The sequence below is a fragment of the Fodinicola acaciae genome, from assembly GCF_010993745.1.
Lineage (GTDB): Bacteria > Actinomycetota > Actinomycetes > Mycobacteriales > HKI-0501 > Fodinicola > Fodinicola acaciae.
On sequence record NZ_WOTN01000002.1, the window covers coordinates 565863 to 622973 of the forward strand.

A 57111-nucleotide genomic window follows, 5' to 3' on the forward strand; every position below is an offset into this window, starting at 1 on the left:
GCCGGCTGGTACGTCATCGACGTGGAGTCGTGGGACCGCGCGGTCGAGCTGGCCGGCGAGCTGTCCGCCGCGCCAGGCCCCGGCGGGAAGCCGATCTGCGAATGGCTGGAGGTCCGGCCGTTCTTCGCCGCCGCGCCGGCCGAGTGAACACCTTGTGAACGAGGCACTGCTGCGCCAGCTCGTACCAGCGGTGATCGGTGTCCTGGTCCGGCGCGGAGCGGACTTCGCGTCGGCCGAGGACGCCGTGCAGGAGGCGCTGATCCGCGCGTTGGACAGCTGGCCGCAGGACCCGCCGCGCGACCCGAAGGGGTGGCTGGTGGCGGCCGCGTGGCGCAAGTTTCTGGATGCCACCCGTGCCGAGACCTCGCGGCGCGGACGCGAGCTCGCCGTGGAGCTCGAACCTCCGGCCGGTCCGGTGCCGGCCGACGACGACACGCTGCGGCTGTATTTCCTCTGCGCGCATCCCACCCTGCCGCAGGGTTCCGCGGTCGCCTTGACGCTGCGCGCGGTCGGTGGCCTGACCACGCGGCAGATCGCGGCGGCCTATCTCGTGCCGGAGGCGACCATGGCGCAGCGGATCAGCCGCGCCAAACGGCGGATCGCCGGGGCGTCCTTCGACCAGCCCGGTGATCTCGCGACCGTGTTGCGCGTGCTCTACCTGGTCTTCAACGAGGGCTACGGCGGACACGTCGATCTGGCGGCCGAGGCGATCCGGCTGACCCGCCAGCTCGTCGCCCTGACCGCCGAGCCGGAGGTCTCCGGACTGCTCGCGCTCATGCTGCTGCACCACGCCCGCCGCGCGTCTCGTACGGGTCCGGGCGGTCGGCTGGTGCCGCTCGCCGAGCAGGACCGGACGCGCTGGGACACCGGCCTGATCACCGAAGGCGTGGCGATCCTGCAGGCTGCGCTCGCCCGCGACCGGCTCGGCGAATACCAGGCGCAGGCCGCCATCGCCGCCTTGCACGCCGACGCGCAGACCGCCGCGGAGACCGACTGGGCGCAGATCGTGGAGTGGTACGACGAGCTGCTCCTGCTCACCGGCAGTCCGGTGGTGCGGCTCAACCGCGCGGTCGCGGTCGGCGAGGCCCAGGGGCCGCGGGCCGGTCTGGCGGCGCTCGCCGACGTGAGCCCCGACCTGCCCCGCTATGCGGCGGTGACGGCGTACCTGTGCGAGCGCTCCGGTGACCTGGAGCGCGCCGCCGACCTGTACGCCGAGGCCGCTCGCGCGGCCACCAGCGTGCCGGAGCGGGACCACCTGACCCGAGAGGCGGCGCGGGTGAGGCAGCTGTTGCGCCGCTGAAGGAGGCGTCTCCTCCTCGCGGAGGAGACACGGACCGTTCCAGCGGATCGCGCGTACGGCCTGGTCAGGCTGCGATGATCCGATCATGACTACGGCAATTCGGATCCGCGGCCTGACCAAACGGTTCGGTCAGCTGTACGCGGTCGCCGGCATCGACCTGGACGTCCCCGCCGGCAGTTTCTTCGGCCTGGTCGGCCCCAACGGCGCCGGCAAGACCACCACGCTGTCGATGGCGACCGGCCTGCTGGTGCCCGACGCCGGCACCGTGACGATCCACGGCGCGGACGTCTGGTCCGAGCCGGTCGAGGCGAAGCGGCGGATCGGCGTGCTGCCGGAGGGGTTGCGGCTGTTCGAGCGGCTGACCGGCGCCGAGATGCTGGCCTACACCGGACGGCTTCGGGGGCTGCCCGGTGACGAGGTGGACCGCCGCGCGGCCGAGCTGCTCAAGGTGCTCGACCTGTCGGCGGCGGCCGGCAAGCTGGTCGCCGACTATTCGACCGGCATGCGCAAGAAGATCACCCTGGCCGCCGCGATGCTGCACAGTCCGCAGGTGTTGTTGCTGGACGAGCCGATGGAGGCGGTCGACCCGGTGTCGGCGCGGGTGATCGCCGACGTGCTGCGCCGCTACACCGCCGGCGGCGGCACGGTCGTCCTGTCCAGTCACGTCATGGCGCTGGTCGAGCAGCTGTGCGACACGGTCGCGGTGATGGCCGGTGGCCGGATCGCGGCTGCCGGCACGGTGGCGGACGTACGCGCCGGTCACCAGCATCTGGAGGACGCGTTCCTGCACCTGGTCGGTGCGCGCGGATCGAGTGAGGGAGAGCTGGCGTGGCTGCGGTCTTCCTCCAGCTGAAGCTGGCGCTGCTGCGTAACCGGTTCCGGCAGCGATCCGGAGCGGTCGTGCAGCTGGTCGTCAGCACCGTGGTGGTGCTGTTCTTCGGCACCGCGATCGTGATGGCGTTGCTGGCGACCCGGTTCGCCGGCCAGGACGCGACGGACGTGCTCGTCGTCCTGCAGGTGCTGCAGGCGCTCGGCTGGGCCGTCAGCCCGCTGTTGGCCTTTGGTGTGGACGAGACGCTGGACCCGACGCGGTTCGCGCTGCTGCCGCTGACCCCGCGGACGCTCGTACGCGGCCTGTTCGTGGCCGCGCTGGTCGGCGTGCTGCCGGTCGGCAACCTGCTGGCTCTGCTCGGCGGAGCCGTGGCGGTCGCGGACCCGTGGTGGACGCTGGTGGTCGCCGTGCCGGCGGCGCTGCTGCAGCTGGTGCTGTGTGTGGTGCTCGCCCGTGCGGTCGCCGCCGGCATGTCCGGTCTGCTGCGCAGCCGCCGCGGCCGCGACCTGGCCGTACTCGTCGGCGCGGTGGCCATCCTGCTGCCGCAGGTGCTCAACGTGGCGGTCAACGGGCTCGTACGCGGTCGCCTCGATCCGTTCGCTGCCTTGGCGACGATGGCGGCGCCGCTGCGCTGGCTGCCGCCAGGAGCGCTGGCGCATGCCGCGTCGGACGCGGCGAATGGCCAGTGGATCCCGCTGATCCTCGACTTCCTGCTCGGCGTCGTGACGATCGCGCTGCTGGCGTGGTGGTGGCGCGTGGCGCTGAGCCGGTCGCTGGTCCGGCCGGACCGGTCGATGGAGCGCGTGGAGCGTGCCGGTGTGGTGGCCGGTCTGGTGCAGCGGCTGCTGCCCGGACTGCCCGGCCTGGTCGCCGCGCGCGACCTGCGGCTGACCGGCCGCGACCCGATGCGACGGATGTCCTGGCTGGTGTCGCTGGTGGTCGGCGTCATCGTCCCGCTGGTGCCGCTGGCCAGCGGAAACGGACCGCTCGGCGGCGCGTACGCGGCCTGGCTGCTGGTGCTCATGTGCGGCCTGCAGGCGGCCAACCAGTTTGGCTTCGACGGCTCGGGTCTGTGGCAGCACATCGTCGCATTCGGCAGCCGCCAGCAGGCTCGCGCGGAGGTCCTCGGCCACGTGATGGCCGTCGTACTGCCGAGCCTGCCGCTCGTGCTCGTCGCGTCGGTGGTGTTTCCCCTGGTCGCCGGGCAGCCGGCGCTGGTGCCGGCGGCGGTCGGCCTGATGCTGGCGCTGTTCGGCGGCGCGCTCGCCGGCGGCTCCCTGACCAGTGCGTGGCAGCCATACGGTGTGCCGCAGTCGCGTACCAGTGCCTTCGCGTCGACCGTGCCGGGACAGGGCGGCCGCGCGCTGGTGGCGATGCTCGGCACCGCGGTGGTCGCCGGCATCACCATCCTGCCGGTCGCGATCCTGCTGGCGCTGGGACTGACCTGGGTCGGCCTGGTCGTCGGCGCGGTCTGCGGAGTGGCGGCGGTGGTCGTCGGCGTACGACTTGCCGGTGACCGGTTCGCCAGCCACGCCACGTCGATCCTGGCCACCGTCTCCGCCGGCGATCGCGTCTGACCGGACCCTGTCGGCTCTACGCGGTGATGGTGGCGCTGGCGACCGGCACCTGGAAGGCGCGGCACCAGACCAGCACGGTCACCGGTGTCGTCACGGTCGTACCGGCCGGCACCTGGTAGTTCTGGTTGCCGGAGCTGGCCTTCAGGCCGCCGAGGTCGGCGCTCTGGCCGGGGCTGCGCTTGTGCGCTCCTGGCACCAGGTGGATCCGGAAGTCGGGGCCCTGCTCGATGGTGAAGTTCTCGAAGCGCACCACGTACGAGCCACCGGCCGTACGGATGACGCGTGCGGTGCCGCTGGCCTTGTGGCCGATGCCGCTCAGCGCCGCGCGCCCGACCTCGGTGGCGGCCGGCCGTGCCGGCGCCGACGGCGAGCCGGATCCGGCCGGACCTGGCGTCTGCGAGGCGGCGGCCGTGGTGTCCGGCGCCTCCTCGTTGATCGAGGTGACGATGAACGCCGGCGCGACGCCGTACGCGGTGGCCACCACCACCGGCAGCCAGAAGCCGCCGAAGGCCAGCCAGCCCGGCGCCTTGAGCAGCCGGCTGACCCCGCCGATCAGCGCGCCGACGACCACCGCGCCGGCCATGAACAGCCAGACCAGCGGGTTGGTCACGGCGCCGAGCACGACCTGCGGCTTGACCAGCGTGATGATCCCCATGACCAGGCCGATCACGACACCGGGGACGACGAGGCCCAAGAGGAACGCTTTCAGCCAGTTGGTCTTCTTCTTCGGCGGCGTGCCGCCTGGTGGTGGACCGAAGCCCGGCGCCGGCGGCACACCAGGCACCGGCGGTCCGCCGAACGGACCCGACTGCTGCGGAGGGTGCGACATGCCTCCAGTCTCTCGGTCAAGCGCAACTGGCCGAAAGCTGGTAATGCTTATGGTTTGCTAACGCTCGATCGATCTCGCCTGGACATATGTCACTCGGCGCGGACCGGCCGGACGGTGACCGTACGGTGGTGGCTACCCTCGGTCGGCATGTGCGGCATTGTGGGGTACGTCGGTCAGCAGCGCTCGCTGGATGTGGTCCTTGAGGGCCTCCGGCGGCTGGAGTACCGCGGCTATGACTCGGCCGGCATCGCGGTCGTCGCGGACGGCCGGCTGGCCACCGAGAAGAAGGCCGGCAAGCTGGCCAACCTGACCGAGGCGGTCAGCGCGCACACCGCCGACAACGGCATCGCGCGGGGGCGCACCGGCATCGGCCACACCCGCTGGGCCACGCACGGCGCGCCAAACGACCGCAACGCACATCCGCACACGTCGGTGGATGGCAAGCTCGCGGTCATCCACAACGGCATCATCGAGAACTTCGCGCACCTGCGCACCGAGTTGGAGGCGGCCGGCATCGAGCTGGCCTCCGACACCGACACCGAGTGCGCCGCACATCTGCTGGCCCAGGCGTACGAGACGCTCGGCCACCTGCCGGTCGAGTCGACCGGCCAGCGGCCGGGCCGGCTGGCCGAGGCGATGCGTACGGTCTGCGGCCGGCTGGAAGGCGCGTTCACGCTGCTCGCCGTGCATGCCGACGCTCCCGGCGTGGTTGTCGGCGCGCGCCGCAACTCGCCGCTGGTGGCCGGCCGCGGCGACGGCGAGAACTTCCTGGCCTCCGACGTGGCCGCGTTCATCGAGCACACCCGCGAAGCCATCGAGCTCGGCCAGGACCAGGTCATCGAGATCACCGCTTCGTCGCTCGTGGTGACCGGCTTCGACGGCACGCCCGTGACGCCGAAGGAGTTCCACGTCGACTGGGACGCCTCGGCCGCCGAGAAGGGTGGCTACGACTACTTCATGCTCAAGGAGATCGCCGAGCAGCCGCAGGCGGTCGCCGACACGCTGCGCGGCCGGCTGACCGACCATGGCGACCTGACGCTGGACGAGGTGCGGCTCACCGACCAGGACCTGCGCGACATCGACAAGATCTTCGTGATCGCCTGCGGTACGGCGTATCACGCGGGCCTGGTCGCAAAGTATGCGATCGAGCACTGGACGCGGATCCCGGTCGAGGTCGAGCTGGCCAGCGAGTTCCGCTATCGCGACCCGGTGCTCGACCGGTCGACGCTGGTCATCGCGATCTCGCAGTCCGGCGAGACGATGGACACGCTGATGGCGCTGCGGCACGCCAAGGAGCAGAAGGCCCGCGTGCTGGCCGTCAGCAACACCAACGGCTCCACCATTCCGCGCGAGTCCGACGCGGTGCTCTACACCCACGCCGGTCCGGAGATCGCGGTCGCCTCGACGAAGGCCTTCCTGACGCAGGTCGTCGCGGTCTATCTGGTCGGCCTGCTGCTGGCGCAGGTGCGCGGCATCAAGTACGCCGACGAGGTCGCCGCGGTCGTGCAGGAAGTGCAGCGGATGCCGGAGAAGATCTCCGAGGTGCTCGGCACCATGGAGCCCGTACGAGCGCTGGCTCGCGACCTGGCCTCGGCGCAGCAGGTGCTGTTCCTCGGCCGTCACGTCGGCTATCCGGTGGCGCTGGAGGGTGCGCTGAAGCTCAAGGAGCTCGCGTACATGCACGCCGAGGGCTTCGCCGCCGGCGAGCTGAAACACGGCCCGATCTCGCTGATCGAGGCCGGTACGCCGGTCGTCGTGACCGTGCCGTCGCCGCGCGGTCGCGGCATCCTGCACGACAAGATCGTGTCGAACATCCAGGAAGTGCGCGCGCGCGGCGCTCGTACGATCGTCATCGCCGAGGAAGGCGACGACGCGGTCGTGCCGTACGCCGACCACATGATCCGCGTGCCACACACACCGACCCTGCTCGCTCCGCTGGTGACGACCGTGCCGCTGCAGGTGCTGGCATGCGAGATCGCCGCCGCGCGCGGCAACGACGTCGACCAGCCGCGCAACCTGGCCAAGTCCGTCACCGTCGAATAGCTGTTGGTCGCATGGCCACCATGCGTGCGTCCAACTTGAGTTTTCCCCTGTTTGGCTCTGGCGGTCTTTGGGGCTGTGTCTGTTTTGCGGTCGGTGCCGGAGTGCCGCAGTCGCATGGCAGGTCCTGAGTCGGGTCGTGATCGCGTGAGCTGACGCGCCGCGCCGCCCCGATCCAGGCGCTCGTCAGGAGTCTTTGTGAACATCCAGCGGCGGGCTAGGGTCGGTGCACGCCCGGACATTGAGCCCAGCCCGGCGAGCAGTCACAACAGCATTCACGCCTCCGATAAACCTCACAAGGCAGACATTTAACGTTACACGCGCCTGTGGATCCCATGTAGTGGGCCTTTTCGCCACCCGGGATCCTCACGTTGCCAGCCGTCGGGCGTCCAGTGGCGCGCAACCAAGTCACCAACCCAGATGTTAAAACTCAAGTCCAACCATGGTGGCCATGCGACCGCAGAGCGGCCGTCAGGTTTGCCGGGGCGATGTTGCGGCCGGAGACGATCGCGACCGTACGCCCGTGCGCCGCGACCTTGCCGGCCAACACCGCCGCCACCGCCACGGCGCCGGCGCCTTCGGCGACGTAGCCGCGCTGGAACAGCAGATGTCGCAGGCCGGCGACCAACTCGTCCTCGGTCACGGTGACCAGGTCGGACACCAGCCGGCCGATGACGTCGACGGTCACCGACCCCGGCTCGATGTTGCCGGCCAGGCCGTCGGCGAGCGTCGCACCGACCGGCACCGGCACCTGGTGACCGGCGGCGACGGCGGCGGAGATCGCGGTGGAGACGGCCGCCTCGACGCCGACGACGCGTACGTCCGGTCGCGTCGAGGCCCACAGCGCCAGACCTGACGCGAGGCCGCCGCCGCCGACACCGCAGACGACCGTGAGCGGCCCCGGCAGCTGCGCGTCGAGCTCGAAGCCGATGGTCGACTGACCGGCGATGACATACGGATCGTTGTACGGCGAGATGTAGTAAGCGTCGAGCCCGACCGCGTAGGCCTCTGCCTCGTCGACGCTCGTCCCGACCTGCACCAGGTCGACGCCGAAGTCGCGCAGCCGCTCGACCTTGGCTGCCGACGCGTTCTCCGGCAGCACCACGGTGACCGCGCGGTCGAGCATCCGTGCCGCGTACGCGATGCCGAGCGCGTGGTTGCCGGCCGAGGCCGCGACGACCCGCGCGCCAGCCGGCGCGTGTGCCAGGGCGTTCAGCGCGCCGCGCACCTTGAACGAGCCGGTCGGCTGCAGACTTTCCAGTTTCAGCACGACATCCGGCGCCACGTCGACCGGGGTCGGCGGCAACGAGACGGCCTGCCGGGCGGCGACGGCGTCCTCGGCGGTCGGGATCCTGACTTCGCGTACGGCCACACCGGCAGCCTACGTAGCCGATTCGTGCCACCTCCGCGGCGGGCCGTACGCGACGGCCGCGGCGGCCGCGAAGCTGGTCAGCGGACACCATCAGAGAGGACGCGGCAATGCACCAGTCAACGGCCGGAAAATGGGTCATCGGCATCCTCGCCGGCGTGCTGATCGGCATCGCCGCATTGCTGACCCTCGGCTATCTCGGCCTGCAGGTCGGCATCGTCGGCCTGCTCCTGGGAACGATGTTCGCGATCGTGCCGGTGCCACTGATCATGCTGGCCGCCAGCTGGCTGTCACGATTCCAGCCGCAGCCGTGGACCGCACGCGTTTTCGCCTTTGCCTGGGGTGCCTCGGTGGCGATCGTCGGCAGCCTGCTGCTTGAAGTCGCCGGATCGTTGCCGACCGGCGGAAATCCGCTGATCGGCGCGGTGGTGAACGCGCCGCTGGCCGAGGAAAGCTGCAAAGGCGTCGCGATCCTGTTGCTGTTCGCGCTGAGCCGCGCACGGGGAATCCTGCCGAACGCGGCGAAATACTTCACCGGACCGGTCGACGGCCTCGCGTACGCGATGTTCGTCGGCGCCGGTTTCGCCTTCAGCGAGAACATCCAGTATCTCGGCCGCGCGTACGCCGAAGGCCAGATGGCACACGCCGGACTTCTGTCGCTGCTGCTCACGTTTTTCTTCCGGTGCGTGCTCTCGCCGTTCGCGCATCCGCTGTTCACCTCGGTGACCGGTCTGGCCGTCGGCCTCGCCGCTCGGCCCAACCAGCACCTGGCGGTGCGGGTGCTCGCGCCGGCCGGCGGCTGGGGCGTCGCGGTCTTCGGGCACGGCACGTTCAACGCGGTGGTGACCGTGCTTTTCGGTGGCAGCCTGGACAAACTCGCGATCGGCTATCTCGTCGTGCTGGTGCCGATGTTCCTGGTCGGCCTCGGCGTCGCGGTGCTCGCACGATCGCTGCAGTTTCGCGCGGTGCCGAGCGGACTGGCGATCTACGTCCCCGGTGGCTGGATCAGCCGCGCGGAGGTCGGCATGCTGGCGACGCTGCGCGGCCGCGCGTACGCTCGACGGACCGCACGCCAGCTCGGCGGCTCGGCCGGCGCGGCGGCCGACCGCGAGCTGCAGTTTGCCGCCACCCGGCTCGGGCTGCTGCGCGACGCCGCCAACCGCGGCCTGCCCGTGCCGGCGACTTTCGCGGCGGAGGAACGCGAACTGCTCGCCGTCATCGGCCGTCAGCGCCGGGTGCTGGCGAGCTTCCGCCATGGCTTCGGCGCACCGGTCCTGCGCCCGGCGTTTCGTTGAGATAGTGCAACACGGCGAGGACGCGTCGGTTGTCGTCGGCAGTCGGTGCCAGGCCGAGTTTGTCAAACACAGCACCGATATGTTTGGCTATCGCGACGTCGCTGACGCGCAGGTCGCGCGCGATGGCGGCATTCGTACGGCCGGCGGCCACCCGCCGCAACACCTGCAGCTCGCGTGCCGTCAGCGCGGTGGTTTTCCGTTGCCGAGCAAGCAGTCTGCGGACGACCTCGGGGTCGATGACGACACCGCCCGCGGCGATACGTGCGACCGCGTCGACGAAATCCGTCACGTCGGCGATGCGATCCTTGAGCAGATAGCCGATCGCCGACGAATGCCGTTCGACCAGCTCCGCCGCGTACGTCAGGCCGACGTACTGGCTCAGCACCAGGATCGGCATTTCCCCGTGGCGCCGCCGAATGTCGAGCGCCGCCCGCAGGCCTTCGTCGCCGTGGTCCGGCGGCATGCGTACGTCGGTGATCACCAGATCCGGCGGTTGCGCGTCGACCGCGGCGATCAGCTCCTCGGCGGTGCCGACGGCCGCGACGACGTCGTGACCGCACTGCCGCAGCAGCGCGACCAGACCTTCGCGCAGCAGCAAGGAATCCTCGGCGATGACGATCCTCATCAGGCCGGGATTTCCAGTCGTACGACTGTCGGGCCGCCCGGTGGACTGGTGACGCGCAGCCGTCCGCCGACCGCCTCGGCGCGGTCCGCGAGTCCCTGCAGGCCCGATCCTGCCGGGTCGGCGCCTCCGCCGCCGTCGTCGCGAATTTCCATTGTCAGCAAGCCTTTGTGATACGTGCCGGTGACCGCGATCCGGTCGGCACCGCTGTGTTTCACCGCGTTGGCAACGGCTTCGGTGACGGTGAAATAGGCCGCCGATTCGATGGCCGCGGAAAACCTGGTGGTGACGGCGACATCCAGATCGACCGGCGTCTGGCCGGCCAGCTCGACCAGAGCGGCGGCCAGCCCGCGGTCGGTGAGTACGCGCGGATGGATGCCTTGAACGAGCGCTCGCAGCTCCTCGATCGTCTGTTTTGCCTGCCGGTGTGCGGCATCCACGGCCGCGACCGTCTCGCCGGACACCGGTTCGCGGTCCAGACGTACGCGGATCATCCCCAGTCGTACGGACAAAGCCAGCAGCCGCTGCTGGGCACCGTCGTGAAGGTCGCGCTCGATCCGCCGCCGCTCGGCCTCGAAACCGTCGACCAGCCGAGCGCGCGACCGGGTGAGCGCGGCGACCGGATCAGGACCCGACGGCAGGATTTTCCTTGTCACGTAAGCACGCAGACCGGCGGCGAGCGGCAGGACGTACGCACTGGCGAGCAGCCCGACGACCCCGACCGGCGGTGTCAGCCAGATCCAGCCGCCGAGCGCTCGGCCGGTCGAGGTGTCGAACGGTGCGAAGGCGACCAGCAATGGCCCGCTCAACGCGGCGAAAGTCGGCAGCAGGGTGATCGCGAGCGCGCAGATGTCGAACAGCCAGCCGGCGGTGGCGGTCAGCGCGGCGACTGCCAGCTCGCGCCAGGTCGCCGTCTCGGTCAACCGCCGGCGAAGCCAGCCCAGTGGCGTGCCGGCCGCCGGCAGATGCGGATCTCCGGGCACTGCGAATCCAAGCAGTGCCACTCGCCGCCTTTCGACCGCCGCGACCGGAAGGCCGGCCAGACAAAGGCAAACCAGCAACGCGAGACCGATGACGAATGGCGTGAGAAGGACTCCGAGGCCGCCGAACATCGCCAGCGCGAGCAGCGTGCTCACGCCGACCAGCGCGCCGCCGGCCAGATAACCGGCGGCACGCCACGGCCACGACGATCTCAGCAGCCGCCACGGCGACAGGCGTACGGCGTCCCACACGTTCACCGCACCGACATTACGGCTTGTTTTCCGCCGCGCCATACAGCTTTCTATACCGTCCTCGGGCCGCCAGCCATATTCTTCCCGGCGGTCGGTCCGGCGAGGCTGAGCCGGTGAAGAAGGCGACCAGGAAAACCAAGCAGACGCTGGACATCCTGCACATCGGCGGCTCGATCGGCTGGCTCGGTTGCGGGTTCGCTCAGCTCACCATCAACTTCGTGGCCCTGTGGGCCGAAGACAACGGCCTGCGCCACGCGGCGCACGAGATCGCGCACGTCCTGGACCGCTGGCCGTTGACCGCGATGTCGGTGCTGGCGCTGGTGACCGGTGTGTTGCTCGGCCTCAAAACCAAGTGGGGCCTGGTCCAGTACTGGTGGGTCGCGGTCAAACTCGCGCTGACCGTGCTGTTGTTCGTCGGTGTGCCGGTGGTCGTCGGCGGCTGGATCCTGGACGCCGTCGACCGTACGCGCCTCGGCGATCCGCTCGCGGACCCGGTCTATCTGACCGACCGGGCCGCGCTGATGGCCAGCTCGGTGACCATTGTCGCGGCCCTGTCGGTCATGCTCTTCCTGTCGGTCGTCAAACCGTGGAAACGTACGCCGTGGTCCCGACGGCCGGCGAGAGTCGCTGACACCGCGCCGCGTCATCGCGTAACGTACGCAGACGACTACCGCTGACCACGGGGGTGACAGTGCCGAGCCCGCACAACGAGTTCACCGGTCCGGTGGAGTCGGTCGTCAACGCACAGCAGGTCGGAGCGATCAATTTCCACTTCGGCGACCGGGTGTTGACACCGAGCGCGGTCACGCATCCGCCGGCCGATTTCACCGACCGGACCGATGTGTTGGGGCTGTTGAACGGCATCGCCGATCCGGCGAGCCTGGCGATGCCGCGGGTGGTCGTGATCACCGGACCGCGCGGCGTGGGTGTGAGCGCGCTGATCTATCGCTGGGTCGCCGAGAACGCGCACCGTTTTCCCGGCGGCAACCTGCAGTTCGACTTCCAGGGCGAGGTCACCGGCGGGTCGGACATCGGCACCGCGGCTGAAGTTTTCCTCTCCAGCCTTGGTGTCGTGGACTGGGCCATGCCGGCCTCGACGGCCGCGCGGATCCGGCACTATCGCACGCTGACCAGCCAGGCACCGATCCTGGTCGTGCTGGAAGGCGTGACCGAGCCGGCGCAGGTGCGCGCCCTGGTGCCGAACGCCGCCGGCAGCGTCGTGCTGGTGGCCGCCGCCGTACGCGACGAAAGCGCGTTGGAGGAGCTGACGATCGACAGCGGCGCGCAGGTCGTACGGCTGCGTCCGCTGTCCAACGAACACAGCCACCTTTTGTTGTCGAGGCTGGTCGGGAACGAGCCGTACGAGCAGGACCGGCTGGCCGCCGACCAGATTGTCCAGGCCTGCCACGGAATGCCGATCGCCCTGCGCGCGGTGGCCGGCATCTGCCGCAGCAGGCAGTGGTCGCTCGCCGAGGTGGCAGCGGCCTTGTACGACGACAGCCGGCTGGCCGCCGTACGCCAGGCCGAGGCCGACGTGACGGCGGTTTTCGACGTGGCGTTCGCGAACCTGCCGGCCGGTGCCAGGGATCTGGCGGTCGCGGTCGGGCAGATCCCCGGCGCCGACTTCGCCGTGGAAACGGCGGCCGTTGCCGTGGATGTCTCGAACGAGACGGCGACTCGTGCGCTGAGCCGGCTGCGCGAGGCCGGGTTGCTGTACGAAAACGCCGGCCGGTTCTATCTGCACGACGAGTTTCGCGCTTACCTGCGCGGAAAAGGCACGGACGGCGTGCTGCGCCGCGTGCTCGACCGGCAGATGGCGATCGTCGCGTACGCGGACGATGCGATCACGCACCAGGACCGGCTGCGCGGCTTTGACCTGAGGCGGTATCTGGATCGCCTGCCGGATCCCTTCGATGGCACGAAAAACCGTGCCGCGGCCGCCTCGCGGTGGCTGCGCGACGAGCACCTCAACCTGCTGCAGACCGAGCGGGAGATCAGTGACCGCGGCTGGCATCGCGAGGTCGCCGAGTTCGCCGTGATGATGGGCGGCTTCAACTACAACGTCCGTAGCCTCACCGCGTTCGAGGAGTGGACGACGCTCGGCATCGCCTCGGCGCGCCAGATCGGCGCGGCCGAGATCGAGGCACGGCTGCTGATGATGCGGTCGTCGGTGCATCACGACCGGCGCGACCTCGACCGGATGCGTGCCGACGTCGAGAAAGCCCTGGACATCGCGCGGCGCCTGGAAAAGCCCGACCTGCTCGGCTCGGCGCTGGAGTATGTCGGCAGGTACGTGCAGCAGACCGGTGACCTGACGACAGCCGGAGCGGCCTTTCGCGACTCGATCAGCTGGTGGCAGCGCGAAGGCCACGAGCGCGGTGAGGGGATCGCGCACTATCGGTACGGCGTGCTGCTGACCGAGGCAGGCGACCTGCCGGGCGCGCTCAAGGAGCTGCGGACGGCGATCACCATGCTGACCGGGATAAAAGACCAGCGGATGGCCGGACGCGCGCGGATCGCCTCGGGTGTCGCATCCGCGAAATCCGGCGATCTTTGGCAAGCGCGCGCCGCGTTGCGCGAGGCGATGGAGACCTTCGACCGCCTGGACATCCCACATTATCAGGCTCAGGCAATGGAAAAACTCGCCAAGCTGGTCGAGCCGGCGGAAAGCCTGCGGCTGCTCCGGTCCGTGCAGGCGATCTATCTGCAGGCCCTGCATCCAGATGCCGACGACGTCACGAAGGAGATCGATCGGCGGACACGGACAGTGTGACCCGGCGCGCGCCGAGCCGGAGCACGATGTTTTTGCGCGTACGCGCAGCGAAACCCGCGCTTGCCAGCAGCAGCGGATCGAGGTCGGCGCCGTGGTCGTCGACCAGAAAGCCGCTGCCGTCCGCCGATCTGGCGAGGCAACCGTGGCTGGTCTGGCAGGCAGCGAACCGCAAGCCAGGATAGTCGTGCAATGCGCGTGCGATCGTACGCTCGGCGGCGCCACGCGGTTTTTCGTTGCGGTCAGCGAAGATCTCGGCGAAGTCGCGGAGGCGTCCGTCCGGTTCGTCGTGGGCGACGGCGAGGTGGCGACGCGTCTGTGGGCCGCCGAGTGGATCCCTACGAGCGTCCGGTGGATATCGCCGCAGCGCCAGCACGTCGTCGTCGATTTCGCTGAATACCTGGAAAGCGGTCGCCTGCAGCCGTTCCAGGCGTGGCCGCGGCGCGAGCAGCTGGCGGACCGGTTCGTCCGGCGGTGACAGGTCCATGATCCGATAGAACAGCCGCCGCAGGTCGGCTAAAGCGTTGCCAGGCGGGGAAAACATCCGGTCGGTGACCGACCGCAGACGGCCGGGGCGGTGACCGTCGATGGCGGCCTCGACCTGTTCACGCAGCGGGGCGTCCAGCCGGAGCCGAGGTGCGAGCATGGCGAGCTCGGCGGCGGTGGTGCCGCGTACGCTCTCCGCCGCCGGCGGCATGAGCAGCAGCGGTTTTTCCAATGCCGCGGCATAAAGCCCGACGGAGCCGTGGTCGGCGACGACCAGGTCCGCGGCGCACAGCGCGGCGTGCCAGCCGCTGTCCTGCGGGATGCGCAGCAGGCCACCGTCCTCGGCTGTGGCCAGCCGCCTGGCGATCTCCCAGGACGAGTGCGCGGCCGGAGCGTTCGGGTGCAGGATCAGCGCCACGCGATATTCGTCGGCCGGCAACACTGCCAGCAGCTGGGCCGGCAACGTGGCGCACCGGCCGAGCAGCGACTCCGGTCCCCAGGTCGAGGTCACGACGACCAGTCGCTGTCCACTGTGGACACCGAGGGATTCCTTGTACGTCTCGGCAAACCGTACGCTGCGGACCAGCTGGTCATAGCTCGGGTCACCGGCCACGACCAGGTGGCCGACGGCCTCCGGGCAGAGTTTTTCCGCCTGCGCCACCAAGGATTCGTGCGCGACGACGAGGGTGATGTCGCCACGCCTCAGCAGTTCCGGCGCCACCAGACCGGCGACGTGCCGGCCGTCGCCGGTCGAGGACGGCACGTACTTGTAGAAGCCGGCGCCGTGCGGCAACACCACCGACGGCCCGTTGACCCGCTCGAAGCGTACGTTTTCGCTGGCCGTGACGACCAGATCGAAGCGGTGACCCGCCACCTCGTCCCAGTCCAGGACCCGGTCGATCCGGCTGCGACGCAGGAAATCCGGCACCGTACCGGCAAACTCGGAGCCGTCGTCGAAGGCCCAGGTGACCGTCAACCGCTGGTCGCCACGAAAAACCTCAAGCGCGTCCCGCAACCGGGTCGTGGACGTGACCGTACGCGCGACCGCGAGGACGCTCCGGCCGTCGAGGGTGTCCCAGCGACTCACCGCTGCCGGTCACGCCCGATGTTGAGAGTGCCGACGTCGCCGGAGATGTTGGTGACGTTTTCCACGCCAGGGGCGTAATTGTTGACGATCGCGTGGTCGTGCGCGTTGATCTGCGTCTGGTATTGCGTCCAGGCGGCGCGCAACTCGGTCGCGAACCGCTGGTCCTCGGCCGCCGCGGAGTTGATCGCGTTGGCCAGATCGTTGACCTGGTCGTCGCCTGCGCCCGGCTCGAGCGCGTTGTCGAGCGGCTCGACATCGTGTCGCGCGGCGAGTTTGGCGCGTACGAGCCGGACCAGCGACGTGACGCCGCCGGTGGCCGCGGTGGCCAGGCTGCTGCCGGTCTGCGTCGCGATGGCGGTCGCCACCGCCAGGAAGATCTCGTCGATCATCTTGGCCCCGTTCCGTCAGACGGTGTCTGCCGGCTCACTCTACGCGGTGAGCGCGAAGCCGCCGTCCGAACCGATGACCTGGCCGGTGATCCAGCCGGCGTCAGGACCGACCAGAAACGAGACCAGTGCGGCCGCGTCCTCCGGCCGTCCCCAGCGGCCGAACGGCAACCGCTTGAGAGCGGCGGCGGTGATGTCCTCGGTGGCCCAGCCGGTGTCGGTCGGGCCGGGATTGACGCAGTTGACGGTGATTCCCTGTCCGACGACCGCCGCCGCGAGGCTCGGTGTCATGCCGGCGAGCGCGGCTTTGCTTGCCGCGTACGGAATCTCCAGCGGCATCGGACCGTCCTGCTGGCCGGAGGTGAACAGCACGATCCGGCCGTGGTCGCCGGTGTACCCGGCGGCGAACTCCTTGACCAGCAGGAAAGTCGCGCGCGTGTTGACGGTGTAGGCGAGGTCGACCTCGGCCGCGGTCAGCTCGGACAGCGGCGCCCACGGCGTGTTCCGCGCGTGGTTGGCGACCAGGATGTCGATGTGGCCGTACGCGTCGCGGCCGGCCCTGAGCACCGCTGCCGGCGCTTCCGGGTCGGTGAAGTCGGCATCGACGTATTCGACACGGCGACCGTGCTCGCGCAACTCGGCGGCGATCGTACGCGGATCGTCGGCGCCGCCATGCAGGTCCGCGTCGTGCCGCGTCCAGCCCTGCAACAGGAGGTCCGCGCCCTGCTCGGCGAGCCGGCGCGCGATCGCGGTGCCGATCCCGATGCGGCGGCTGACGCCGGTGACGATCGCCGTCCGGCCTGCGAGCGACATTCCGGGGTCCTTTCGTACGCTGACACGATGATCGTCAGTGTGGGGATGGACGTGGTGCTGGTCGAGCGGTTTTCCGCCGCGCTGACCCGTACGCCGCCGCTGGCCGACCGGCTGTTCACCGAGGCCGAGCGGACCACCGCGGCCGGCAACCCGCGCTCGGCCGAGTCGCTGGCGGCCCGGTTCGCCGCCAAGGAGGCGGTCGCCAAGGCGCTCGGCGCGCCGGTCGGGTTGAGCTGGCACGACTGCGAGGTCGTCGCCGACTCCGACGGCCGGCCGTGGCTGACGGTCGCCGGCACGGTCGCCGACGCTGCCGCCAGGGCCGGCATCGCGCGCTGGCACCTGTCGCTGTCGCACGACGGCGGCATCGCGTCGGCGATGGTGGTCGCCGAGAGCGCCTAAGAGGTCCCTATCTGCGCGACCTCTAAGCTGAGGTCATCCCCGCGCGGGTTTGTCCATCCGTTCCAGGGCCCAGTCGGCCCATTCGCGCTGCGCCTGGTAGGCCAGCCGGCCGTACTCGGCGGCCAGCCGGCCGAAGGTGATCGGCCGCTCCGGCGTACGCCATCCGTCCAGCCGCTCGATGATCACCTCGATCTCCGCACCCAGCTGCTCGGCCTCGGCGCGGGCGTACTCGACCAGCCGCCTGCGGTCGGCCGTGTCGAGCGTCGGGAGCAGGAACAGCCGCAGCGTCGACTCGTCTCGTACGACCGGCGTCTCCGGCGTCTTCAGCAGCCATTCCCGCAGCTCAGCGCGTCCGCTGTCGGCCAGAGCGTACGTGCGCCGGCCGCGCGCGCCTTCCTCGGCGACGGTGATGACGCCTTCCTCGGCGAGCTTGTTGAGCTCGGGATAGATCTGGCTGTGCCGCGCATACCAGGCCCATCGCTGCAGCGACTGCTCGAACATCTGGGCCAGCTCGTAGCCGCTGGCCGGACGCTCCGCCAGCAGGCCGAGCACGGCGTACCGCAATGACATGTGCTGATCATAGCTACAGATGGAGATTGACATGTCAGAACTGATAGGTCATATTCTTCCTGTCGATCCTTTCAGGAGGAATGCGCATGACCACCACCGAACCCGGAATCATCTACCCGGAGGCATATCTGGCGCCGGTCCCGGACGAGACCGAGGCCTTCGACCTGCCGGTGACCGGCACGCTGCCGGCCGAGCTGACCGGCCGCTATTTCCGCAACGGACCCAACCCGCTGCCCGGCGACCCGAGCCACCACTGGTTCATCGGCCGCGGCATGCTGCACGGCGTACGCATCGCCGGCGGCAGGGCGGAGTGGTATCGCAACCGCTGGGTCCGTACCCAGAAAGGCGATTTCATCGACGAGCGCGGCAGGCGGGACTTCGCCGTCAACTCGGCGAACACTCACATCATCGAGCATTCCGGCCGGCTGCTTGCCCTGTGCGAGGCGGGTTTCCCGTACGAGGTGACGCCGGAGCTGGACACCCTCGGCCCGGTCGACTTCGGCGGCCGGCTGTCGACCGCGATGACCGCGCACCCCAAGCAGGACCCGGTGACCGGCGAGCTGCATTTCTTCGGTTACGGTGCGACGCCGCCTTTCCTCACCTACCACCGGCTGTCCGCCGACGGTGAGCTGGTCCACAGCGCCGAGATCGAGGTGCCGGGACCGACGATGATGCACGACTTCGGCATCACCGAAAACCACGTGTTGTGGCTGGACCTGCCGATCGTCTTCGACTTCGCCATGCTCGGCAAGGGCATGCCGTACGTGTGGAACGACGCATACGGTGCGCGGATCGGCGTGATGCCGAAGAAAACCGGCGAAGTGCGGTGGTTTGACGTGGAGCCGGGCTATGTTTTCCACGTCGGCAACGCGTCCGAGGACATCACCGGCCGGATCGTGCTGGATGCCGTGCGCTACAGCCGAAAGGCGTGGGACACGGTGTGGGGACAGATCGGCGGCCAGGTCGAGGTCGGCAAGCACCTGGTCGACGGCGCGACCATGCTGGGGGTCGCGGCGATGCACCGGTGGACCTTCGACACGCGTACCGGACATGTCACCGAACAGCAGTTGGACGACCGGTCGGTCGAGTTTCCGACGATCAACGAGAGCCGCGTCGGCCTGCCCAACCGCTTCGTCTACGCCGTCGGCAACGAGGCGAACGGTCGGATTGTCAAGTACGACACCACGTCCGGCGCCTCGACCGGCTTTGACCTCGGCGACCGGATGCCCGGCGAGGCGGTCTTCATCCCGGCCGCCGGCGCGCGCAACGAGGACGACGGTTGGCTCATGTCGATCGTCTCCGACCGCGCCGGCCGCGGCTCGGAGCTGGTGGTGCTGGACGCCGGCGACGTGGCCGGCGGCCCGGTCGCCACGGTCCAGCTGCCGCGTCGCGTACCGGCCGGATTCCACGGATCGTGGATCCCGGACGAGGAGGAATGATGGCCGCCGTGGTCGGTGAACAGCGGGCGCAGGCGCCCAAACTGAGAAGCCTGCTGCTCTCGTTGGTGTGGGATTTCGGCCTGGCGCTGGTGACCTATTACGGATTACGCGCGCTCGGCGCCGATCCGTTCGTCGCTTTGCTCGCCGGCACGGTGGTTTCCGGCCTGCGGGTCGCGTACGTGGCGTTTCGCAGCCGTACGTTCGACCTCTTCGCGGCCTTCCTGATGACCGTCTTCGGCGTCAGCCTGGTGCTGTCGTTCGTCACCGGCAGCGCGCGTTTTCTGTTGGTACGCGAGTCGTTCGGCACCGCGGCGGCCGGATTGTTCTTTCTCGGCAGCCTTTTCGTCGGCCGGCCGCTGATCTATTACGCGGCGAGGCGGATGCAGCTCGACGGCGGCAAACGGTTTGACGGTTTGTGGCGTGACGAAGCGTCCTTCCGGCACATTTTCCGGGTGATGACGGTGGTCTGGGGCGTCGGCCTGCTTTTCGAGGCGGTCGTGCGGATCCCGCTGGTCTTCCTGTTGCCGATCGACGTGATGGCCGGCGTCGGCGGCCTGATGTTCGTCGCCGTGATGGTGCTGCTCTCGGTGTGGAACGTGTGGTATGTGCGGCGGCTCCAGCGCGGTGACGCAGAATGAGTGCCGTGACCCGTACCTTGCGCGCCGCTGGCCGAGCCGACCTGCAGGAGGTGTCCGCGGTGCTCGCGCGGGCCTTCTTCGACGACCCGGTGATGGCGTGGATGATCCCCGACGAGGCCGAGCGGCGGCGCCGGCTGCCGCTGTTCTTCCGCGCGGTCGGCCGGCACGAGCACCTGCCGTATGACGGCGTCGACGCGATCCTGGAGGACGGCGCCGTACGCGGTGCGGCGATGTGGAAACCGCCGGGACACTGGAAAACCAGCGGCTGGCGCACGTTGCTGTCGGCGCCCGCGTACATGCGCGCGTTCGGGCCGTATCTGCGCAACGGGGGCGTCGTACAGGAGACGATGTCGCGGCTGCATCCGCACGAGCCGCACTGGTATCTGGCGGTAGTCGGCACGGATCCGGCGGCGCAGGGCGGTGGCGTCGGCACCGACCTGATCCGGTCGCGGCTGGAGATCTGCGATCGTGACGGCGTGCCGGCGTATCTGGAGTCCAGCAAGGCCGCCAACGTGCCGTACTACGAGCGCTTCGGCTTCAAGGTCACCCGCGAGATCGTCGTCGCCGACGGCCCCACGCTCTGGCCGATGTGGCGCCAACCGCAGTAGCCGGGGGAATCGGGTCCCGATTCCCCCGGCCGATTGCCGGACCGAAGCGGGGTCCGGCAGTCTTGATCACATGCGATACGCGTACGCGGTGGATCAGGTGCGGGCGGCCGAGAGCGCGCTCATGGCGAAGCTGCCGGACGGCGCGCTCATGCAGCGCGCGGCGGCCGGGCTGGCGCGCAGGGTCGCGGTGCTGCTCAAGGACGGCAGGGGAGCGGTCTACGGCGCGCGCGTCGCGCTGATGGTCGGCGCCGGCGACAACGGCGGCGACGCGTTGTACGCCGGCGCGCGGCTTGCCAGGCGTGGAGCCAAAGTCGAGGCCGTACTGGTCAATCCCGAGCGCGCGCACGCGGGCGGCCTCGCGGCGTTGAAGCAGGCCGGTGGCCGGGTCGCCACGGTGATTCCGGCCGGCGCCGACCTGGTCGTCGACGGCATCGTCGGCATCGGCGCCAAAGGCGGCCTGCGGCCGGACGCCGCCGAGCTGGCCGCCGCGGCCGCGCTGACCGGAGCGCCGATCGTCGCGGTGGACACGCCGAGCGGCATCGACCCGACCATCGGCGCGGTGCACGGCGAGGCCGTACGCGCCGACGTGACGGTCACCTTCGGCTGTCTCAAGGCCGGCCTGATGGTCGGTCCCGGCGCCACCCGAAGCGGCATCGTCGAGCTGGTCGACCTCGGCATCGGCCCGTATCTGGGCGCGCCGGCGGCACTCATCCCCGACGACGCCGACATCGCTGGGTGGTGGCCGCAGCCGAATCCGACCGACGACAAATACACGCGCGGTGTCATCGGCGTCGCGGCCGGCTCGGACACCTATCCCGGTGCCGCTGTGCTCGCCGTCGGCGCCGCGCTGGCCGGTCCGACCGGCATGGTGCGTTACGCCGGCAGCGCGCTGGAGCCCGTACGTGCCGCCTATCCGGAGGTCGTCGCGACCGCCACGCTGCGCGACGCCGGCCGCGTCCAGGCCTGGGCCGTCGGCTCCGGCCTGGGGACCGGCGAGGACGCCGCCGCGGTGCTGCGCCAGGTGCTGCAGTCCGACCTGCCGGTGCTCATCGACGCCGACGGACTGACCGTGCTGGCCGAGCACCAGGACTGGGTGCGTACGCGCAAGGCGCCGACGCTGCTGACGCCGCACGACCGCGAGTTCGCGCGGATCTTCGGACCGGTCGGCGACGACCGGCTCGCCGCCGCCCGCCGCGCCGCGGCGGCCCTGCACTGCACGGTGCTGCTGAAAGGCGACCGTACGATCGTCGCCGACCGCGACGGCACCGCCTATGTGAACCCGACCGGTACGGCCGCGCTGGCGACCGCCGGCAGTGGGGACGTGCTGTCCGGCATCGCCGGAGCGCTGCTCGCGGCTGGCCTTCCGGCCGCCAAGGCTGGCGTGGCCGGCGCGTACGTCCACGGCCTGGCCGGCCGGCTGGCGGCCGAGAACGGGCCGGTCAGCGCCGGGTCCGTACGCGACGCGATGCGTGCGGCGGCGGGCCGGCTGCGTCCGTAGAACCGCGACCCGGCCAGCGGCCGTCGAGCCGATGACCGAAACTGGAGAGCATGTCGTTGCAGTCCGAGGCCCGGGTCGACCTGGCCGCCATCCGCGCCAACGTGGCCACGGTGCGCGGGCTGACCAGCGCCGACGTGATGGCGGTGGTGAAGGCCGACGGCTATGGCCACGGGCTCGTACCGGCCGCGCGGGCCGCCTTGGCCGGTGGTGCCAGCTGGCTCGGCGTGGCCACCCTCGACGAGGCGCTGGCCGTACGAGCGGCCGGGATCACCGCGCCGGTGCTGGCTTGGCTGATCGCGCCGAAGCAGCCGCTGCGCGAGGCCATCGAGGCCGATGTCGAGCTGTCGGTCGCCACCGACTGGCTGCTGGAGGACGTCGTCGCGGCGGCCGCCCAGGCTGGTCGTACGGCGCGCGTACAGCTCAAGGTCGACACCGGTCTCGGCCGCGGCGGCGCCGGTCGGGCCGAGTGGCCGGAACTGGTTGCCACGGCGGCCAAACACGCGGCGGCCGGTGCCGTCGAGATCACCGCGATCTGGAGCCATTTCGCGCGCGCCGACGAGCCTGGCGACCCGAGCATCGTCATGCAGCAGGAAAACTTCGGTGCCGCATTGGCCATCGCCAAGGATCGAGGTGTGGACCCGCCGATCCGCCACCTGGCCAACACGGCGGCGACGCTGACATTGCCGGAGGCGCACTATGACCTCGTACGCGTCGGCATCGGCATGTACGGCTATTCACCGATTCCGGGCCGGACTTTCGGGCTGCGGCCGGCGATGACGATGCGCGGGTCGGTGGCGGTGGTGAAGCGGCTGCCGGCCGGTCACGGCATTTCGTACGGGCACATCTACACGACCTCGCGTGAGACCACGGTGGCGTTGGTGCCGCTCGGCTATGGCGACGGAATTCCGCGCCAGGCAAGCAACATCGCGCCACTGTGGATCGGTGGCCGGCGGCACACCATTTCTGGTCGCGTCTGCATGGACCAGTTCGTGGTGGATGTCGGTGACCTGCCCGTCGACGTCGGCGACGACGCCGTGCTTTTCGGTCCTGGCGACGACGGTGAGCCGACCGCCGACGACTGGGCCGCCGCGCTGGACACCATCAGCTACGAGATCGTGACCCGGGTTGGCGCGCGGGTCCCCCGGACCTACGTCGGCGAGGAGATCGCGTGAGCCGCGTCAAGAACGCCGGCCTGATCGGCGGTCTGGTCGGTGTCGCCGCGGCCGGCGTGGCCGCCGGTCTGGCGGTGGAGCGGTTCGCGGTCGGCCGCGTACGCAGATCCGGCGACGACGACCCGTACGCCGGTGAGCCGTTCGGTCTGTTGCCGGCCGACACCGAGCGGATCGTACAAGGACAGGACGGGGTCGAGCTGTATGTCGAAATCGTGCAGCCGGACCGAAATCCGGCGCCGCCTGAGCTGACTGTCGTCTTCGTACACGGTTTCTGCCTCGACATGGGCACCTGGCATTTCCAGCGCCGCGGCCTGGCCAAGCTGCGCGACCCGCGGTTCCGGATGGTTTTCTATGACCAGCCGGGACATGGCCGCAGCAGCCACAAACCCTCCGGCGACTATTCGATCGACGAGCTCGGCGGCGATCTTTCCGCGCTGATCGGGGAGGTCGCGCCGGAGGGTCCGCTGGTCCTGATCGGACACTCGATGGGTGGCATGACGATCATGGCGCTCGCCGAGCAGAATCCGGAGCTTTTCCAGGAAAGAGTCGTCGGCGTCGGCCTGATCGCCTCCTCGGCCGGCGATCTGGACTCGGTCGCGCTTGGGATGCCGGCGCCGCTTGCGCGTACGCGTAAGCCGCTCACTCCGGCGCTGACCGCGGCGCTGAAGGTGTCGCCGGGGATCGTCGACGGCATCCGCCGGCTCGGCTCGGATGTGGCCTGGCTGCTGACGAAACGCTATGCGTTCACGGATTTCCCGGCGCCGCCTTCGCTGGTCACCTACGCCGAGAAGCTGATCGCTTCGACGTCCAGCGACATCATCGCCGGCTATCTGCGTACGCTCTCCGAGCACGACCGCTATGCCGCGCTGGAAGTGTTGGACGGCATCGAAATCCTGGTGGTCGCCGCGCACGACGACCTGCTCACGCCGGTCGGCCACAGCGAGGAGATGGTGCGGCTGCTGCCCGGCGCCGAGTTCGTCGAGCTGGAGTCCGGCGGACACCTGGCGCTGATGGCGCAGGCCGACGTGGTCAACGCCAACATCGCCGCGTTCCTGCACCGCGCGCTGCGGTCGGCCAACCAGCCGCGCACGGTGCCGGAGTCGGTCATCCGCGAGGCACGGTCGGCGCGGGCGAAGAAGGCGAAAGAGTCCGGGGCGAGCGAGCGCCGGCGGTTCCTCCGAGTGTGGCGTAAGGAAAAGTCCGCATGATCCTGCCTACCGCTGCTGACACGCGCGCGTACGGCGAGCGTCTCGCGTCGCTGCTGCGCGCCGGCGACCTAGTGGTGCTCACCGGCCCGCTCGGCGCCGGCAAGACCGCGCTGACCCAGGGGATCGCCGCCGGTCTCGGCGTCCGCGGCCCGGTCACCAGCCCCACCTTCATCATGGCCCGCGTGCACCCCGACGGCCGCGTGCCGCTGGTGCACGTCGACGCATACCGGCTGGGGGGCTCGGACGACCTGGAAGGCGAGATCGACGCGCTCGACCTCGACGTGACCGCCGAGGACGCGGTCACCGTGGTCGAATGGGGCACGGCGGTCGCCCACCGGCTGGCCGAGGACTACCTGGAGGTCCAGATCACCCGCACCGCGGACTCCGACGACCGCACAGCCACACTGGTGCCCCACGGCCCAACCTGGCCGACCCGACTGACCGAAATACCCGCTACAGCCTGAAACTGTCGTACCCCCCTGCCAATCTGGGCCCCCACCCAAATCGGGTGGGGGGTGGGTTCGCGTGGCAACTTACCTATGTAAGAAAGTTGATCTTGGCGACGGTGTCCGATTGCCGACTTCTGACCCCGCGTATCGATTCAGATGGTCAACAACGTCACAACCGGACACCGCCGCCCGCCACTGGCGGGCAGTCGCCCGCCGGCGCCGAGGCTGGGCCGAGATGCCGCGAGGCCGCCGGCGGTAGGTAGGCTCGCTAGCCGTGTTCGCGCTCGTACTCGACACCGCCACCCCGGCCGTGTCCGCCGGCATCGCCGAGGTCACCGACGCCACGGTGGCGATGGTCGCCGAGGACCAGGTCGTCGACGGCCGCCGCCACGGTGAGGCGCTGGCCGTCCTCATCGACGGCTGCCTGACCAAGGCCGGCCTCACCGTCGGTGACCTCGACGCGGTCGTCGCGGGCGTCGGACCGGGGCCGTTCACCGGCCTGAGAGTCGGCCTCGTCACGGCCGCCGCCATCGCTGACGCGAGAGACATCCCCGCGTACGGCGTCTGCTCGCTCGACGCGATCGCGACCGACGATGACAGCCTGCTGGTCGCGACCGACGCGCGTCGCCGGGAGGTTTACTGGGCCACGTACGAAAACGGCCGTCGCACCAACGGCCCCAACGTCGACAAACCGGTCGACATCAACACGACGGCGACGACGGCCGCCGGCGCCGGCGCCAAGCTGTACGACCTCGGCCTGCCGACGACCGGACCTGACTACCCGGTCCTCAAAAACCTCGCCGACAGAGCCGCCGACCGCATCCGTGACCGTGCCGAGAGCGAGCCGCTCACACCGCTCTACCTGCGCAGACCCGACACCGCCGAGCCCGGCGCGCGCAAGAAGGTGACCAGGTGAGCGTCCAGGCCGACCTGCCGGCGGTCATCGTGGAGCGGATGCGCTGGTGGCACATCCGGCCGATCCTGGTGATCGAGGACGACCTGTTCGGCGCCGAGCGCTGGACGGCCGGGATGTTCTGGTCCGAGCTCGCCCATCCGGACCGCTACTACCGCGTCGCACTTGAGGCCGACGAGGTCGTCGGATACGCCGGCCTGTCCAACGGCCCCGACTCGGCGTGGGTGCACAACATCGCCGTACGCCGCGACCGGCAGGGCCGCGGACTCGGCGCGCGGCTGCTGGACGACCTGATCGCGGAGGCGATCCGCAACAACGCGCCACAGATCGCGCTCGAGGTCGCGGCGAGCAACGCGGTCGCACAGCGGCTCTACGCGATGCGCGGCTTCGAGCCGGTCGGCGTACGCAAGGCCTACTACCAACCCAGCGGCGAGGACGCCATCGTGATGGTGCGGGAGATGTGATGAGCGAACCTTTGGTGCTGGGGATCGAAACCTCCTGCGACGAGACCGGTGTCGGCATCGTCCGCGGCCACACGCTGCTCGCCGACGCCGTCGCGTCCAGTGTGGACAGTCACGCCAGATTTGGCGGCGTCGTGCCGGAAGTCGCCAGCCGCGCCCACCTCGAGGCGATGGTGCCGACCGTACATCGCGCGCTGGAGACGGCAAAAGTACGACTGTCCGATGTGGACGCCATCGCGGTGACGGCCGGTCCCGGACTGGCCGGCGCGCTGCTCGTCGGTGTCGCGGCGGCGAAAGCGTACGCGCTGGCCGCCGGAAAGCCGCTCTACGGCGTCAACCACCTCGCCGCGCACGTCGCCGTCGACACACTCGAGCACGGGCCGCTGCCGGAGCCGGCGATGGCTTTGCTGGTCTCCGGCGGACATTCCTCGCTGCTGGAGGTCGACGACCTGACCGGCAGCGTACGCACGCTCGGCTCGACCATGGACGACGCCGCCGGCGAGGCCTTCGACAAGGTCGCCAGGCTGCTCGGCCTGCCGTTTCCCGGCGGTCCGCACATCGACCGCCAGGCCCGCGACGGCGACCCGGCGGCGATCGACTTCCCGCGCGGCCTGACCGGTCCGCGCGACCTGGTCGATCACCCGTACGATTTTTCCTTCTCCGGCCTCAAAACCGCGGTCGCGCGGTGGGTCGAGGCCAAGGAACGGGCCGGCGAGTCGATTCCGGTCGCCGACGTGGCCGCGTCGTTCCAGGAAGCCGTCACCGACGTACTCACCAGAAAAGCCATCGCCGCCTGCACCGACCGCAGCATCGAGACGTTGTTGATCGGCGGCGGCGTCGCGGCCAACTCGCGGCTGCGCGCGATGGCCGAGCAACGCGCGACCAAAGCCGGCGTCCGGTTGCGCGTACCAAGGCCGGGCCTTTGTACGGACAACGGCGCGATGGTCGCCGCGCTCGGCAGCCACCTGGTCTCGGCCGGCCTGCCGCCGTCCGACCTGGCGATCCCGGCCACCTCGTCGATGTCCGTCGACCTCGTTCGGGTCTGACGATGATCGTCCGGATGTGGGAGGTCAACGCCTATCCGGAGGCCTACAGCGAGCTGCTGTCCTGGATGTGCGAGATCGCCGCGCCGGAGCTGGAGCGCCATCCCGGCTGCTTCGGCTGCGAGGTGCTCTCGTCCACCGACGACCGCATCGTGGTGATCAGCCACTGGCGGGAGGAGCCGTTCGACCCGCCGACGCCGCCGCGGCATCTGGTCGCGTCCGGCCCGAACACATACGACTTCTTCTCAGTCGAGCGCTGAGCAGATCAACGCCACCGGCCGCTGCGCGATCCTGGTCAGCGCCAGCGCCGCCTCGTTTGGTCCCCGCAAACGCAGATCGCGGCGCAGCTGCTCCACGTCCACGGCAGAGCCGCGTTTCAGGATCGTCAGCCGGCCGATCTCGCGCGTACGCAGCGCGGAACGCAGCTTTTTCAACGAGAACGGCACGACGTCCTGGATCTGGTATGCCTTGGCGAACGGGGTCGGCACCCGCGGACCGGTCAGATAGGCGATGTGTGGGTCGACCACCGCGGCCCCGAGCGAGCTGGCCAGCTCGCCGACCAGATGTGCGCGTACGACGGCCGGATCGGGGTCATAGAGCCAATCTCCGATCGGTCCCACCGGCGCCGGCTCACCGTCGCCGGTGAGTGACGCACCTGCCGGCAGCACGGTCGCGCGGCGGGTGGTGGTCGCGAGATCCCTGGAATAGAGCGAAAGCTCGACCAGCACGCCACGGTCGGAGACCCATTCGGCCTCCACCTCGGCCGGGATCAACGCGTGGTCGAGACCAGGTGCCACTTTCGCGCCGGCGAAGGACACTCTCGCCAGCAACTCGAGCACATACGAATACGGCGGCAGATAGGACTCCGGATCGACCGTACGCCGGCCGCCGGATCTCCTTGCCGGGTCACAGAAAGCCGCCGGGACGCCGCCGAGATCGACGGTGAGCGCGTCGGTGCAGCGCACCGACACCAGGCCGTCGAATCCGAGCGCCGACGCGTTGGCGGCGGCGACCGCGGCGGTGAGCGGGTCGGCGTCGATGGCGTCCACCGCGATGCCGGCCGCGGCGAATCCGAGCAGGTCGCCGCCGATGCCACAGCACAGGTCGACAATCCTTTGTACGCCGGAAAACCTGGCAGCTCGATGCGCCGCCACGGCCGTACGCGTGACCTGTTCGGCGCCGTCCGGCGTGAAGAACATCCGGTCGGCCATCGGACCGAGCCTGGTCGCGGCCCGCTGCCGCAACCGTACGGTCGTCAGCGCCGCGGCGACCAACTCCGGCGAGTGGGCGGCGCGCAAAGCCGCGGTCGTACGCACCGGATCGTCGTCGATCCGCGCGGCGGCATCGGCCAGCAACGCGGCACCGGCGTCCGTACGCAGCCGCGCCAGCGTCTCGACCGTGAGGCTCACGGACCGATCCTGACACGCGTCAGGGCCGGCGAACCGCGCCGGCCCTGACGAGGGGAAGGTCCGGGGAATCGGGTCCCGATTTCCCGGCAGACTGCTGTCGCTAGTGCGTCGGCTTGGTGTAGCTCTGCAGGTCGACCAGCGGGAAGTGGCCGCCCGGCACGCCGTTGTCGCTGCGGAAGACCACCTTGGCACCCTGCTTGCTGGTCAGCGTGCAGTACGTGCTGCCGGCGGCGCCTTCGCAGGACGGCGCGCTCCAGCTCTGCGCGCCAGGTGCCGGCTGCGCGAGCAGCGACTTGAACGCGGACGCGGTCGTCACGTGCGCCAGCAGGTCGTAGTCCTGGTTGCTGAACGCGGTCGCGGCGGCCTGCGAGTATGCCGGGATGTTGCGCGCCGGCGCCTTCGCGTGGCCCTTCTGGTAGGCGACACCGATGATCTGGTGTTCCTTGACCGGCCCGTTCGGCATGTGCACCACAACCGTGTCGCCGGTCGGGTGGGCGGCGAACGTGCAGTAGATCTGCCCGGCGCCGCCGTCACAGGTCGCGAAATACCAGACGCGGCCGGTGGACTGCCGCGGCACCGCCTCGAACTGCTGGTAGCCGGTCGCGTCGGTGAGCTGGTGCAGCCGCGTGGTCTGCTGCGTGCGCCAGGCCTCGAAGGCCTCCTTGGCGTACGCGACCGGGGTCGTCGGGATGCTCTTCGACGCCGACACCGGGTGGATCGCCGGCGAGTTGTCCTGGTCCGAGGTGCTGCTTTGCGGCACGTTCTGACCGGCGGCCTGCGGCTGCTGCTGCGCTGCCGGCCGCTGGCCGGCGGCGGTGTCGCCGGCCGGGCTCGGCTGGGATCCGTGCAGGTAGGTGGTGGCGCCATAGGCGGCCCCGACGCCGAGCGCGGCGGCGGCCAGGACTGCTCCGACCGCGATGGTGACGGTGCGGCGAGTGTGCGTATGAGTAGACATGTTCTCTCCTTTGAGGTGTCTGATTCTGAGACGCCGCGGGAGGCCGTACGGTTGGATACTGGTTCGGTGACCCGGCCCACAAACCACTCGGCGTGGCCACCCTGACCTGCGCAGACGAGGGGCCGGTGCGGACGTACGCGGGGAGAGGTGGTTGACTGGTCGGCGGGCTGGCACTCGGCTTGACGGAGTGCCAGTTCCGCAATAATGTTCGGTTAGCACTCTCCTCGTGAGGCTGCTAACTCCGCGCCTCGATCCGGCACCCGCGACGACGGATCGACTGCGGGCTGCGAAGGCATAACAGAGCGATCTAAACCAGGAGGGGTCAGCACGTGACCACCGCGACCAAGGTGACGATCAAGCCGCTCGAGGACCGGATCGTGGTGCAGGCCAACGAGGCCGAGACCACGACCGCTTCCGGCATCGTCATTCCGGACACCGCCAAGGAGAAGCCGCAGGAGGGCACCGTCATCGCGGTCGGCCCCGGCCGCTTCGACGACAACGGCAACCGCGTCCCGCTCGACGTCGCCGTCGGCGATGTCGTCATCTACTCGAAGTACGGCGGCACCGAGGTGAAGTACGGCGGCGAGGAATACCTCGTCCTGTCGGCCCGCGACGTACTCGCGGTCATCGAGAAGTAGTTTTCGCACCGCTGCCGCCCCGGAGCCGCCTTTCCTTGGTGCGCCACCGGGGCGGTCGGCGTGTGAGACCGCGAAGGGATTACTGACACGTAATGTCCAAGATCCTGCGTTATTCCGATGACGCGCGCTCTCGTCTGGAGCGTGGCGTCAACACTCTCGCCGGCACGGTGCAGGTCACGCTGGGGCCGAAGGGCCGCAACGTCGTGCTGGAGAAGAAGTTCGGCGCTCCGACCATCGTCAACGACGGCGTGACCATCGCGCGCGAGGTCGAGCTGACCGATCCGTACCAGAACCTCGGCGCCCAGCTGGTCAAGGAAGTCGCCACCAAGACCAACGACGTGGCCGGCGACGGCACCACGACGGCGACCGTGCTCGCACGCGCCTTCGTACACAGCGGTCTGCACAACGTGACCGCCGGTGCCAACCCGATCGCGCTCAAGCGCGGCATCGACCTGGCCGCCAAGAAGGTCTCCGAGACCCTGCTGGAGCGGGCCGTCGAGGTGTCCGGCAACGCGTCGGTCGCGCACGTCGCGACCATCTCGTCCGGTGACCAGACGATCGGCGAGCTGGTCGCCAAGGCCTTCGAGGTCGTCGGCAAGGACGGCGTGATCACCGTCGAGGAGTCTTCCACGCTCACCACCGAGCTGGAGGTCACCGAGGGGATGCAGTTCGACAAGGGCTACATCTCACCGCACTTCGTCACCGACGCCGAGGAGGGCGAAGCGGTCCTGACCGACGCCAACGTGCTGTTGGTGTCCGGCAAGATCTCCGCGATCGCCGACCTGCTGCCGATCCTGGAGAAGGTCGCCGAGGCGAAGAAGCCGCTGCTGATCATCGCCGAGGACGTGGAGGGAGAGGCGCTGGCCACCCTCACCGTCAACGCGATCCGCAAGACGCTGGTCACGGTGGCCGTCAAGGCGCCGGCGTTCGGCGACCGGCGGAAGGCGATCATGCAGGACCTGGCCATCCTGACCGGTGGACAGGTCGTCAGCGAGGACGTCGGCCTGAAGCTGTCCGAGGTCGGCACCGAGGTGCTGGGCTCGGTGCGGCGGGTCACCGTCACCAAGGACAACACCACGATCGTCGACGGCGGCGGCTCCGAGCAGGAGGTCGCCGACCGGGTCGCGCAGATCCGTTCCGAGATCGACGCGACCGACTCCGACTGGGACCGCGAGAAGCTGCAGGAGCGGCTGGCCAAGCTGGTCGGCGGCGTCGCGGTGGTCAAGGTCGGCGCGGCCACCGAGGTCGAGCTGGGTGAGCGCAAGCACCGCATCGAGGACGCCGTCGCGGCCACCCGCGCGGCCCTGGAGGAAGGCATCGTGCCTGGCGGCGGCTCCGCGCTCGTACACGCCGCGACCGTGCTCGACGACTCGCTGGGCCTGACCGGCGACGAGGCGACCGGTGTCGCGGTCGTCCGGCGGGGCCTGTCCTGGCCGGTCCGGGTGATCGCCGAGAACGCCGGCCTGAACGGAGCGGTGGTGGCCAACAAGGTCTCCGAGCTGCCGGTCGGCCAGGGCCTCAACGCGGCCACCGGCGAGTACGTCGACCTGATCGGCGACGGTGTCGTCGACCCGGTCAAGGTGACCCGCAACGCGGTGCTCAACGCCGCGTCCATCGCCGGCCTGCTGCTCACCACCGAGACACTGGTGGTGGACAAGCCGGAGGAGCCCGCGCCGGACGCGGGCGGTGGACACGGTCACGGTCACGGCCACTGATCCACCGCAGTTTCGTAAGGCCCGCGGATCCCCTCCGCGGGCCTTTACGTTTGCACGCCAAACTCTCACCGCGCGCCGGCACGCTCCATATCGGGGCCCCCATTTCAGCCGACGACGCAATCGGAATCCGATTGCGTCGTCGGTCGAGACGAGGACCCCCGATCCGATCCTTGCGGAGGGCGCCGACAGTTTCGGCGACCTCCGTACGGACCGGTCAGATCGCGCGGACCGGTGGCATGGCTGATCGTGCGGTGCCGATCAGCTGTTCGCGCTCGGACTCCGAGAGACCACCCCACACGCCGTACGGCTCGCGGACCTTCAGCGCGTGCTCGCGGCACTGCTTCAGGACCGGGCAGGTGGCGCAGATGGCCTTGGCCTCGGACTCGCGGCGAGCCCGGGACGGGCCACGCTCGCCTTCTGGATGGAAGAACAGGGCACTGTCGACCCCCCGACAGGATCCCTTGAGTTGCCAGTCCCACAGATCGGCAGTGGGACCAGGCAGCCGACGTACATCGGCCATCACTGCCTCCTCGTTGAAACACCGGCGACAGCAGTCATCGCCCCCCGAGGGTTGGACAAGTGGACCAACCCCACATCCCGGACCGTACAACCGCGCCAGACGTTGTTCAAGAGGTTCGTTGCAAACATTGTTCGACGTTTTTGATCTCCGCCGAATCTGTGCGCTCGGTAACTTCCTAACAAACACGCCATATCATCAGAAAAGCGACTAAAAGTACGCCGCGCCCGTCGATGCCTCGGGACACCCGGCGGCGACCCATGAATCCGAAACTCGACTTGCCGTCCGGTGATCCCGTGCGATCCTGACTCCTGTGTCGGTCCAGCTGAGCACACACCAACCCGAACCCGACGGCACCGGAGCTTCCTCCTCCGCCGGCGGCGACGACGTCGAGTTGGTGCTCACGGTGGCCGCGGTTGCCCGCCGCCTCGGCGTGGCACCGGCGACGCTGCGGACCTGGGCCAGGAGGTACGGCCTCGGGCCGTCCGGACACGAGAGCGGCACGCACCGGCGCTACACCGAGCTCGACCTGGCCAGGCTGCAGGCCATGCGCCGGCTGACGCTGGCCGGCATGCCGGCGGCCGACGCGGCTCGATCGGTGCTGTCGACCGACCCGAGCACGCAGACCGGCACGCGTACGCCGGCGCAGCGCAACGCGCTCACCGCCACCGACGCGCTCGGGCCGCCGCCAGCCGGTACGCCGGTGCAGCGCGACCTCGTACGCGCCGCCAACGGCCTGGTCGCGGCGACCGTCAGCGACCTGATCCGCCGGTCGCTGGCCACCAACGGCGCGCTGGCGACCTGGCGTGAGCTGGTCGAGCCGGTGCTCGACGCGGCCGGCCGCCGGTGGCCGGAAGCCGCCGACTGCGCCGCCGCGGAGCGGCTGATCACGTACGCCGCCGACACCGCCTTCCGGGACTACGCGGCGCGACTCGCCGAGCCGGTCGGCCGCCGGCCGTTGCTGTTCGGCTGTCCGCCTGGCGAGCACCACCTGCTGCCGCTGTCGGTGCTGGCCGCGATGCTCGCCGACCACCACGTCGCGGTGCGCAACCTGGGTCCGTCGGTGCCGGCGGACGCGCTGGCCGCGGCGGTACGGCGCACCGGAGCCGCGGCCGTCCTGCTCTGGGCCGAGTCGATGGCGACCGCGGACCCGGCCGTGCTCACCGCACTGCCGGTGACCAGGCCGCGGGTCGAGGTCATCACGGCCGGTCCCGGCTGGCAGGCGGTCGCGCTGCCGCGGCGTGCGCGCCACATCCGCAGCCTCGACGGAGCGGTCAGCGCGCTCCTGCACGCCGTCTCGTCCTGACCGGTGCCGGACGAGTTTCCGTCCGCGTACGCGCGTGCGGCCGCGATCGGCGACTACGGCTTCGTGCTCCGCCGGAGCCGGCCGTACGAGTCGGGCACGTACCGTCCGGACACCGACCCGGAATCACTCACAGTCATCGCGCGGGCGTCGACTCTCCGGCAACTTGGCCGATATCCGGACGCTCAGCTGTGTGACGAGCTCGCGGTGGCGGCGGCTCGTACGGAGCCGGTGCGGGTCGCGGCATGGCTCGGGCTGGCGGCGGACGCGGTCGGCCAGGCCGATCCCGCGCTTGCTCGGCAACGCGCCGCCGTCCGACTGCCGGCGGACCGCCCGGATCTGCTCGTACTGGCCGGTTGGATCCACACCGAGGTGGCACTGCTGGAAGGCGACCCGCTCGCGGCCGTGGCGGCCGCGGCCGGCTGCGTCGGCACCGCGACGGAGATGGTGGCGCCTTGGCACCTGGCCAAGAGCCGGTTGTTCGTCGGCGTGGCGCGGTTGGCGGCCGGCGAGCCGGCCGGTGCGGACGACCTCCGCGCCTGTCTGGCGGCCGGCTATCCGGCGCTGACCTGGGTTGCCGCAGCCGTCCTCGGAGAGCGGGAGGCGGCCCGCGCCGCGGTGGCCCGGATCGCGGAGGGACTGCCGGCGGACGTACGCGCCGGCTGGCTCGCGCGGCCGGATGTGGCACCCTACGCGTAGCCCCGGACCGGTAACTTTGTGACCGACGTCGCATGTCCGATCGGGAAAGGATTTCCGGTGCGCTCGGTCACCGAGCGAATCCGGCCGGAGACCTGACATGAGCAGCCGGGAGCCGCCATTACCGGCATATGACCTGGTCTTCCCCGGTTTCGCCGCACTGTCCGGGTGCGGACAGTCCCACCGGGCTTACGTAACGGAGCGGGGTGGGCGTTAGAGTGTCTGCGGCCCACCCCACGGGTTACCGTCTGCTCTTCGGTGCCATGTGCCGAATGTGGTCACAGTCGTAACGGGAGGGATCACCGCCGCGATGGATGGGAAGGACGGCGAGCGCGAGCTCAGTGCCATCGCCGCCCGCGCCGCCGCGGACGACTCCGAGGCGATCGGCGAGTTGCTTACTCGCATCCGGCCAATGGTGGTCCGCTACTGCAGGGCTCGCCTGGGTCGCACCGGTGGCGGCGCGTACACGACAGCGGACGACGTGGCTCAGGAGGTGTGCATCGCGGTGATGTCCGCCCTTCCCCGCTATCGCGATGTCGGCCGCCCGTTCAGCGCGTTCGTCTTCGGGATCGCCTCGCACAAGGTGTCCGACGCGCACCGTGGTGCCAGCCGTGACCTCAGCCAGCCGGTCGAGGTGTTGCCCGACGTGATCGACTCCGCCAACGACCCGGAGCAGGCCGCCCTCGCCGCCGACCGGGCCGCGCGCGTACACGAGCTGCTCAACACGCTGTCCGACATCCAGCGCGAGGTCGTGCTGCTCCGAGTGGCCGTCGGCCTGTCCGCCGAGGAGGCCGGCGCGGTGCTCGGCATGTCGCCGGGCGCCGTACGGGTGGCGCAGCACCGGGCCCTCAACCGGCTGCGCGACATGGTGCAGTCCAGCGCCGACGAGGTGCCGGCATGAGCTTCCACGACGGCAACCGCGCGCGCCGCGGCCGCAACCCACTGGACATTCGTGCGCTCAACCGCGACGAGTCGCTGTTCACCGCGCTCGGCCAGGGCGAGCGGCCGAAGAGCGTCGACGGCGACCCGGTCGTCGACCTGCTCTACCGCTGGCGTGCCGACCTGGAGGCCGGCGCCAGCAACACCATCGAGATCTCCGCGCCGGACTCCGGCGTCCGTGGCCCGCACAGCCATCGGCCGGTCCGCCGCACGTCCCGGCTGCTGACCAAGGCCGGCCGGCGGATCATCGTGGCCGCCGCCGCGTTGGTGATCGGCCTCGGCTCGGTCGGCGGCGTCGCCGCTGCCACCGGCGCTGGTCCGGACAGCACGTTCTGGCCGGTCGCGCTCGCGCTGAACACCGAGCGCGCGCGTTCGGTGCAGGCGGCCAAGGACGTGACCGGCCTGCTGGACGCCGCCGAGGCGGAGATCAAGAGTGGCCAGCTCGACCAGGCCGCCGACAAGCTCAGCCAGGCCCGCCAGCTGCTGCCGGTGGTGCAGGACGTCGACCAGGGCCGGCAGCTGCGCCAGCGGCAGAGCGACCTGAACGACCAGCTGATCAAGGCGCGCGCCGACCGGTCCAACGGCACTGGCCAGGGTGGCAAGTCGACCGGTTCGGGCACCAGCTCCGGCAACGGCCGCCAGACGCCCGGCGCCAAGCCGGACCCGTCGCAGAGCCAGCGCTCGCACCGGCCGACACCGTCCGGCAGCGCGCCGTCGTCGCCGACGACCTCACCGACCCCGAGCGGCTCCGGCACCGCCGGACCCGGGACGGCCAACCCCGTACCAAGCTGACAACCCTCGCGAGGGGTGGCCTTCCGGCGGTCGTCGCGCGTACGTCCGCCGTCAAAACGTCACCTTCGTGACGGTCGTCGGAAGTGTCGTACGCGGCGAGGACTCTGGTTTCGGGGGCCCAAAAATCAGTCGTCGTGGTGACCGGAGCCCAAGCTGTCCTGCACGCCGTCGGCATAGCCGCGCGCGTAGTCGAAGGTGACGTAGTGCGCCGGATCCGGGTTGTACGCCGGCTCGTGCACGCGGCTCTCGCCGACCTCCAGCAGGTGGCGCAGGTTGGCGCGGAGCAGGTGCCAGCCGAAGTAGTGCGGGATCTGGCAGTCCTGGCAGTCGACGACCACGCCGCGATAGCCGCGGGGAGCGAGCAGCGCCTCGTAGACCTCCAGGTCGGACAGGTCGTCCAGCACGTCCTGCCGCTCCGCCGGGCTCAGCGGCAACGCCTGCTCCGGCTCCGGGTCGTCGATGGCCCGGGCCGGGTCGGCGGGATCGCCGGCGAACGGGTCGATCGGCTCCTCGTGCACACCACCACCGTAGTCGGCGCGCCAACCGGCGTTGTCTCAGGGCCTTTCGTGGGTCGGCCGCGGAGTCGCCCCACCCGCACCAGGCGCACGTAGGGCGCCCCCGCGGTCGTACGCGCCGGGAGACCAAGCGCACGTCACGGGGCCGGTCACGGCGTCGCTACGATGGATCTACATCCAGCCAGAGCCGACCGGAAACGAGAATCGCTGAACATGGCTGAACACACGCGGGACTTCCCACCGGTGCCTGACATGGACCTGCCGATCGGTCTCACCTTCGACGACGTCCTGCTGCTGCCGGCGGAGAGTCACATCGCGCCGAGCGCCGCCGACACCACGACCAGGCTGACCCGCGAGATCTCGTTGCGCATCCCGTTGCTGTCCTCGGCGATGGACACCGTGACCGAGGCGCGGATGGCGATCGCGATGGCGCGCCAGGGTGGCATCGGCGTGCTGCATCGCAACCTGTCCGCCGAGGACCAGGCGTCCCAGGCCGACCTGGTGAAGCGGTCCGAGGCCGGCATGGTCTCCAACCCGATCACCTGCTCGCCGGACGACACGCTCGCCGACGTCGACCGGCTGTGCGCCAAGTTCCGCATCTCCGGCGTGCCGGTGGTCGAGGGAGGTGGCGTCCTGGTCGGCATCGTGACCAACCGCGACATGCGCTTCGAGACCGACTTCGCGCGTACGGTCCGCGAGGTCATGACACCGATGCCGCTGGTCACCGCGCCGGTCGGGGTCGCCGCCGACGAGGCGCTCGCGTTGCTGCGCCAGCACAAGGTCGAGAAGCTGCCGCTGGTCGACGAGAACGGCCGGCTGTCCGGCATGATCACCGTCAAGGACTTCGCCAAGCGCGAGGCCTATCCGCTGGCCACCAAGGACGGCTCCGGCCGGCTGATGGTCGCCGCCGCGGTCGGTGTCGGCGACGACGCTTACAAGCGCTCTCGCCTGCTGGTCGACGCCGGTGTCGACGTACTCATCGTGGACACCGCACACGGCCACTCGCAGGCGGTGCTGGACATGGTGGCGCTGCTCAAGCGGGAGACCGAGGTCCAGGTCATCGGCGGCAACGTGGCGACCGAGGAAGGCGCGCGGGCGCTGGTCGACGCCGGTGCCGACGCGGTCAAGGTCGGTGTCGGCCCCGGTTCGATCTGTACGACCCGGGTGGTCGCCGGTGTCGGCGTGCCGCAGGTCACCGCGATCAACAACGCGGCCAAGGCGGCCCGGCCGGCCGGTGTGCCGGTGATCGGCGACGGCGGCATCACCTCCTCCGGCGACATCGCGAAGGCGCTGGTCGCCGGTGCCGACACGGTCATGCTCGGCTCGCTGCTGGCCGGTGTCGCGGAGAGCCCCGGCGAGCTGATCTTCATCAACGGCAAGCAGTTCAAGGCCTATCGCGGCATGGGCTCGCTCGGTGCGATGCAGTCGCGCGGCCAGGCCAAGTCGTACTCGAAGGATCGCTACGGGCTGGACGACGTGCTCTCCGACGACAAGCTGGTGCCGCAGGGGATCGAGGGCCAGGTGCCCTACCGCGGTCCGCTGGAGGCGGTCGCGCACCAGCTGGTCGGTGGCCTCGCCGCGTCGATGGGATACGTCGGCGCGACGACAGTCGAGGAGCTGCAGCGGCGTGGCAAGCTGCTCCGGATCACCGCGTCCGGCCTGCGCGAGTCCCACCCCCACGACGTGCAGATGACCGTCGAGGCGCCGAACTACTCGGGCCACTGATGCAGATCGGGATGGGAAAGGCCGCCAGAGCGGCATACCACCTCGAGGACGTCGCGGTGGTGCCGTCTCGGCGTACGCGCGATGTCGACGAGGTCTCCACGCACTGGCAGATCGACGCGTTCCGCTTCGACATCCCGCTGGTGGCGCATCCGTCCGACGCCATCATGAGCCCGGAGACCGCGGTCGCGGTCGGCCAGCTCGGCGGTCTCGGCGTACTGGATGCCGAGGGCTTGTGGTGCCGTTACGAGGATCCGCTGCCGGTGCTCGCGGAAATTTCCGAAAAAGCCGACGGCTCGACCGCGTTTCTGCAGAAAACCTACGCCGAGCCGGTGAAAACCGAGCTGATCCAGGAACGGATCCGGCAGATTCGGGAAAGCGGCGTGACCACCGCGGTGCGGATTTCCCCGCAACACACGCAGGATCTCGCGCCACATGTGCTGTCCGCTGGCGTGGACCTGCTGGTCATCCAGGGCACCATCGTGTCGGCCGAGCATGTGTCCACAGTGGACAGTGCGTTGAACCTGAAGCAGTTCATCGCGGATCTGGACACGCCGGTGATCGTCGGCGGCTGTGCCGACTACAAGACCGCGATGCACCTGATGCGCACCGGCGCCGCCGGCGTCATCGTCGGCGTCGGCGCCGACGCGTGGAGCACATCCGATCGCGTTCTGGGCATCCGCGTACCGATGGCGACCGCGATCGCCGACGCGGCGGCGGCGCGGCGCGACTACCTGGACGAGACCGGCGGCCGATACGTGCACGTCATCGCCGACGGCGACCTGACTTTCAGCGGCGACATCGCCAAGGCGATCGCCTGCGGTGCCGACGCGGTGATGCTTGGTGAGCCGCTGTCCGGCGCGCACGAGGCGCCGGCTGGTGGCGCCTGGTGGCAATCGGTTGCAGCGCACCCCAAGCTGCCGCGCGGCCAGTTCGCCGCCGCGGCGGGTGAGCCGGTCGGTTCGCTGCGCGAGGTGCTGCTCGGTCCGGCCGACAGTCCGGACGGCGACAAGAACCTTTTCGGTGCGCTGCGCCGGGTGATGGCGAAGACCGGTTATTCGGATCTGAAGGAATTCCAGAAAGTCGAGTTGGTGCTCGACCTGCACTGATCTGCGTACGACTTTGTATGCATCGCGACCGCGTCGCCTCGGCTGGCAGGCAAGGAAAATCTGTGCGGCAAAAGATTGCCGCGTCAACCATCAACCGTATCGACATCAGATGTCGACGCAGAGTCGCAGCGTCGCTACACCGTGGTAATGCGGCGTGTGTTACTTATCGCACTGGGATGTTCTGACCACATTTTTGCTGCAGATTCCTAGCCGAAACACCGCGGTTTCTGGCACCATGGGTCGTCGCCTACACCGGCGTAGCGATGGCTCACGATTGCACGAAACTGGCATACGTTCTGAGACGTCGACCGCGGGGGGACCGGTCGCAGTTGTAATCCGCCCCTGCCCTGGGGCGTGAAGGAGGCAAATGTCGTCCATGCGGCTGGGCGGCACGCAACGTGCCCCGGGTGGTTTACGTAGTTCGCTCCTGGCGATCGGCGCCGCGGCCTTCGAACAGGGTGAAGGCGCTCGGGTCGGAGCGCACCGTCGGCGCCGCGGTGCCGACTCTCGTACGGTCCTCGCGCTGCTGATCACCACCGGTCTGGTGGGTGTCGCTCTCGTCGTCCAACAGTGGTGGGTCGCCGCGCTGCTCACCGTCGGTCTCGGTGCCGGGCTCTGCTGGGTCACCGGCCAGCGCCGGCACAGCGTCGTCGGCGCCGCGGCCGCGATGATCTGGTGGGCCGCCACCGCGCCGCTGGTCAGCGCTGCCGCCTCGTACGGCCCGCCGACCGCGGACCAGTTCGTCCTGCTGACCCGCACCACCGGCGTCGTGGTCTTCACCGGCGCCGTCGTGTGGTTGCTCGCGGTCCTGCTGCCGTCCCGCAGCTCCTGGCTCAGCATCATGGTGTGCTGGGCCCTCAACGCTTCCCTGGCCGGCCCGCTGGCGCTGCTCGCGCCCGGCGTCACAGTGCTGATCGGATGGTCCATGATGGCCGCGTACCTGGCCTGGCGCACCGGCGCCATCGGCGCGTACGTCCAGCGGGTGCGCGAGCGCGCCCGGGTGTCCCGGCTCTACGAGCAGTCGACCACCGAGCAACGCGAGATCATCGACCGGCTGGCCGACGTGCCGCGCCGGGCCACCGTGCTGCACCAGATGTCGGTGCCGCGCGACTTCGGCGCCCGGCTGCAGTTCGACGCGTACGTCGTCGCGCAGACCGGTGTCTATGGCGTGATGGTCGCCGACGCGATCGGCCGGCTGCAGCTGAACGTCTCCGCGACCCGCCGGGTCGCGGTCGAGAATCGCAGCATGGACGACCTGCTGCTGGACGCCGCGGTGAGTGCGTACGCGGTGTCCGACGCGCTGCGCGTACGCGTGCTGCCGCTGGTGGCGCTGCCTGGCGCGACCTTCCCGCCGCAGTATCCAGGCGTCGTACCAGCCACCGTCTCGCCGCGTGAGCTGGACTCACCGGTCGATGTGACGATGCTGGAGCCGACGCTGTTGGTCGACCGGATCTGCCACGGCGAGACGATCTACACCTCGGCGCAGCTGGACATGATCGTCCGGCGGGCCAGGTCGGTGCTCTATCCGACCGAACAGGCGCCGGTGCGCCGGCTGCCGGTCCCACCGCACGAGCTGCCCGCCGTGCCGCTGGCCGCTCCACCGGCCGCCATGCCGATGGACCTGCCGGTGGACTCGCCGCCTCCGCCGCCGATCCCGCTGGTGCCGCGGCACTCGCCGAGCTCGCCGAATCCGCAGGTCACCCGCCGTAAGGTCGCGCAGGCCCTGCAGCGCCAGACGCCGGTGCGTACCGACTTCCCGCGGATCCAGCCGAGCCAGCCGGAGCCACCGGTGTCCAGCGCGCCGACCTGGGACGACGCGGTGTGGCAGCAGCCCGGTGGCAGCGAGTCGCTGGCCAACCAGCAGGCCTGGAAGCCCTACCAGGTGGCCGACCGGGTCGCCGCTCCGCCGGAGCCGGCCAGCTCCGCGGTGACCGTACCGGTCGGCACCGACCACCCCGAGCAGATCCTCGGCCCCGGCGTCGAGGTCATGTGGTTCGACGACAGCGGCGCCTGGTCGGGCTGGGTCTGCGCGACCGGCGTGGTGCGGCTGTCACACGTGCCGAACGGCGCGGTCGACACCGGTCTGACGCCAGGTGACCGCGTGGTGTGGGTCGTGGCCCGTACCGAATGGGATCGCGCGATCGCGGAGAACCGGGCCGTCAGCCCGGCGCTCATCCAGCCCGTACGCGCGGAGCTCCTGCAGATCGTCTGAGCCCTCACCGCCACATGCACGCATGGCCACCATGCGTGCGTCTGGCGGGGCGAGGTGCACGCATGGCCACCATGCGTGCGTTGGACGCACGCATGGTGGCCATGCGGGTATCGCGACCAAGATCAACTTTCGAAACTTGTGTAAGTTTCCACGCGAACCCACCCCCCACCCGATTTGGGTGGGGGCCCAGATTGGCGGGTGGGTACGACAGTTTCGCGCCGTAGCGGGTAACGGGCGGTCAGGACGGTGTGGCTGCTGGGGCGCTGACGGACGGCGTCGGCTGGGGGACGCGGGACTGCGTCACCGACAGGAAGTACGCCAGCGCTCCGATCACCACGACCGCCGCCGCGACTCCAACCAGCACGATCACGGTGAACCGTACGTCTGGCCGGGCCTTCGACCGCTCGACCGGAGCCAACGCCACCGCACCCGTGCGCAGGTCGATGACCACCTCGATACGTTGGCCGTGCCGGTAAGTCCGGTCGTCGGCGACGGTGAGCTCGGCGGGCAACTCAGGCGCGGCTGGATCGCGCGGATCCTCGACCGCGACCCGCAGCTCCACATAGCGCCGCGGCCGGGCATTGGCGGAGGCGCGACGCCACACCGCGACGGCGGCCAGTACGGTCGCCGTAGTGCGGCTGCTGGACAACGCTCTCCTAGGGTCTGTTTCGAAGTCCCACGCGGCGATAGCCGAGCCCAAACGCCACCTGGCGGCACGGCGGGACCGCCCACGTGGCGCTGCCACGCCGGGCGGTCCCGCCACACCGCCAGACGACGTTTGGATCTCGACTCTCATCCACGTGGGACTCCGAAACAGACCCTAGAGGGTTTGGCCAGAATCTGTCCGGGTGGCAATCTATCGTGAACCGGACGCGAGGATCGGCGGGAACGGGGTGACACGAGTGGCATCGGGTAACTCCGGTGGACTGCTGGGGCGGCTGCTGCGGCGGTCGTCGGAAGGTGCCGACAGCGTCTTTGTCGGCAAGATCGGCGAGGATCCCGAGCGTGAGCAGCAGCAGCTGCGGATCCGCCGGCTGGTCAGCTGGTTGGTGCTGATCTTCGCGGCCGCCGGGGTGCTCACGCTGGTCGCGTCGTGCGTGGCGACGGTACGCAGCACCGCCGGCTGGACGGCCTGGCTGGTGCCGCTGGCCTGCCTGGTGATCTGCGCCGTGCTGTACCTGCTCGACCGGCGGCTGTCCGACCATCCACCGATGTCGGTGGAGGTGCCGGTCAACCTGGAGCCGGTGCTCAAGGAGATGACCATCGCCTGCGTGGACATCGACCGGCTGAGCGGCCAGCTCTTCGACACCGAGCGGGCCACCCAGGTGCTGGGCGGCGTGCACGCGCGTACGGACGAGAGCATCGAGGCCGCCGGCGAGGCGCTCACCGCCGAGCGGTCCGGCGACATCCAGCGGTCGGTCGAGCTCCGCGAGCAGATCCGGATCAGGGCCCAGGCGGTGCTGGACCTGCGCGACGAGATGCTGGTGCAGGCTGGCGAGGCGGTGCCGTACGAGGAACCGGTCGCGTACGACCCCATCCCGCAACAGCAGCAGCAACCGCAACCGATGGCGCCGGCCGAACCGGCCGGACGTTCGGTGGCCGGCGCCGAACCGACCGTCGACCCCTGGCAGTATCGGCCCGACCAGACCGCCCAGCCGGCGGCCGGTTATCCACAGGCGCCGGCTTATCCCGATAAGCCGATTTCATCACCCTCGGTAGCCGCCGGCGGCGCGCAGCATCCGGCGCAGCCGGCCGCTCGGCCGGCCGGAGACCCCGGCCTGCCTGCAGGTTCCGGTCAGACGCCATTCACAGACGGTGCCGAAGGTGATAGTTCGCCCAACCGGCTCTGATCTCGGCCGGATATCTGGGACCATGGAACGTGCCGGCGTCTTCACACCGCGTGAGGATGTGGCTGTGGACGGGTTGCACGGAGCGGTCCCCGCAACCGCGATGATGGTAGGTAGCGCGCGAAACGGACGCCGCGGTCCACCCGGGCCACGGCATGAGAGGCGAGACGGAGAGTTCTCCTGATGACCAACGACGGCGTGCGTGGCCGCGACGGCGGACCCGCACCCTCGACCACCCCGCCGGGTGGCCAGCCGTCCGGTGAGGGCGACGACCCGAACGAGGTCACCCAATACGTCAGCCGCGGCCCGGTGTTCCGCGCTCCGGCCCGCGGCTCCGGCGCACAGGCGCAGCGCGGCGCGGCCGCGCCGGCCGGCCAGGCGCCGCCGCCAGCCGGCGCGCCGGCCTCTGCCGTGCCTGCCTCCGGGGTGCCGTCCTCCGGCATACCCGCCTCCGGGACGCCGGCGTCCGCCGCGCCAGCGTCCGGCCCGTCGTTCCGGACGCCGGCGTCCGGTCCGCCGTCCAACGGCTGGGGCCCGACCCCGCCGGCCGCCGGCCAGGCGCCGCCGGGAGGCCGCGCGCCCTACGCGTACGTGCCGCCGACCGGCCGCGCCGCTCCGATGCCGCCGGCACCGACTCCACCGCAGGCCCCTCCTCCGCCATCGACGTGGCAGCCTCAGCCGACCAGCGCGGCGCCAGCTCAGCAGACGGCACCGCCACGTCCCACCGCTCCGGCGCCGAACCAGCCGGTGTCCAGCCAGCCGGGGCCGGCCCAGCCACCGCCGCAGCCGCCGGGTCAGCTGCCAACTCAGCTGCCAGCCCAGCCGCCGGCCCAGCCGCCGAGGCCGCCGGCGCCGATTCCGCCGTGGACCGGTCAGGCGACCACTCAGCAGCCGGCTCAGCCGCCATACGCTCCGCCGCCACCACAGGCGCAGCCTCCAGCTGGCTACCAGCAGCCAGGTGTGTACGTGCCGCCACCGTCTGGCGCACCCGACGAGCCGAAGCGCAGCCGCGGCAAGCAGCGGCCGCCGAAGGAGAAGAAGGCCCGCAAGAGCAAGCGGCCGGTGCCACCGCAGCAGCCGCCGGGCGGCGACCGCGGCTTCACCGTGCAGGGCGGCAACGTCATAGCGACCGGCCCGACCACCAAGCGCCGCAAAGGCAATCCGCTGGCCGGCGGCCGCTGGATGCAGTTCGCGGTCAAGACGCTGATCGTCGTCGTTCTCGCGGTGATCGCGCTCAACGGCGTCTACCGGCTCGCCGGCAAGGCGCTGTACGACCCGCCGACTTCGCCGCCGGGATCCAACTATCCGACGCAGCAGGCGTCCGCGTACGCGGCCAGGTTCGCCTGGGCCTACCTGTCGTGGGACCAGGCCAAGCCGCAGGACCGGGCAACCGCGCTGCAGCCGTTCTTCCCCGGCAACAGCAACCTGCAGCTCGGCTGGGACGGCAAAGGCGTCCAGCAGGTGCTCGGCCAGCCGATCCCGGCCGGCGTGAAGGCGACCGACGACCAGCACGCGGTCGTGCAGCTCGCGGTCTTCCTGAGCCCTGGCGGCTGGACGTGCATGCAGGTCGGCGTGTTCTCACCCAATGGCGGCCAGAGCCTGGCGATCACCGGCTACACCGCGTACGTCGCCTGCCCGCCCACCGCGGCGGTCACGGTGCCGGAGGTGACCGACGAGGACACCGTGGTGGAGGCGCAGCTGAGCCCGGTGCTCGACTCGTTCTTCCGCGCGTACGGTGCCTCCAGCCCCGACCTGCAGCTCACGCTGGCCACCGGTTCGACCATCACCGGCCTCGGCGGCAGCGTGAAGCTCAGCTCGGTCGACCGGGTGGTCGTGCCGGCGCTGGTCGCCGGCGGCGATCCCAACCGGCGAGTGGCCACCGTCAACGTGTCCTGGACGACCGCGTCCGGTGGCATCCTGGCCCAGTCGTACCAGGTCAGCATGGTCAAGGCGGACAAGTGGACGGTGCTGAGCCTGTCCGGCGGTGCGGCCAGCGCCGACATCGCTCCGCAGCAGGGGGGCGCCGCGCAGCCAGGGCCGGCCGGCGGCCCGAGCGGTGGCCAGTCACCGGCCAACGGGCCGTCCACGACTCCATCCAGTACGCCGTCGGCAACGCCGAGCTGAGAGTTTGAAACGATGCGCCTGATTCTTTCGGCCGGTCGCGGGCCGCTCAGATCAGTCGCGAAAGGAATGTGAAGCAGATGGCATTGCTTGAGACAGCGGTTAACGTCGCCGCGGTGGCCGCCAGCACCCCGCTGGCGGCCACCGGCGACACGATCGCGCAGAACCTGCAGAACTTCGTGGCACCGATCGCCGGCATCCTGATCGGGCTGGTCGGCCTGAAATACCTGTTCGGCGAAAACCGGTCGCTGGCCGGCTTCATCGGCTTCGTGTTCCTCGGCGCCTGCGTGTTCGCGCTGATCAGGTTCGGCAGCGTCATCCTGGGGGCGCTCGGCGGCATCCTCAAGGGAATCCTGAGTTAGCGCACGTACGGGGAGGGCAGCACCATGATCGTCCGGACGTTCACGCACGCGTGGAACATGCGCGTGCGGATCTACGCGTTCGACGACATCCGGTTGCCGGTCAAGAACGGGATCTCGATTCCACAGGTGATAGCCGGAGTCGCCGCCGCCGTGGTCTGGGTGCCGCTGTGCTTCCTGCTCGGCGTCCCCAGCTGGGTCGGCAACGCCGGCGTGGCCACCATGATCATCGCGGCGCCACCGGTGATCGTGCTGCTCTACGCCGACCGGCCGATCGCGCACGAGAAGACCACCGAGGAGTGGCTGTCCTCCTGGCTGACCCACCAGTCCGAGCCGCGCCGGCTCGCGGCGCTCACCACCGCACCCGCGCCGCGCCGCGTGCTGCTCACCGCCTCGCGGTGGGTGCCGCAGGAGCAGTTGGACGGTGACCGGCGATGACCGAGATCAGCCTTCTTCTGCTGCTCATCCTGGTCGGCGCGATCCTGTACGTGGTCGTACGCCGCTGGGAACGCGGCAACGCGGCGCGCAACGTGCCGACCATGCCGGAGCGGCTCGCCGTACGGTATTTCGACGACCAGATCCTGCTCACCGACACCGAGGCCTGGACGTATCTCCGGCTCCCGACGGTGTCGGTCGAGTTCCGCACCGCCGACGAGTGGGACCGGCTGATCTCCAGCTACGCGCACGCCCTGGCCGGCCTGCAGGACTGCGAGATCCACCTGAAGACGGTGTTCCGCGAATACAACATCGCCGACTGGGCCGAGCGGCTCGACAAGCGTACGAGCATCGGCTCGCCGGGCTGGCGCAACCTGCTGGTGGCGCAGCAGCAGCACCTGTGGAGCGAGCAGTTCCTGCGCAAAGAGGTCTACATCGGCGTACGGCTCGGCACCCGCGTCACCGAGACCACCGGTCTCATCCGGTCGCTGGTGACGACGGCCTCGCGTTTCATCTCTTTCAGCACTGAGCTGCTGATCGGCGAGGACGACGTCGTCGACCGCAAGGAGATCGACCGCTGGCAGGGCTCCGCTCGGCCGATCCACCGGCTGCTCGCCGGAAGTGCCTTCGGTGCCGTGCCGGCGACCGCGGCCGAGGTCGCCTGGCTGTTCCAGCACCAGATGCATCCGGCCATGCCGGCCCCGACCGTCTCGCAGATCCAGGCCCGGCCGTGGGGCCGCGGCGAGGTGCAGCACCTGGCCGAGGGCTACGTCGACAACAGCGAGAGCCCGTACTATCTCAAGATCACCCAGCCCAACTGGGATTTCGTCAAGCAGCAGGAGGCGCACCAGCAGGGTGCCACGCCGGCCAAGCCGGAGCGCTTCTTCGACTCGTACGTGGCCACGCTCTGCATCTCCCGGATCCCGCGCGAGATGGACACCTGGGACGGCAACCCGTGGATCCATCACGCCGAGGACCCCTCGCTGGGGTTCCCCGTGGAGTTCTCCGCGCGCTGGGAGATCCATCCGCCGCGTAAGGCGAAGAAGGACGTGGAGAAGCAGATCCAGAAGGTGGCCGGCCAGCGGCGGCACATCCAGGAGGCCGGCGCCGAGGTGCCGACCGGCATCCAGGACGCCTTCGCCGACGGCCGCCAGCTGGACGTCGACGTGGAGCGGCAGCGCAAGTACATCGTCTACGGCGCCGGCCGGCTGATGGTCTCCGCGGAGGACCCGGAGGAGCTGAGCCGCCGGTGCGAGGTGCTGATCGAGCATTACCGCAACATCGGCATCGACGTGGCCTGGACGCCAAACGACCAGCTGCGGCTGTTCACCGAACAGTTCCCCGGTGACAAGACCCGGCTGCGCGTTCGCGCGTACCGACAGGTGCAGGAGCTGGAGACGGTCGCGGCCGGCCTGTTCACCGCGTCGAACAGCCTCGGCGACGGCGAGGGACCCTACATCGGCCGTACGACCGGCCGCAGCCAGGAGATCGTCCACTTCGACCCGCTGTACGCGCCACGGAACAACAAGCCGCCAGGCATCGCCATCGTCGGCGCTCCTGGTGGCGGCAAGACCTTCACCACGCTGACCATCGCCTACCAGACGGCCTCGCGCGGCATCACCACCGTGCTGCTCGACCCGAAGGGCGACGCGAAGGGCCTGGCCACGCTGGACGGCCTCGGCGACGTACGGATCCTGGAGCTCGGCTCCAGGATGGCCGGCCTGCTCGACCCGTTCTCGCTGGCCGAGTCGCGCGAGGAAGGCACGCTGCTGGCGATGGAGACCATGCGGCTGCTGCTCGGCGGCGAGATGACCGCCGAACGGGAGAACGCGATCGTCTCGGCGATCCGGCAGATCGCCGTCCGGCCCGACCCCAACCTGCGCAAGGTGGTCGACCTGCTGCTGGCCGGCGGCGTCGAGACGATGAACGACAGCCGGTCGGCCTACACCGACCAGATGATCTCGGTGGCCAAGAGCGCCGGCAACCTGTTGGAGGTGATTTCCGAGCTGCCGCTGGGAAACCTCTGCTTCTCCAGCGCCAAGTCGGACGTGAAGATCGCGCGCGACCGGCTGACGATCATCACGCTGGCCGGCCTGTCGCTGCCGTCCGCGTCGACACCGCAGGATCGCTACACGTACGCGCAGCGGCTGTCGGTCACGCTCCTCTACCTGGTCACGCACTACACCCGCACGCTCATCGTCGACCCGCTCTTCACCGGGCCGAAGGCGCTGGTCATCGACGAGGCATGGGCACTCACCCAGACGACCCAGGGCGCGCAGCTGATCGCCGAGGTGTCCCGGCTCGGCCGGTCCCGCAACACCGCTTTGGCTCTGGTGAGCCAAAACGCCAAGGACCTGCTGGCCGAGGACGTACGCAACTGCCTCACCACGATGTTCGTCTTCCGTTCCGAAGACGCCGACGAGATCACCGCCGATCTCGAGCTGCTGCGCATTTCCGACAACCCCGAGCACCGCCAGGCCGTCGCCACCCTCCCGACCGGCCGGCACTCCGAATGCATCATGCGCGACATCCGCGGCCACGTCGGCACCATGCGCATCGACATGTCCTACCTCCCCGATGTCACCGCCGCCTTCGACTCCACCCCGGACGACGGCTCCGGCCGCGTACAGGCCGCCGCGCGCCGCATCATCACCGACGTGTCCGGCCGGGTTCTTGGCGTCGCGGACACCGAAGCCGAGGCCGAGGCACTGCGGGCCCGGCTGGAGGCGGAAACCGGCGGTCCGGTCCAGATCCAGGCGGACGCCGGCCTGCCGACATTGACCAAAACGGGCACCGGGCCGCACGATGGCCCTCAGCAAGACGGGTCAACGGCGACCTCATCCGCAAACCTGGCCGGAGCCCGCTATGTCGGCGGGCCACCAGCCGGGCAGTAGTTCGCACACACGAGCACGTACGGATCGAGGGAGCAACCCTGATGGCGGCAGCCCCCGTGGCCACCACCACGCCTACCGGCCTGCGCGTCGATGCACTCACCGACGCGGACCAGGCGTTCTTGGACAGTGTCACGCGCGCTCGCCGCCGATCAGCGCTCTGGGGCCCCTTCGGTCTGCTCTACCGCTGCCGTCGTACGTTCCGCCGCCTCTGGCGCCGTACCATCGCCACCCTCCTGCTCGCCCTGGTCATCGTCGGCGTCGGTATTTCCGGCATGCAGCCGGCGGCCGCGATCGATCCGCCAAACCCCGCCAACCTCACCTGTCCGCGCGGTCCGTTCGCGCCGGAGCGAGCCGATCAGGGCCTGATGGCGCTGATCGGTTCTTTTGCCACCGGGCAGCAAGGCAAGTTGTCGGGTACGCCGCCGACCGACGAGATCGCGCAGGCAGCGGTGAAGGCCGCCGCCGACGCTCCCAAAGGCTCGATCTGGGCTCAGTACGGCTCAGCCGGGACTTACTGGACGACGTACGGGTTGGACTGTACGGACCTGGAAAACAAGATCCTCAACGTCGTCGCCAACCAGGTTTTCCAGTTGGCCAAGACGATGAGTGTGCTGACCATCGGCATTTTCCAGTTGACGTTCACCGGCGACATCCTGAGTTACTTCCTGGACAGCAACGGGGCGAGCCCGTCGTTGGTGGACCAGGTCATCGCCCAGACCCACGCCACGGTTTATTCCGCGCTGTCAGCGGTGGCGATTCTCATCGCTGCCATCGTCATGCTGTGGCGGTTTCTGTTCGGAAGACTTCCCGCCTCGACGTTCTGGGGAAAGTTCATCCAGATGGCGTTGATCGCCGGCCTTGCGGCGTTCATCTCGGCTGGTACCAACTTCACCGGCATGCTCAACTGGCTCAATGACCAAACCGTGACGATTTCCTCGACAATGATGTCGGCCTTTTCGAGTGCCGACTGCATTTCCGGACCGCCGGCCACCGGGCGAGCGACCGAGGCGACCGAAAAGGAAGCAGAAGCGCTGCGGAAAAAAGCCGTGATCTGCGCGGCCGACTCACTCTACCGTGCAACGGTCTACAGTCCATGGGTCATCGGCGAGCTCGGCTCTTATGACGACGGCGTCGGTCAGCGCATTCTTCATCAACAGGCTTACTCGTACACCGATATCGTCAACAACAAAGGCAAGAACAACCTGTACGCCAGGGATGGCGGCAAAGGCACCAACCTGAGTAGCTACGACGACAAACACGCCGACCGAAAGGCCATGGTCGGGACGTGGGGCGTGAGTGCCCTGGAGCAGCTCAACGCCACCAACTACTCCGACATCACCGCGGCCAACCAACCTGGATATTGGCAGTATTACAGCGGTGGTCAGTCTGGTGGCCGATTCCTGCTCGCGCTGCTGGCGCTTTTCGCCTGTCTGATGGTCGGCATCATCATTCTCGCGATCTCGGTCAGCTATCTGTTGCTGGAGATCTCCAGCATCATGTTCGCGATGCTGGCACTTCCGGCGGCGCTGTTCGGCCTCATTCCTGGATTCGGCATGCGGGTTTTCCTGCGGTGGGTGGAACTCCTGCTCGGATCCTTTGCCAAGCGCATTGTTCTGGGACTGTTCGCCGGTCTCGTGATCGGGCTTTACCAGGCGCTGCTCAACGTGAACGCCGTGCCGTGGGTCATCAAGATTCTCTTCATCACCCTCGTGGCCGGCTTTGGTCTGCTGTATCGAAAACGCTTCGCCGAGGCGTTCACCTTCAACTTCTCCGGGACACGCAGCTTCTACGAGCATGGCGAGGCAAGCAATCGGCTGCTTGGCAGCTACCTCGGGCAGGTCGAGAGGTTCGCGCAGAAAGGCGACCAGGCCGAGGCTGCGGCGAAGGCGGCCGCGGGCATGGGTGCCGGTGGTGCTGCTGGAGTCGCCGCCGCGGGTGCCGAGAGTGGTGGTGGCGGCGACGGCGGCAGCCAGATCGGCGACAAGATCCGCAGGGCCGGGACGTTCCTGCCTGGCCTGCTCGGGGCTGGCGACGACACGACGAGGAAAGGCGGTGGCGAGGTTCCGGTGCCTGGCACCGGCGGTGTCTACGCGCCTTCCAACACGACCATCCAGTCGTCGTCGCGTACGACGGTGGAAGGCGGCGGGGGCGACGCCGACCTGTCGAGCCTGGATCGTCTTGCCGCAAAGGCGAATCAGGCCGCCAACGCGTTCGACAGCGCCGCCGGCCGTGCACGTACCGCCCCAAACGTGTCGGGGCGAGGACTCAACGTCGTCTACGTCCCGGCGCCGCATGAGTCGGCCGGAGCGCCGGCGAGGTCGGCGGCTCCGACTCAGGGTGTGCCCGTACGAGGACGCCAATGAGCGTTGCCGGGCGAAAGAGACTGGTCTTCGGTCTTGCGGTCGCAGTAGCCGCGATCGTGGCCGGCGTGGCCGTCTATTTCGGGGTTTTCCGCGCGGGTGCGGCGAGCCACACCGTCACCCCGGCCGCGCCGCCGGTCATCACGCCGTCGTCGCATCCGAGTTCGAGCGCTAAACCTGGTGACACACCGTCCCCGGGGCAGATCGAGGCATCCCTTGGGCTGCCGACGAGCGACGATGCGGGGGACGTCAATCCGGCCGCGACGCCGGGACTCGCGGGTGCGAGTCTCATGGAAACGACCGCGCGCGTGTTCGCGGCTCGTTTCTCGGTGTACGCACCGCTGAGCAACAGTTCCACCAGCGAATGGGTTGCCTCCTGGAGCCCGATCGTGGTTCCCAGCTTTGCCAACAGCGCTACCGACCTGGTGCTGCAGTACTACAAGTTCACCTCCGACCAAGGTGTGAAGACCACCAATCCCCGGGTCGTGTCGGCGGCGCACGTCTGGTCCGGTCAGGCGCCGGACGGGCCGCAGCAGCTCTGGCGGGTGACGGTCCAGCGGACGCTCGTACCGATCGACGGGTCCACGCGAGCCAACACCGAGCAGACCGTGTTGTGGGACATCGAGCTGCGGGACGTGCCCAAACCACTGGTGGTGTTCGTGATGACAGGCGATCCACACCGAACCGCGCCGCCGCAGGAGAACTGAGATGCAGCGATCCGGGCTCGTCGTCATCGCCGTCGGATCGGTGATGGCCGCGCTGATGGCCGCGTCGACGATGACGGCCGTCGTCGGATCAAGCTTTTTCTCGTCGGTCTTCCAGTCCGGATGCGGAGTCACCGACGGGACCGGTGGCCAGTCGATCGTGAGCGTCGGCAAGTTGCTGGACCCGTTGAAGGGTGCCGGACAGAAGACCAGCCCGTTCGGCCCTCGTACGAACCCGGTCACCGGCGCCCAGGAAGGCCACCGAGGCCAGGACTTCGCCGCGCCGGTCGGGACGCCGATCTACGCGGCGGCGCCTGGCACCGTCGTCGCCGCTGGGCCGGCAAGTGGCTTCGGGGACTGGATCGTCATCGACCACAACATCGCCGGCAAGAAGATCTCGACCGTGTACGGCCACATGTACGCCGACGGCGTACTCGTCCACGTCGGTGACGCGGTGACCGCCGGCCAGCACATCGCGAACGTCGGTTCCAACGGTCAGGCCACCGGACCGCACCTGCACTTCGAGGTCTGGGTGGGCGGCCGTCTGACCGGTGGTACGGCGGTCGACCCCATCCCGTGGATCGACAGCAACGCGGCCAACGTGGCGAACGAGTCCACCCAAGCCGCACCGGTGACCTCCGCCGCGGCCGCTGACACGGCCACCGCGGCTCAGCTGATGCCGGCGCCACCGTCCGGACACCAGAACAGCCTGACCCCGACCAAAGACCAGATGGACAACGTCACCACGATCGTGGGCGTCGGCAAAGGCATGAACGTACCGCCGCGCGGTTGGGTGATCGCGGTCGCGACGGCGATCCAGGAGTCCAGCCTGCACAACATCAACTACGGCGACGCGGCCGGCCCGGATTCTCGCGGCTTGTTCCAGCAACGCTCGAGTTGGGGGCCGGAGAGCGTACGGATGGACCCGGCCGGCGCGGCCGGGCTCTTCTACCGGAAGATGTTGAAGATTCCCGGCTGGCAGAGCCTGCCGTTGACGACAGTGGCGCAGAAGGTCCAGATCAGCGCCTTCCCCGACTACTACGCGAAGTGGGAGTTGGCAGCGGTCAACCTGGTGCTGAAAGCGATCGGTGCTCCGCCGATTTCCGGGCCAGGAGGCAACGCCGCCGACACCTCCTGCATCGGGCTCGCCAGCGGACAGATCGCGGCCGGCGGCAGCGTGAATGGGCAGAAGGTCGCTGATGCGGCCCTGCGGTGGATCGGCACGCCGTACGTCTGGGTCGGCGGTGACGCGAAGGGGCCGACGCTTGGCGACGGAAGCGGTCCGGGCCAGCCTGGTTTCGACTGCAGCGGGCTCGCTCTCTATGCCTGGGCCCAGGTTGGTGTCACACTGGAGCATCGTGCTTCGTTGCAGTATGCCGCCGGGACCAAGGTGCCCCGGGGGCAGGAGCAGCCCGGTGACCTGGTGTTCTTCCACACGCCAGGCGATCCACCCGGATTCATGCACCATGTCGGTGTCTACATCGGGGGTGGGAAGATGGTCGAAGCGCCAGACCGTGGGCTCAAGGTCCGGATCAGCGACCGGGTGTTCAGCAGTTCGGAGTACGTAGGGGCCGTGCGTTACAACCCGGGTGCGTAACGCGGCGAGGGGGGACAGCGTGGCAGGACAGAGAGCGTTGATCGGTGCCGTCGATTTGCGGTGGTTTAGCATCTTCCCTCTGTTAGCGCGATGGTGAAGGCTGACGGAGCATGAAGGTGGCACGCCTGAAGGAGTGGGTACGCGGGCTGCTGCCGACCCGACCCGACGCGGCAGGTGTGTGGCGGTGGCTGGTCAGGGCAGCCCTGGAACCGGCGCCTGCTGACATCCAGGCCCCGAGCCCACGGCCGCGCAGGGACTATCGGCGTGCGTACTCGATCGCGCTGATCGTTGTTGGCGTGCTGACCGGCCTTGCACTGCTCAATAATCGGCAGGCGCTTGGGACCGCCCTGCTGATTGCGTTCGCGCTCGGGGCGGCGTATGTCGGATGGACAGTGCATCGCAGTGCTGTGGGTACGGCGCTGGCGATCCTCTGGTGGGTGCTGACCGCGCCCGCGATGTCCGCACTGGCTTCGCTGCGTGGTGACGGCGGGAGCGCACTGGCTCGCTTCACCGCTGGCACGTCAACGATCGTGGTGCTCGGAATCGCGGTTTGGCTCGTCGCCGTACTGACACGCGCGAACCATCCCTGGTTGACCATCCTCACCTGTTGGCTGATCACGTTGCTGGCGATCGGGGTCGGCACTCTCGTCGTCCCCAACTACGCGCTCGGGTTGGCTGTCGTGGTCACCGCGGCCTATCTCTACTGGCGGTCGGGCGCTCTTTTGCAGGTGGTCGATCGGCTGCGCGGTCAGGCGTACCAGAACCGCATCCTCGAAGGTGCATCGGACGCGCAGCGAGAGACGTTCGAGCGCCTTCGCGGCGTCAGCAAGGACATGCAGGTCATCTACCATCTCGAGGCGCCAGCGGACTTCGGCGCGGCGATGCCGGTGGACGCGCTCGTCGTGGCGCCGACCGGGGTCTACACGGTCTTCGCCGTCGACGCACTCGGTCGCCTGCGGGTGAACGTTCAGACGCGGAATCGGGTGTCGGTCGAAGGCCGGAGCATCGACAAGCTGTTGTACGAACTCGCAGGCACCGCTTACGCGATCTCCGAGGCGCTGCGGGTGGAGGTGACGCCGCTCGCCTCGATGGTCGGAGCGACCTTCCCGCCTGACTACCCGGGGATCATTCCGATTTCCACCGCGCTGAAATCCGAGGACGGCGTCATGCAGTTGACGCTCCTGGATCCTCACCTGCTGGTCGACCGGCTTTATTACGGCGATGCGGTCTACACCACCGGACAGGTCGCGACGATCGTGCATCGCGCGCGTGGTTTGTTGCACCGGTCCGGTGGGAAGGGACACGTGCCGAGTCACGTCGACGTGCGGAAGTCCAACGCCAGGCGAGTGAAGCCGGCCGAGTCGCTGGACGACAGCGTCCTCGAGGAGGTCGCCGACGTGCTGTCATCGTCGTCGACCGGTGCGGACGTACGTCCCCAGGCGGCCGGCCGGCAACAGGGTGACTATGCGCCGGGTGTCGAGGTGTCGTGGACCGACGACTCCGGCTCCTGGGACGGCTGGGTCTGCATGACCGGCGTCGTCGTTCTGATGGACATCCCGGATGGAGCGCTGGACACGACGTTGTCCGTCGGTGACGAGGTGGTCTGGATCGTGTCCAAGACCGAGTGGGAACGCGCGAATGACGCACAGCGCGACCCCGACCCGGCGCTCATCCAGCCCGTACGCGTGAACAGCCTGCGCGCCAACCACTAGTGTCCCGAGTCAGACTCGGGACACTAGTGGTGTGTTTCCGAAATGGCTCGCTGGTTCCGGCGCCCAGAAGCCGCCTGGACGCACCGGGAAGGCGCCCGGATACGCCCGCGGTATGAGGGCGCTTTCCCGGCACGCCCAGCCGCCTTCTGGATCACCGGACCCGGCATCCGATTTCAGAAACACACCACTAGCGCGGCACGGCCATCGCGATGGATGGATAGCCTTCACGCTTTTCACGATGGCCGGTTAGTTGCTGCTTCCGCTGGATCCCGCCACACCAGCAGCGCCAATTCCCAGGAACGCGACACCGAAGAAGAGATACAGGACGACCCAGAAAGCCCACCAAGCGGCCGCGATGCCGGTGATGATCCAGCCGATGATGATGCCGGCCTTGGCCATCCCGTCGCCACCGACGGTGTTGTTGCTCTCGCGGATCTGCTTCACGGCGACGTGGCCGAGCACGGCTCCGACGATGGATACCGGACAACCACAGACAATGAGGGAGCCCAGCGAGACGATCAGCGAGGCGATGGCGAGGCCGCTGGTCGGTGGCGCCACCGGGTATGGCGGTGGATATGGCTGTCCGCCGTACGGGTTCGGGTTGTACGGGTTGGTCATCGAGTTGCTCCCTCTCCTGCCACCTGCCGGCCACAGGTTAGCAGCAGGGGTCCATCGTCGTGATCCGGCTTGGCGGACCGTGGCGCGGTACGCGCGGCCTGCCTGATGCTTCTCGTTGGCGAGGCGTCAGGCAGACGGATGCAACTAATTCGCGGGCAGGGAGAACTGGACGGTCACCGGTGCGGATGCGCGCGTAGGCAGGTTTGAGAGGCCCAAAGTCGCCGTCCAACGACAGGTGAGCGTGGCGGTCGTGGTTGCGGGGCTGACCGGCACCAGCACGCGATCGGGGAGCATGCCGAGTGCGTTGTAGATCGGTGTGGCGTTGATCGGTTGGACGCCTGCCGGCGTAATCGTGAACGCGTCGGCGGCGAAATGTGGTCCCAGCACGTCACTCCACACCCGGGTTGACGAGGTTCACGCTCAGCCAGAGCATACCAGGCGGCGCGTATTTCTTTTCCGGGTCGAATGGCGTCAGTGCGGTCTGCGCCACGTCGACCTTGAACGGCGTCGTACCCGATGAGCTGACAGTTTTGTTTATCACCACGTAGTTCTTGGACCGGTGGAGCGGGGCGAACTCCGGAGCCGCGACACGCGCGGCGGCGCGAATGTCGTACCGTTGCGTTTTCCCTGGGCTGTCAGTTCCAGATAGACCGGCGTTTTTCGGCGTGGAGGCGACGACGACATGTCGAACGACAGGAATTGGGTATTTCACGCACGGGTCGTAGGGCTTGGCGCTGATGTCGCACAGCGCCTTCGGTAGGTCTTCCTCGGGGGTCTCGAGGAAGACCTACCGCCGTTAGTTGGCCAGGTATGGTTCCCAGGTCGGGTCGGCGGCGATGAGGCCGATGACCAGCCAGCCGGTGACGCGGGGTGCGACCGGCGTGTGCGGCAGGGTCCAGCCGAGCT

54 protein-coding genes (2 of these 54 running past the window's edge) are annotated in these 57111 nt (G+C 69.4%); 38 read left to right on the forward strand and 16 right to left on the reverse strand.

Annotation, left to right across the window (positions count from 1 at the left end; all coding sequences use genetic code 11):
- The 4 genes from GNX95_RS18020 to GNX95_RS18035 all read left to right on the forward strand — a co-directional run.
- A protein-coding gene (locus GNX95_RS18020; RefSeq protein ID WP_163508567.1) for a YciI family protein crosses the window boundary here: on the forward strand, window positions 1-147 show its 3' end. It extends 255 nt beyond the left edge of the window; 147 of the gene's 402 nt are visible here — the last part of the coding sequence; its start codon lies beyond the left edge, outside the window; its stop codon occupies window positions 145-147.
- A 7-nt stretch (window positions 148-154) separates the two neighbouring features.
- Complete coding sequence (locus GNX95_RS18025; RefSeq protein WP_163508568.1) at window positions 155-1300, forward strand: RNA polymerase sigma factor; 1146 nt, start codon at window positions 155-157, stop codon at window positions 1298-1300.
- An 85-nt stretch (window positions 1301-1385) separates the two neighbouring features.
- Window positions 1386-2153, forward strand: coding sequence for an ABC transporter ATP-binding protein (locus GNX95_RS18030; RefSeq protein WP_163508569.1), 768 nt, complete (start codon window positions 1386-1388; stop codon window positions 2151-2153).
- The gene (locus GNX95_RS18035) at window positions 2129-3709 is read left to right on the forward strand and encodes a hypothetical protein (protein ID WP_163508570.1); all 1581 of its coding nucleotides are present in this window, start codon (window positions 2129-2131) and stop codon (window positions 3707-3709) included. The genes GNX95_RS18030 and GNX95_RS18035 overlap by 25 nt, the downstream gene beginning before the upstream one ends.
- Before the next feature lie 16 nt (window positions 3710-3725).
- On the opposite strand, the gene GNX95_RS18040 is transcribed toward GNX95_RS18035, so the two are convergent.
- Window positions 3726-4538, reverse strand: a complete 813-nt coding sequence (locus GNX95_RS18040) for a DM13 domain-containing protein (protein ID WP_163508571.1) — start codon at window positions 4536-4538, stop codon at window positions 3726-3728.
- Between the two features lie 147 nt (window positions 4539-4685).
- Here GNX95_RS18040 and glmS point away from each other — a divergent pair, with 147 nt between their 5' ends.
- Window positions 4686-6581, forward strand: coding sequence for a glutamine--fructose-6-phosphate transaminase (isomerizing) (gene glmS / locus GNX95_RS18045; protein ID WP_163508572.1), 1896 nt, complete (start codon window positions 4686-4688; stop codon window positions 6579-6581).
- A 427-nt stretch (window positions 6582-7008) separates the two neighbouring features.
- Here the strand turns inward: glmS and GNX95_RS18050 are convergent, their stop codons facing one another.
- A complete protein-coding gene (locus GNX95_RS18050; protein ID WP_163508573.1) occupies window positions 7009-7950 on the reverse strand; it encodes a threonine ammonia-lyase in 942 nt (313 codons plus the stop codon).
- A gap of 107 nt (window positions 7951-8057) precedes the next feature.
- On the opposite strand from GNX95_RS18050, the gene GNX95_RS18055 reads away from it, so the two are divergent.
- Entirely contained in the window at window positions 8058-9242 is a 1185-nt protein-coding gene (locus tag GNX95_RS18055) for a PrsW family intramembrane metalloprotease (protein WP_163508574.1), read from the forward strand.
- Here GNX95_RS18055 and GNX95_RS18060 read toward each other — a convergent pair.
- A complete protein-coding gene (locus tag GNX95_RS18060; RefSeq protein WP_163508575.1) occupies window positions 9163-9867 on the reverse strand; it encodes a response regulator transcription factor in 705 nt (234 codons plus the stop codon). The two genes, GNX95_RS18055 and GNX95_RS18060, sit on opposite strands and share 80 nt — an antisense overlap.
- Window positions 9867-11102, reverse strand: coding sequence for a sensor histidine kinase (locus GNX95_RS18065; protein WP_222853733.1), 1236 nt, complete (start codon window positions 11100-11102; stop codon window positions 9867-9869). Before GNX95_RS18065 ends, GNX95_RS18060 begins: the two co-directional genes overlap by 1 nt.
- Window positions 11103-11209: 107 nt before the next feature.
- Between GNX95_RS18065 and GNX95_RS18070 the strand changes: the two genes are divergently transcribed.
- Together GNX95_RS18070 and GNX95_RS18075 are read left to right on the forward strand one after the other, a co-directional pair.
- Window positions 11210-11773 carry a DUF2269 family protein gene (locus GNX95_RS18070; protein WP_163508577.1) on the forward strand — a complete coding sequence of 188 codons (564 nt, stop codon included), beginning with the start codon at window positions 11210-11212 and terminating at the stop codon, window positions 11771-11773.
- A gap of 8 nt (window positions 11774-11781) precedes the next feature.
- Window positions 11782-13869, forward strand: a complete 2088-nt coding sequence (locus GNX95_RS18075; RefSeq protein WP_163508578.1) for an NB-ARC domain-containing protein — start codon at window positions 11782-11784, stop codon at window positions 13867-13869.
- Here GNX95_RS18075 and GNX95_RS18080 read toward each other — a convergent pair.
- From GNX95_RS18080 to GNX95_RS18090, 3 genes are read right to left on the reverse strand one after another with little or no spacing between them, the layout of a single operon-like run.
- The gene (locus GNX95_RS18080; RefSeq protein WP_163508579.1) at window positions 13832-15439 is read right to left on the reverse strand and encodes a hypothetical protein; all 1608 of its coding nucleotides are present in this window, start codon (window positions 15437-15439) and stop codon (window positions 13832-13834) included. The two genes, GNX95_RS18075 and GNX95_RS18080, sit on opposite strands and share 38 nt — an antisense overlap.
- On the reverse strand, window positions 15436-15828 hold the full coding sequence (locus GNX95_RS18085; protein WP_163508580.1) for a hypothetical protein: 393 nt from the start codon (window positions 15826-15828) through the stop codon (window positions 15436-15438). The genes GNX95_RS18080 and GNX95_RS18085 overlap by 4 nt, the downstream gene beginning before the upstream one ends.
- A gap of 39 nt (window positions 15829-15867) precedes the next feature.
- Window positions 15868-16638 carry an SDR family oxidoreductase gene (locus GNX95_RS18090; protein WP_163508581.1) on the reverse strand — a complete coding sequence of 257 codons (771 nt, stop codon included), beginning with the start codon at window positions 16636-16638 and terminating at the stop codon, window positions 15868-15870.
- Between the two features lie 27 nt (window positions 16639-16665).
- Here GNX95_RS18090 and GNX95_RS18095 point away from each other — a divergent pair, with 27 nt between their 5' ends.
- Window positions 16666-17037 (forward strand): holo-ACP synthase, encoded by a 372-nt coding sequence (locus GNX95_RS18095; protein ID WP_163508582.1) that lies wholly within the window; start codon window positions 16666-16668, stop codon window positions 17035-17037.
- Window positions 17038-17070: 33 nt separating this feature from the next.
- On the opposite strand, the gene GNX95_RS18100 is transcribed toward GNX95_RS18095, so the two are convergent.
- On the reverse strand, window positions 17071-17607 hold the full coding sequence (locus GNX95_RS18100) for a PadR family transcriptional regulator (protein ID WP_163508583.1): 537 nt from the start codon (window positions 17605-17607) through the stop codon (window positions 17071-17073).
- A gap of 86 nt (window positions 17608-17693) precedes the next feature.
- Here GNX95_RS18100 and GNX95_RS18105 point away from each other — a divergent pair, with 86 nt between their 5' ends.
- From GNX95_RS18105 to GNX95_RS18155, 11 genes are all read left to right on the forward strand, one after another.
- Window positions 17694-19046: a carotenoid oxygenase family protein gene (locus GNX95_RS18105; protein WP_163508584.1), complete on the forward strand. Its 1353-nt coding sequence runs from the start codon at window positions 17694-17696 to the stop codon at window positions 19044-19046.
- A complete protein-coding gene (locus GNX95_RS18110; protein ID WP_163508585.1) occupies window positions 19046-19684 on the forward strand; it encodes a VC0807 family protein in 639 nt (212 codons plus the stop codon). Before GNX95_RS18105 ends, GNX95_RS18110 begins: the two co-directional genes overlap by 1 nt.
- A gap of 5 nt (window positions 19685-19689) precedes the next feature.
- Entirely contained in the window at window positions 19690-20292 is a 603-nt protein-coding gene (locus GNX95_RS18115; RefSeq protein WP_187369660.1) for a GNAT family N-acetyltransferase, read from the forward strand.
- A gap of 70 nt (window positions 20293-20362) precedes the next feature.
- Window positions 20363-21790 (forward strand): NAD(P)H-hydrate dehydratase, encoded by a 1428-nt coding sequence (locus GNX95_RS18120; protein WP_163508587.1) that lies wholly within the window; start codon window positions 20363-20365, stop codon window positions 21788-21790.
- Between the two features lie 50 nt (window positions 21791-21840).
- Window positions 21841-22962 (forward strand): alanine racemase, encoded by a 1122-nt coding sequence (alr, locus tag GNX95_RS18125; protein WP_187369661.1) that lies wholly within the window; start codon window positions 21841-21843, stop codon window positions 22960-22962.
- Window positions 22959-24170 carry an alpha/beta fold hydrolase gene (locus GNX95_RS18130; protein WP_163508588.1) on the forward strand — a complete coding sequence of 404 codons (1212 nt, stop codon included), beginning with the start codon at window positions 22959-22961 and terminating at the stop codon, window positions 24168-24170. Before alr ends, GNX95_RS18130 begins: the two co-directional genes overlap by 4 nt.
- Complete coding sequence (tsaE, locus tag GNX95_RS18135) at window positions 24167-24634, forward strand: tRNA (adenosine(37)-N6)-threonylcarbamoyltransferase complex ATPase subunit type 1 TsaE (protein ID WP_163508589.1); 468 nt, start codon at window positions 24167-24169, stop codon at window positions 24632-24634. Before GNX95_RS18130 ends, tsaE begins: the two co-directional genes overlap by 4 nt.
- Before the next feature lie 259 nt (window positions 24635-24893).
- Window positions 24894-25535, forward strand: coding sequence for a tRNA (adenosine(37)-N6)-threonylcarbamoyltransferase complex dimerization subunit type 1 TsaB (gene tsaB / locus GNX95_RS18140; protein ID WP_163508590.1), 642 nt, complete (start codon window positions 24894-24896; stop codon window positions 25533-25535).
- Window positions 25532-25996: a ribosomal protein S18-alanine N-acetyltransferase gene (rimI, locus tag GNX95_RS18145; RefSeq protein ID WP_222853734.1), complete on the forward strand. Its 465-nt coding sequence runs from the start codon at window positions 25532-25534 to the stop codon at window positions 25994-25996. The genes tsaB and rimI overlap by 4 nt, the downstream gene beginning before the upstream one ends.
- Window positions 25996-27039, forward strand: a complete 1044-nt coding sequence (gene tsaD / locus GNX95_RS18150) for a tRNA (adenosine(37)-N6)-threonylcarbamoyltransferase complex transferase subunit TsaD (protein WP_222853735.1) — start codon at window positions 25996-25998, stop codon at window positions 27037-27039. The genes rimI and tsaD overlap by 1 nt, the downstream gene beginning before the upstream one ends.
- 2 nt (window positions 27040-27041) lie before the next feature.
- Complete coding sequence (locus tag GNX95_RS18155; protein WP_163508592.1) at window positions 27042-27296, forward strand: antibiotic biosynthesis monooxygenase; 255 nt, start codon at window positions 27042-27044, stop codon at window positions 27294-27296.
- Here GNX95_RS18155 and GNX95_RS18160 read toward each other — a convergent pair.
- Window positions 27282-28445, reverse strand: coding sequence for a class I SAM-dependent methyltransferase (locus GNX95_RS18160; RefSeq protein WP_163508593.1), 1164 nt, complete (start codon window positions 28443-28445; stop codon window positions 27282-27284). The two genes, GNX95_RS18155 and GNX95_RS18160, sit on opposite strands and share 15 nt — an antisense overlap.
- Before the next feature lie 100 nt (window positions 28446-28545).
- Window positions 28546-29400, reverse strand: a complete 855-nt coding sequence (locus GNX95_RS18165; protein WP_163508594.1) for a hypothetical protein — start codon at window positions 29398-29400, stop codon at window positions 28546-28548.
- A 329-nt stretch (window positions 29401-29729) separates the two neighbouring features.
- On the opposite strand from GNX95_RS18165, the gene groES reads away from it, so the two are divergent.
- On the forward strand, window positions 29730-30038 hold the full coding sequence (groES, locus tag GNX95_RS18170) for a co-chaperone GroES (protein WP_163508595.1): 309 nt from the start codon (window positions 29730-29732) through the stop codon (window positions 30036-30038).
- 92 nt (window positions 30039-30130) lie between these two features.
- Complete coding sequence (gene groL, locus GNX95_RS18175) at window positions 30131-31753, forward strand: chaperonin GroEL (protein WP_163508596.1); 1623 nt, start codon at window positions 30131-30133, stop codon at window positions 31751-31753.
- 214 nt (window positions 31754-31967) lie between these two features.
- Here the strand turns inward: groL and GNX95_RS18180 are convergent, their stop codons facing one another.
- Window positions 31968-32273, reverse strand: coding sequence for a WhiB family transcriptional regulator (locus tag GNX95_RS18180; RefSeq protein WP_163508597.1), 306 nt, complete (start codon window positions 32271-32273; stop codon window positions 31968-31970).
- Window positions 32274-32583: 310 nt separating this feature from the next.
- Between GNX95_RS18180 and GNX95_RS18185 the strand changes: the two genes are divergently transcribed.
- The 4 genes from GNX95_RS18185 to GNX95_RS18200 all read left to right on the forward strand — a co-directional run bounded on the left by GNX95_RS18185 (window position 32584) and on the right by GNX95_RS18200 (window position 36000).
- A complete protein-coding gene (locus GNX95_RS18185) occupies window positions 32584-33576 on the forward strand; it encodes a MerR family transcriptional regulator (RefSeq protein WP_163508598.1) in 993 nt (330 codons plus the stop codon).
- 3 nt (window positions 33577-33579) lie between these two features.
- Window positions 33580-34272 (forward strand): hypothetical protein, encoded by a 693-nt coding sequence (locus tag GNX95_RS18190; protein WP_163508599.1) that lies wholly within the window; start codon window positions 33580-33582, stop codon window positions 34270-34272.
- A gap of 307 nt (window positions 34273-34579) precedes the next feature.
- Window positions 34580-35170: an RNA polymerase sigma factor ShbA gene (gene shbA, locus GNX95_RS18195; RefSeq protein WP_163508600.1), complete on the forward strand. Its 591-nt coding sequence runs from the start codon at window positions 34580-34582 to the stop codon at window positions 35168-35170.
- Window positions 35167-36000, forward strand: a complete 834-nt coding sequence (locus tag GNX95_RS18200) for a hypothetical protein (protein ID WP_163508601.1) — start codon at window positions 35167-35169, stop codon at window positions 35998-36000. The genes shbA and GNX95_RS18200 overlap by 4 nt, the downstream gene beginning before the upstream one ends.
- 125 nt (window positions 36001-36125) lie before the next feature.
- Here the strand turns inward: GNX95_RS18200 and GNX95_RS18205 are convergent, their stop codons facing one another.
- Complete coding sequence (locus GNX95_RS18205; RefSeq protein WP_163508602.1) at window positions 36126-36518, reverse strand: DUF5319 domain-containing protein; 393 nt, start codon at window positions 36516-36518, stop codon at window positions 36126-36128.
- A 210-nt stretch (window positions 36519-36728) separates the two neighbouring features.
- On the opposite strand from GNX95_RS18205, the gene guaB reads away from it, so the two are divergent.
- From guaB to GNX95_RS18220, 3 genes are all read left to right on the forward strand, one after another.
- Entirely contained in the window at window positions 36729-38240 is a 1512-nt protein-coding gene (gene guaB / locus GNX95_RS18210; RefSeq protein WP_222853736.1) for an IMP dehydrogenase, read from the forward strand.
- Entirely contained in the window at window positions 38240-39346 is a 1107-nt protein-coding gene (locus GNX95_RS18215; protein ID WP_163508604.1) for a GuaB3 family IMP dehydrogenase-related protein, read from the forward strand. The genes guaB and GNX95_RS18215 overlap by 1 nt, the downstream gene beginning before the upstream one ends.
- A gap of 367 nt (window positions 39347-39713) precedes the next feature.
- Entirely contained in the window at window positions 39714-41558 is a 1845-nt protein-coding gene (locus GNX95_RS18220) for a hypothetical protein (RefSeq protein WP_163508605.1), read from the forward strand.
- Window positions 41559-41796: 238 nt separating this feature from the next.
- Here the strand turns inward: GNX95_RS18220 and GNX95_RS18225 are convergent, their stop codons facing one another.
- The gene (locus GNX95_RS18225) at window positions 41797-42207 is read right to left on the reverse strand and encodes a hypothetical protein (protein ID WP_163508606.1); all 411 of its coding nucleotides are present in this window, start codon (window positions 42205-42207) and stop codon (window positions 41797-41799) included.
- Window positions 42208-42460: 253 nt separating this feature from the next.
- Between GNX95_RS18225 and GNX95_RS18230 the strand changes: the two genes are divergently transcribed.
- From GNX95_RS18230 to GNX95_RS18270, 9 genes are all read left to right on the forward strand, one after another.
- Window positions 42461-43408 (forward strand): hypothetical protein, encoded by a 948-nt coding sequence (locus GNX95_RS18230; RefSeq protein WP_163508607.1) that lies wholly within the window; start codon window positions 42461-42463, stop codon window positions 43406-43408.
- 180 nt (window positions 43409-43588) lie between these two features.
- Window positions 43589-45529 (forward strand): conjugal transfer protein, encoded by a 1941-nt coding sequence (locus GNX95_RS18235; protein ID WP_163508608.1) that lies wholly within the window; start codon window positions 43589-43591, stop codon window positions 45527-45529.
- Between the two features lie 113 nt (window positions 45530-45642).
- Window positions 45643-45888 (forward strand): hypothetical protein, encoded by a 246-nt coding sequence (locus tag GNX95_RS18240; protein ID WP_163508609.1) that lies wholly within the window; start codon window positions 45643-45645, stop codon window positions 45886-45888.
- A 24-nt stretch (window positions 45889-45912) separates the two neighbouring features.
- On the forward strand, window positions 45913-46323 hold the full coding sequence (locus GNX95_RS18245) for a PrgI family mobile element protein (protein WP_163508610.1): 411 nt from the start codon (window positions 45913-45915) through the stop codon (window positions 46321-46323).
- Window positions 46320-49214 (forward strand): VirB4 family type IV secretion system protein, encoded by a 2895-nt coding sequence (locus tag GNX95_RS18250; RefSeq protein WP_163508611.1) that lies wholly within the window; start codon window positions 46320-46322, stop codon window positions 49212-49214. Before GNX95_RS18245 ends, GNX95_RS18250 begins: the two co-directional genes overlap by 4 nt.
- 41 nt (window positions 49215-49255) lie before the next feature.
- Complete coding sequence (locus tag GNX95_RS18255) at window positions 49256-51577, forward strand: hypothetical protein (protein WP_163508612.1); 2322 nt, start codon at window positions 49256-49258, stop codon at window positions 51575-51577.
- Window positions 51574-52281 carry a hypothetical protein gene (locus tag GNX95_RS18260; RefSeq protein WP_163508613.1) on the forward strand — a complete coding sequence of 236 codons (708 nt, stop codon included), beginning with the start codon at window positions 51574-51576 and terminating at the stop codon, window positions 52279-52281. The genes GNX95_RS18255 and GNX95_RS18260 overlap by 4 nt, the downstream gene beginning before the upstream one ends.
- Window position 52282: 1 nt before the next feature.
- Window positions 52283-53875: a peptidoglycan DD-metalloendopeptidase family protein gene (locus GNX95_RS18265; protein WP_163508614.1), complete on the forward strand. Its 1593-nt coding sequence runs from the start codon at window positions 52283-52285 to the stop codon at window positions 53873-53875.
- A gap of 116 nt (window positions 53876-53991) precedes the next feature.
- Window positions 53992-55587, forward strand: a complete 1596-nt coding sequence (locus tag GNX95_RS18270) for an MFS transporter (RefSeq protein ID WP_163508615.1) — start codon at window positions 53992-53994, stop codon at window positions 55585-55587.
- Window positions 55588-55833: 246 nt separating this feature from the next.
- Here the strand turns inward: GNX95_RS18270 and GNX95_RS18275 are convergent, their stop codons facing one another.
- The 3 genes from GNX95_RS18275 to GNX95_RS18285 form a co-directional block, all read right to left on the reverse strand.
- Complete coding sequence (locus GNX95_RS18275) at window positions 55834-56205, reverse strand: DUF4190 domain-containing protein (RefSeq protein WP_163508616.1); 372 nt, start codon at window positions 56203-56205, stop codon at window positions 55834-55836.
- 388 nt (window positions 56206-56593) lie between these two features.
- Window positions 56594-56917: a hypothetical protein gene (locus GNX95_RS18280; protein WP_163508617.1), complete on the reverse strand. Its 324-nt coding sequence runs from the start codon at window positions 56915-56917 to the stop codon at window positions 56594-56596.
- An 84-nt stretch (window positions 56918-57001) separates the two neighbouring features.
- Window positions 57002-57111 carry the 3' end of an HNH endonuclease gene (locus GNX95_RS18285; RefSeq protein WP_246281669.1) on the reverse strand. Its footprint extends 379 nt past the window's final position, so 110 of the gene's 489 nt are visible here — the last part of the coding sequence; its start codon lies off the right edge, out of view; it ends in the stop codon at window positions 57002-57004.

Excerpts from the sequence above, each read along its gene's own strand:
- GNX95_RS18030 (WP_163508569.1), top strand. The coding sequence starts at position 1,386 with ATGACTACGGCAATTCGGATCCGCGGCCTGACCAAACGGTTCGGTCAG.
- GNX95_RS18040 (WP_163508571.1), bottom strand. The coding sequence starts at position 4,538 with ATGTCGCACCCTCCGCAGCAGTCGGGTCCGTTCGGCGGACCGCCGGTG.
- glmS (WP_163508572.1), top strand. The coding sequence starts at position 4,686 with ATGTGCGGCATTGTGGGGTACGTCGGTCAGCAGCGCTCGCTGGATGTG.
- GNX95_RS18055 (WP_163508574.1), top strand. The coding sequence starts at position 8,058 with ATGCACCAGTCAACGGCCGGAAAATGGGTCATCGGCATCCTCGCCGGC.
- GNX95_RS18060 (WP_163508575.1), bottom strand. The coding sequence starts at position 9,867 with ATGAGGATCGTCATCGCCGAGGATTCCTTGCTGCTGCGCGAAGGTCTG.
- GNX95_RS18085 (WP_163508580.1), bottom strand. The coding sequence starts at position 15,828 with ATGATCGACGAGATCTTCCTGGCGGTGGCGACCGCCATCGCGACGCAG.
- GNX95_RS18090 (WP_163508581.1), bottom strand. The coding sequence starts at position 16,638 with ATGTCGCTCGCAGGCCGGACGGCGATCGTCACCGGCGTCAGCCGCCGC.
- GNX95_RS18095 (WP_163508582.1), top strand. The coding sequence starts at position 16,666 with ATGATCGTCAGTGTGGGGATGGACGTGGTGCTGGTCGAGCGGTTTTCC.
- GNX95_RS18100 (WP_163508583.1), bottom strand. The coding sequence starts at position 17,607 with ATGTCATTGCGGTACGCCGTGCTCGGCCTGCTGGCGGAGCGTCCGGCC.
- GNX95_RS18105 (WP_163508584.1), top strand. The coding sequence starts at position 17,694 with ATGACCACCACCGAACCCGGAATCATCTACCCGGAGGCATATCTGGCG.
- GNX95_RS18110 (WP_163508585.1), top strand. The coding sequence starts at position 19,046 with ATGGCCGCCGTGGTCGGTGAACAGCGGGCGCAGGCGCCCAAACTGAGA.
- GNX95_RS18120 (WP_163508587.1), top strand. The coding sequence starts at position 20,363 with ATGCGATACGCGTACGCGGTGGATCAGGTGCGGGCGGCCGAGAGCGCG.
- alr (WP_187369661.1), top strand. The coding sequence starts at position 21,841 with ATGTCGTTGCAGTCCGAGGCCCGGGTCGACCTGGCCGCCATCCGCGCC.
- tsaE (WP_163508589.1), top strand. The coding sequence starts at position 24,167 with ATGATCCTGCCTACCGCTGCTGACACGCGCGCGTACGGCGAGCGTCTC.
- tsaD (WP_222853735.1), top strand. The coding sequence starts at position 25,996 with ATGAGCGAACCTTTGGTGCTGGGGATCGAAACCTCCTGCGACGAGACC.
- GNX95_RS18155 (WP_163508592.1), top strand. The coding sequence starts at position 27,042 with ATGATCGTCCGGATGTGGGAGGTCAACGCCTATCCGGAGGCCTACAGC.
- GNX95_RS18165 (WP_163508594.1), bottom strand. The coding sequence starts at position 29,400 with ATGTCTACTCATACGCACACTCGCCGCACCGTCACCATCGCGGTCGGA.
- groL (WP_163508596.1), top strand. The coding sequence starts at position 30,131 with ATGTCCAAGATCCTGCGTTATTCCGATGACGCGCGCTCTCGTCTGGAG.
- GNX95_RS18180 (WP_163508597.1), bottom strand. The coding sequence starts at position 32,273 with ATGGCCGATGTACGTCGGCTGCCTGGTCCCACTGCCGATCTGTGGGAC.
- shbA (WP_163508600.1), top strand. The coding sequence starts at position 34,580 with ATGGATGGGAAGGACGGCGAGCGCGAGCTCAGTGCCATCGCCGCCCGC.
- GNX95_RS18200 (WP_163508601.1), top strand. The coding sequence starts at position 35,167 with ATGAGCTTCCACGACGGCAACCGCGCGCGCCGCGGCCGCAACCCACTG.
- guaB (WP_222853736.1), top strand. The coding sequence starts at position 36,729 with ATGGCTGAACACACGCGGGACTTCCCACCGGTGCCTGACATGGACCTG.
- GNX95_RS18215 (WP_163508604.1), top strand. The coding sequence starts at position 38,240 with ATGCAGATCGGGATGGGAAAGGCCGCCAGAGCGGCATACCACCTCGAG.
- GNX95_RS18220 (WP_163508605.1), top strand. The coding sequence starts at position 39,714 with ATGTCGTCCATGCGGCTGGGCGGCACGCAACGTGCCCCGGGTGGTTTA.
- GNX95_RS18235 (WP_163508608.1), top strand. The coding sequence starts at position 43,589 with ATGACCAACGACGGCGTGCGTGGCCGCGACGGCGGACCCGCACCCTCG.
- GNX95_RS18245 (WP_163508610.1), top strand. The coding sequence starts at position 45,913 with ATGATCGTCCGGACGTTCACGCACGCGTGGAACATGCGCGTGCGGATC.
- GNX95_RS18250 (WP_163508611.1), top strand. The coding sequence starts at position 46,320 with ATGACCGAGATCAGCCTTCTTCTGCTGCTCATCCTGGTCGGCGCGATC.
- GNX95_RS18255 (WP_163508612.1), top strand. The coding sequence starts at position 49,256 with ATGGCGGCAGCCCCCGTGGCCACCACCACGCCTACCGGCCTGCGCGTC.
- GNX95_RS18260 (WP_163508613.1), top strand. The coding sequence starts at position 51,574 with ATGAGCGTTGCCGGGCGAAAGAGACTGGTCTTCGGTCTTGCGGTCGCA.
- GNX95_RS18265 (WP_163508614.1), top strand. The coding sequence starts at position 52,283 with ATGCAGCGATCCGGGCTCGTCGTCATCGCCGTCGGATCGGTGATGGCC.
- GNX95_RS18275 (WP_163508616.1), bottom strand. The coding sequence starts at position 56,205 with ATGACCAACCCGTACAACCCGAACCCGTACGGCGGACAGCCATATCCA.